This is a genomic window from Marinobacter sp. ELB17, from assembly GCF_000169375.1.
Classification (GTDB): Bacteria; Pseudomonadota; Gammaproteobacteria; order Pseudomonadales; family Oleiphilaceae; genus Marinobacter.
The window spans coordinates 1-55257 of record NZ_AAXY01000001.1 but is presented as its reverse complement, the minus strand read 5'-3'; the positions used below and the strand labels follow the sequence as shown (position 1 = coordinate 55257).

Annotated in this window: 62 protein-coding genes and 1 riboswitch; of the genes, 25 read left to right on the top strand and 37 right to left on the bottom strand. The window is 51.9% G+C overall.

The window, feature by feature from the left end; translation table 11 throughout:
• Window positions 1-34 precede the first annotated feature (34 nt).
• From MELB17_RS00310 to MELB17_RS00225, 20 genes are all read right to left on the bottom strand, one after another.
• Entirely contained in the window at window positions 35-331 is a 297-nt protein-coding gene (locus MELB17_RS00310; protein WP_007348101.1) for a type II toxin-antitoxin system RelE/ParE family toxin, read from the bottom strand.
• On the bottom strand, window positions 331-585 hold the full coding sequence (locus tag MELB17_RS00305; RefSeq protein WP_007348100.1) for a type II toxin-antitoxin system ParD family antitoxin: 255 nt from the start codon (window positions 583-585) through the stop codon (window positions 331-333). Before MELB17_RS00305 ends, MELB17_RS00310 begins: the two co-directional genes overlap by 1 nt.
• Before the next feature lie 590 nt (window positions 586-1175).
• Window positions 1176-1418, bottom strand: a complete 243-nt coding sequence (locus MELB17_RS00300) for a BrnA antitoxin family protein (protein WP_007348099.1) — start codon at window positions 1416-1418, stop codon at window positions 1176-1178.
• Window positions 1393-1686, bottom strand: coding sequence for a BrnT family toxin (locus tag MELB17_RS23490; protein WP_007348098.1), 294 nt, complete (start codon window positions 1684-1686; stop codon window positions 1393-1395). The genes MELB17_RS00300 and MELB17_RS23490 overlap by 26 nt, the downstream gene beginning before the upstream one ends.
• A gap of 125 nt (window positions 1687-1811) precedes the next feature.
• Window positions 1812-2438, bottom strand: coding sequence for a LysE family translocator (locus MELB17_RS00295; protein WP_007348097.1), 627 nt, complete (start codon window positions 2436-2438; stop codon window positions 1812-1814).
• Between the two features lie 535 nt (window positions 2439-2973).
• The gene (locus MELB17_RS00290) at window positions 2974-3315 is read right to left on the bottom strand and encodes a hypothetical protein (protein WP_007348096.1); all 342 of its coding nucleotides are present in this window, start codon (window positions 3313-3315) and stop codon (window positions 2974-2976) included.
• Between the two features lie 104 nt (window positions 3316-3419).
• Window positions 3420-3917 (bottom strand): hypothetical protein, encoded by a 498-nt coding sequence (locus MELB17_RS00285; RefSeq protein ID WP_007348095.1) that lies wholly within the window; start codon window positions 3915-3917, stop codon window positions 3420-3422.
• Window position 3918: 1 nt separating this feature from the next.
• Entirely contained in the window at window positions 3919-4239 is a 321-nt protein-coding gene (locus MELB17_RS00280) for a hypothetical protein (protein ID WP_007348094.1), read from the bottom strand.
• Window positions 4240-4534: 295 nt separating this feature from the next.
• Complete coding sequence (locus MELB17_RS00275) at window positions 4535-4789, bottom strand: hypothetical protein (RefSeq protein WP_007348093.1); 255 nt, start codon at window positions 4787-4789, stop codon at window positions 4535-4537.
• A gap of 17 nt (window positions 4790-4806) precedes the next feature.
• The gene (locus MELB17_RS00270; protein WP_036183046.1) at window positions 4807-5127 is read right to left on the bottom strand and encodes a hypothetical protein; all 321 of its coding nucleotides are present in this window, start codon (window positions 5125-5127) and stop codon (window positions 4807-4809) included.
• Window positions 5128-5237: 110 nt separating this feature from the next.
• Window positions 5238-5876, bottom strand: a complete 639-nt coding sequence (locus MELB17_RS00265) for a LysE family translocator (RefSeq protein ID WP_007348091.1) — start codon at window positions 5874-5876, stop codon at window positions 5238-5240.
• Window positions 5877-6174: 298 nt separating this feature from the next.
• A complete protein-coding gene (locus MELB17_RS23485; protein ID WP_157133222.1) occupies window positions 6175-6678 on the bottom strand; it encodes a hypothetical protein in 504 nt (167 codons plus the stop codon).
• A 128-nt stretch (window positions 6679-6806) separates the two neighbouring features.
• Entirely contained in the window at window positions 6807-7160 is a 354-nt protein-coding gene (locus tag MELB17_RS00260; RefSeq protein WP_007348089.1) for a hypothetical protein, read from the bottom strand.
• A 59-nt stretch (window positions 7161-7219) separates the two neighbouring features.
• The gene (locus MELB17_RS00255) at window positions 7220-7618 is read right to left on the bottom strand and encodes a GFA family protein (RefSeq protein ID WP_007348088.1); all 399 of its coding nucleotides are present in this window, start codon (window positions 7616-7618) and stop codon (window positions 7220-7222) included.
• Between the two features lie 98 nt (window positions 7619-7716).
• Complete coding sequence (locus MELB17_RS00250) at window positions 7717-8205, bottom strand: Sbal_3080 family lipoprotein (protein WP_007348087.1); 489 nt, start codon at window positions 8203-8205, stop codon at window positions 7717-7719.
• Between the two features lie 106 nt (window positions 8206-8311).
• Window positions 8312-8578 carry a DUF2442 domain-containing protein gene (locus MELB17_RS00245; RefSeq protein ID WP_036183041.1) on the bottom strand — a complete coding sequence of 89 codons (267 nt, stop codon included), beginning with the start codon at window positions 8576-8578 and terminating at the stop codon, window positions 8312-8314.
• Window positions 8538-8777 (bottom strand): DUF4160 domain-containing protein, encoded by a 240-nt coding sequence (locus tag MELB17_RS23480; RefSeq protein ID WP_081622871.1) that lies wholly within the window; start codon window positions 8775-8777, stop codon window positions 8538-8540. Before MELB17_RS23480 ends, MELB17_RS00245 begins: the two co-directional genes overlap by 41 nt.
• Window positions 8778-9411: 634 nt before the next feature.
• Window positions 9412-9627 carry a hypothetical protein gene (locus MELB17_RS25265; protein ID WP_007348084.1) on the bottom strand — a complete coding sequence of 72 codons (216 nt, stop codon included), beginning with the start codon at window positions 9625-9627 and terminating at the stop codon, window positions 9412-9414.
• A gap of 1396 nt (window positions 9628-11023) precedes the next feature.
• Window positions 11024-12943 carry an ATP-binding protein gene (locus MELB17_RS00230; RefSeq protein WP_007348082.1) on the bottom strand — a complete coding sequence of 640 codons (1920 nt, stop codon included), beginning with the start codon at window positions 12941-12943 and terminating at the stop codon, window positions 11024-11026.
• Window positions 12940-14127 carry an SIR2 family protein gene (locus MELB17_RS00225; protein WP_007348081.1) on the bottom strand — a complete coding sequence of 396 codons (1188 nt, stop codon included), beginning with the start codon at window positions 14125-14127 and terminating at the stop codon, window positions 12940-12942. The genes MELB17_RS00230 and MELB17_RS00225 overlap by 4 nt, the downstream gene beginning before the upstream one ends.
• Before the next feature lie 218 nt (window positions 14128-14345).
• Here MELB17_RS00225 and MELB17_RS00220 point away from each other — a divergent pair, with 218 nt between their 5' ends.
• The 4 genes from MELB17_RS00220 to MELB17_RS00205 all read left to right on the top strand — a co-directional run bounded on the left by MELB17_RS00220 (window position 14346) and on the right by MELB17_RS00205 (window position 15546).
• A complete protein-coding gene (locus MELB17_RS00220; RefSeq protein ID WP_007348080.1) occupies window positions 14346-14618 on the top strand; it encodes a type II toxin-antitoxin system Phd/YefM family antitoxin in 273 nt (90 codons plus the stop codon).
• Window positions 14599-14871 (top strand): Txe/YoeB family addiction module toxin, encoded by a 273-nt coding sequence (locus tag MELB17_RS00215; RefSeq protein ID WP_007348079.1) that lies wholly within the window; start codon window positions 14599-14601, stop codon window positions 14869-14871. The genes MELB17_RS00220 and MELB17_RS00215 overlap by 20 nt, the downstream gene beginning before the upstream one ends.
• A gap of 116 nt (window positions 14872-14987) precedes the next feature.
• Window positions 14988-15299 (top strand): BrnT family toxin, encoded by a 312-nt coding sequence (locus MELB17_RS00210; protein ID WP_007348078.1) that lies wholly within the window; start codon window positions 14988-14990, stop codon window positions 15297-15299.
• On the top strand, window positions 15274-15546 hold the full coding sequence (locus MELB17_RS00205) for a BrnA antitoxin family protein (protein WP_007348077.1): 273 nt from the start codon (window positions 15274-15276) through the stop codon (window positions 15544-15546). Before MELB17_RS00210 ends, MELB17_RS00205 begins: the two co-directional genes overlap by 26 nt.
• A gap of 110 nt (window positions 15547-15656) precedes the next feature.
• On the opposite strand, the gene MELB17_RS00200 is transcribed toward MELB17_RS00205, so the two are convergent.
• The 4 genes from MELB17_RS00200 to MELB17_RS25260 form a co-directional block, all read right to left on the bottom strand.
• Entirely contained in the window at window positions 15657-16004 is a 348-nt protein-coding gene (locus tag MELB17_RS00200) for a hypothetical protein (RefSeq protein ID WP_007348076.1), read from the bottom strand.
• Between the two features lie 66 nt (window positions 16005-16070).
• Window positions 16071-16532 (bottom strand): RDD family protein, encoded by a 462-nt coding sequence (locus MELB17_RS00195; protein ID WP_007348075.1) that lies wholly within the window; start codon window positions 16530-16532, stop codon window positions 16071-16073.
• A gap of 398 nt (window positions 16533-16930) precedes the next feature.
• The gene (locus MELB17_RS00190; protein WP_007348074.1) at window positions 16931-17158 is read right to left on the bottom strand and encodes an addiction module protein; all 228 of its coding nucleotides are present in this window, start codon (window positions 17156-17158) and stop codon (window positions 16931-16933) included.
• Window positions 17159-17317: 159 nt separating this feature from the next.
• Window positions 17318-17872 carry a hypothetical protein gene (locus tag MELB17_RS25260; protein WP_227498747.1) on the bottom strand — a complete coding sequence of 185 codons (555 nt, stop codon included), beginning with the start codon at window positions 17870-17872 and terminating at the stop codon, window positions 17318-17320.
• A 1065-nt stretch (window positions 17873-18937) separates the two neighbouring features.
• Here MELB17_RS25260 and MELB17_RS00175 point away from each other — a divergent pair.
• Window positions 18938-19897: an integron integrase gene (locus MELB17_RS00175; RefSeq protein ID WP_007348070.1), complete on the top strand. Its 960-nt coding sequence runs from the start codon at window positions 18938-18940 to the stop codon at window positions 19895-19897.
• 117 nt (window positions 19898-20014) lie between these two features.
• On the opposite strand, the gene MELB17_RS00170 is transcribed toward MELB17_RS00175, so the two are convergent.
• Both MELB17_RS00170 and MELB17_RS00165 read right to left on the bottom strand, forming a co-directional pair.
• A complete protein-coding gene (locus MELB17_RS00170) occupies window positions 20015-21073 on the bottom strand; it encodes a ribonucleotide-diphosphate reductase subunit beta (RefSeq protein ID WP_007348069.1) in 1059 nt (352 codons plus the stop codon).
• A 101-nt stretch (window positions 21074-21174) separates the two neighbouring features.
• The gene (locus MELB17_RS00165) at window positions 21175-23964 is read right to left on the bottom strand and encodes a ribonucleoside-diphosphate reductase subunit alpha (RefSeq protein ID WP_007348068.1); all 2790 of its coding nucleotides are present in this window, start codon (window positions 23962-23964) and stop codon (window positions 21175-21177) included.
• Between the two features lie 160 nt (window positions 23965-24124).
• Window positions 24125-24333: riboswitch (cobalamin riboswitch) on the bottom strand.
• Between the two features lie 176 nt (window positions 24334-24509).
• On the opposite strand from MELB17_RS00165, the gene MELB17_RS00160 reads away from it, so the two are divergent.
• Window positions 24510-25202, top strand: coding sequence for a DUF3047 domain-containing protein (locus tag MELB17_RS00160; RefSeq protein WP_007348066.1), 693 nt, complete (start codon window positions 24510-24512; stop codon window positions 25200-25202).
• 3 nt (window positions 25203-25205) lie between these two features.
• Here MELB17_RS00160 and MELB17_RS00155 read toward each other — a convergent pair whose 3' ends face one another.
• From MELB17_RS00155 to lldD, 3 genes are all read right to left on the bottom strand, one after another.
• Window positions 25206-26042: a substrate-binding periplasmic protein gene (locus tag MELB17_RS00155; RefSeq protein ID WP_007348065.1), complete on the bottom strand. Its 837-nt coding sequence runs from the start codon at window positions 26040-26042 to the stop codon at window positions 25206-25208.
• A gap of 79 nt (window positions 26043-26121) precedes the next feature.
• Window positions 26122-28938 carry an FAD-binding and (Fe-S)-binding domain-containing protein gene (locus tag MELB17_RS00150; protein ID WP_007348064.1) on the bottom strand — a complete coding sequence of 939 codons (2817 nt, stop codon included), beginning with the start codon at window positions 28936-28938 and terminating at the stop codon, window positions 26122-26124.
• Window positions 28939-28965: 27 nt separating this feature from the next.
• Entirely contained in the window at window positions 28966-30120 is a 1155-nt protein-coding gene (gene lldD, locus MELB17_RS00145; protein WP_007348063.1) for an FMN-dependent L-lactate dehydrogenase LldD, read from the bottom strand.
• A 525-nt stretch (window positions 30121-30645) separates the two neighbouring features.
• On the opposite strand from lldD, the gene MELB17_RS00140 reads away from it, so the two are divergent.
• The 13 genes from MELB17_RS00140 to MELB17_RS00080 all read left to right on the top strand — a co-directional run bounded on the left by MELB17_RS00140 (window position 30646) and on the right by MELB17_RS00080 (window position 42496).
• Window positions 30646-31437, top strand: a complete 792-nt coding sequence (locus tag MELB17_RS00140) for a GntR family transcriptional regulator (protein ID WP_007348062.1) — start codon at window positions 30646-30648, stop codon at window positions 31435-31437.
• Between the two features lie 166 nt (window positions 31438-31603).
• A complete protein-coding gene (locus MELB17_RS00135) occupies window positions 31604-32404 on the top strand; it encodes an SDR family NAD(P)-dependent oxidoreductase (protein WP_007348061.1) in 801 nt (266 codons plus the stop codon).
• Between the two features lie 13 nt (window positions 32405-32417).
• Window positions 32418-33617 (top strand): acyl-CoA dehydrogenase family protein, encoded by a 1200-nt coding sequence (locus tag MELB17_RS00130; RefSeq protein WP_007348060.1) that lies wholly within the window; start codon window positions 32418-32420, stop codon window positions 33615-33617.
• Between the two features lie 4 nt (window positions 33618-33621).
• A complete protein-coding gene (locus tag MELB17_RS00125; RefSeq protein WP_007348059.1) occupies window positions 33622-34647 on the top strand; it encodes a phosphotransferase family protein in 1026 nt (341 codons plus the stop codon).
• Window positions 34644-35009, top strand: a complete 366-nt coding sequence (locus MELB17_RS00120) for a DUF6285 domain-containing protein (RefSeq protein ID WP_007348058.1) — start codon at window positions 34644-34646, stop codon at window positions 35007-35009. The genes MELB17_RS00125 and MELB17_RS00120 overlap by 4 nt, the downstream gene beginning before the upstream one ends.
• A 3-nt stretch (window positions 35010-35012) precedes the next feature.
• Complete coding sequence (locus MELB17_RS00115) at window positions 35013-36626, top strand: AMP-binding protein (protein WP_007348057.1); 1614 nt, start codon at window positions 35013-35015, stop codon at window positions 36624-36626.
• Window positions 36627-36754: 128 nt separating this feature from the next.
• The gene (locus MELB17_RS00110; RefSeq protein WP_007348056.1) at window positions 36755-37978 is read left to right on the top strand and encodes an ABC transporter substrate-binding protein; all 1224 of its coding nucleotides are present in this window, start codon (window positions 36755-36757) and stop codon (window positions 37976-37978) included.
• Window positions 37979-38056: 78 nt separating this feature from the next.
• The gene (locus MELB17_RS00105; RefSeq protein ID WP_007348055.1) at window positions 38057-38926 is read left to right on the top strand and encodes a branched-chain amino acid ABC transporter permease; all 870 of its coding nucleotides are present in this window, start codon (window positions 38057-38059) and stop codon (window positions 38924-38926) included.
• Complete coding sequence (locus tag MELB17_RS00100; protein ID WP_007348054.1) at window positions 38923-39870, top strand: branched-chain amino acid ABC transporter permease; 948 nt, start codon at window positions 38923-38925, stop codon at window positions 39868-39870. Before MELB17_RS00105 ends, MELB17_RS00100 begins: the two co-directional genes overlap by 4 nt.
• A complete protein-coding gene (locus tag MELB17_RS00095) occupies window positions 39867-40649 on the top strand; it encodes an ABC transporter ATP-binding protein (RefSeq protein ID WP_007348053.1) in 783 nt (260 codons plus the stop codon). Before MELB17_RS00100 ends, MELB17_RS00095 begins: the two co-directional genes overlap by 4 nt.
• A complete protein-coding gene (locus MELB17_RS00090; protein WP_007348052.1) occupies window positions 40646-41350 on the top strand; it encodes an ABC transporter ATP-binding protein in 705 nt (234 codons plus the stop codon). Before MELB17_RS00095 ends, MELB17_RS00090 begins: the two co-directional genes overlap by 4 nt.
• 32 nt (window positions 41351-41382) lie before the next feature.
• Window positions 41383-42075, top strand: coding sequence for a TetR/AcrR family transcriptional regulator (locus MELB17_RS00085; RefSeq protein WP_007348051.1), 693 nt, complete (start codon window positions 41383-41385; stop codon window positions 42073-42075).
• Between the two features lie 178 nt (window positions 42076-42253).
• The gene (locus MELB17_RS00080) at window positions 42254-42496 is read left to right on the top strand and encodes an RNA recognition motif domain-containing protein (RefSeq protein WP_036183026.1); all 243 of its coding nucleotides are present in this window, start codon (window positions 42254-42256) and stop codon (window positions 42494-42496) included.
• A 23-nt stretch (window positions 42497-42519) separates the two neighbouring features.
• Here MELB17_RS00080 and MELB17_RS00075 read toward each other — a convergent pair whose 3' ends face one another.
• The 3 genes from MELB17_RS00075 to MELB17_RS00065 form a co-directional block, all read right to left on the bottom strand.
• Complete coding sequence (locus tag MELB17_RS00075; RefSeq protein WP_007348049.1) at window positions 42520-43518, bottom strand: LLM class flavin-dependent oxidoreductase; 999 nt, start codon at window positions 43516-43518, stop codon at window positions 42520-42522.
• A gap of 110 nt (window positions 43519-43628) precedes the next feature.
• Window positions 43629-43916 carry a YkgJ family cysteine cluster protein gene (locus tag MELB17_RS00070; protein WP_007348048.1) on the bottom strand — a complete coding sequence of 96 codons (288 nt, stop codon included), beginning with the start codon at window positions 43914-43916 and terminating at the stop codon, window positions 43629-43631.
• Between the two features lie 36 nt (window positions 43917-43952).
• Complete coding sequence (locus MELB17_RS00065; RefSeq protein ID WP_036183022.1) at window positions 43953-44600, bottom strand: diaminopimelate dehydrogenase; 648 nt, start codon at window positions 44598-44600, stop codon at window positions 43953-43955.
• Window positions 44601-44870: 270 nt separating this feature from the next.
• On the opposite strand from MELB17_RS00065, the gene MELB17_RS00060 reads away from it, so the two are divergent.
• The gene (locus MELB17_RS00060) at window positions 44871-45221 is read left to right on the top strand and encodes a RidA family protein (RefSeq protein ID WP_007348045.1); all 351 of its coding nucleotides are present in this window, start codon (window positions 44871-44873) and stop codon (window positions 45219-45221) included.
• 182 nt (window positions 45222-45403) lie between these two features.
• Here the strand turns inward: MELB17_RS00060 and MELB17_RS00055 are convergent, their stop codons facing one another.
• Both MELB17_RS00055 and MELB17_RS00045 read right to left on the bottom strand, forming a co-directional pair.
• Window positions 45404-47290: a methyl-accepting chemotaxis protein gene (locus tag MELB17_RS00055; protein WP_036183020.1), complete on the bottom strand. Its 1887-nt coding sequence runs from the start codon at window positions 47288-47290 to the stop codon at window positions 45404-45406.
• A gap of 400 nt (window positions 47291-47690) precedes the next feature.
• Window positions 47691-48644: a DMT family transporter gene (locus tag MELB17_RS00045; RefSeq protein ID WP_007348042.1), complete on the bottom strand. Its 954-nt coding sequence runs from the start codon at window positions 48642-48644 to the stop codon at window positions 47691-47693.
• 125 nt (window positions 48645-48769) lie between these two features.
• Here MELB17_RS00045 and MELB17_RS00040 point away from each other — a divergent pair, with 125 nt between their 5' ends.
• Together MELB17_RS00040 and MELB17_RS26390 are read left to right on the top strand one after the other, a co-directional pair.
• Window positions 48770-49609: a helix-turn-helix transcriptional regulator gene (locus MELB17_RS00040; RefSeq protein ID WP_007348041.1), complete on the top strand. Its 840-nt coding sequence runs from the start codon at window positions 48770-48772 to the stop codon at window positions 49607-49609.
• Between the two features lie 54 nt (window positions 49610-49663).
• Window positions 49664-49936 carry a PhzF family phenazine biosynthesis protein gene (locus tag MELB17_RS26390; protein ID WP_413540273.1) on the top strand — a complete coding sequence of 91 codons (273 nt, stop codon included), beginning with the start codon at window positions 49664-49666 and terminating at the stop codon, window positions 49934-49936.
• Between the two features lie 158 nt (window positions 49937-50094).
• Here the strand turns inward: MELB17_RS26390 and MELB17_RS00030 are convergent, their stop codons facing one another.
• Complete coding sequence (locus tag MELB17_RS00030) at window positions 50095-51564, bottom strand: PLP-dependent aminotransferase family protein (protein WP_007348039.1); 1470 nt, start codon at window positions 51562-51564, stop codon at window positions 50095-50097.
• Between the two features lie 203 nt (window positions 51565-51767).
• Between MELB17_RS00030 and MELB17_RS00025 the strand changes: the two genes are divergently transcribed.
• From MELB17_RS00025 to MELB17_RS00015, 3 genes are read left to right on the top strand one after another with little or no spacing between them, the layout of a single operon-like run.
• On the top strand, window positions 51768-52391 hold the full coding sequence (locus MELB17_RS00025) for a LysE family translocator (RefSeq protein WP_007348038.1): 624 nt from the start codon (window positions 51768-51770) through the stop codon (window positions 52389-52391).
• A complete protein-coding gene (locus tag MELB17_RS00020) occupies window positions 52388-52657 on the top strand; it encodes a formyltransferase family protein (RefSeq protein WP_007348037.1) in 270 nt (89 codons plus the stop codon). Before MELB17_RS00025 ends, MELB17_RS00020 begins: the two co-directional genes overlap by 4 nt.
• Window positions 52650-53279: a LysE family translocator gene (locus MELB17_RS00015; protein ID WP_007348036.1), complete on the top strand. Its 630-nt coding sequence runs from the start codon at window positions 52650-52652 to the stop codon at window positions 53277-53279. The genes MELB17_RS00020 and MELB17_RS00015 overlap by 8 nt, the downstream gene beginning before the upstream one ends.
• 90 nt (window positions 53280-53369) lie before the next feature.
• On the opposite strand, the gene MELB17_RS00010 is transcribed toward MELB17_RS00015, so the two are convergent.
• Entirely contained in the window at window positions 53370-54395 is a 1026-nt protein-coding gene (locus MELB17_RS00010) for a HipA domain-containing protein (RefSeq protein WP_264673206.1), read from the bottom strand.
• A 238-nt stretch (window positions 54396-54633) separates the two neighbouring features.
• The gene (locus MELB17_RS00005; protein ID WP_007348033.1) at window positions 54634-55071 is read right to left on the bottom strand and encodes a hypothetical protein; all 438 of its coding nucleotides are present in this window, start codon (window positions 55069-55071) and stop codon (window positions 54634-54636) included.
• Window positions 55072-55257: the final 186 nt, after the last annotated feature.

Sequence of the window (55257 nt, the reverse complement as noted above, 5' to 3'; positions counted from 1 at the left end):
AAGTTTTGCAGCTGCGCCGGAAACATAGTCGCCACTAATCCAGAAGCCTCTCAGGTGCATCCATGTCCTCGTGCAACACACGAACAATAAGCACCTCCGATTCAAGCACTTGATAAAAAACAGCGTGATGCTCGACCTGCAACCTGCGATACCCATGAAGAACATGGGCGTAGTTCGCGCCTAGTGACGGATGATTAATCAGCTGCTGCATTCCTGTTTCCAGTTGATCTAGGTATTTATCCGCCTGATCAACACCCCATTCTTCGCAGGTGTACACCCAAATTCCGATAAGGTCTGATTCCGCCTTCGGCGTGATGCTCAGATTGAACACTAATCAGCCGCCTTCATGCGCTTACGGCCACCAGCCTTGATAGCCGATATGTCAAGCGGCTTAGGCGTTCCGCTTGATTCACCCTCAAACAGAGCCTGCCGCAGCGTGGCAAGACGTATCTGGGCTTGCTGGTCTCGCCGGATGAGATAGCGTATATACTCACTATCATTGCCGAAGTGACCGCTTTCAATCTGGCCTTTCACCCAACCGTCTTGTTGCTCAGTCAGCGTAATAGTTTTCCGGTGCATGCTCATAGCTGGTACTCCAAATACAGGTAAGGTATGACAATATCATACCTCCCGCTTGCACCCAATCAATGCGCCACTTCTTGGCGCCCAACGCGAAGCTAAGCGGTGCCCTGACAAGGGCATCCGGTGGACGGCCGTCAGGCCGGGAACGAACTTAAGCGACTGGTTAGCTGGGTGTAACGGTGAAGCCACTCCCTGGCAACCAATACGATGGCCTGCGCCACTGCTGCTTTGCACCAAAATTTGCCGGTGCACCGCGTTTAAAAACACCGCACTCCATACGGTGAATGAATCTGAACATCAGACTAGCAGATCAAAACCAAGCGCGCGCCGGACAGCCCCACAAACGGAACGCTCAACTTTCTTTCACCACTGCTGAATCACTGAGCTACCAACTGACCACCGATTTAGACGGCCTTGGCAAACACCAAAACTCGCCGGTTTGCGACCAAATCTGAACCAAGGCCACTGGTGCCGAACGACCCAAAAGGCACCACATAAATCCAGCTAACGCCTAGCACAACGGCGTAGTAATGTTGGCGACTTTGCTGCGTGTTTTTGCGGCAAAGGTGCCAATATTACGGAGTCCGTTGGTGCTACTTGTTAGCATTTTTTTGATGTGCCACATACTCATCCAGTAACTCACGAATCATTTTTTGATACTGCATGTGGTTAGTTTTGGCGGCCTGTTTAAAATATGCAACACTCTCGGAACTTAATGAAATAGTTACTTTAGTATTTTCACTTTTTAATTTCAGCTCTTCAGGTGAAGGTAAGAAGTCAGCAACAAGTCTTACTTCACCAATTGGCTCATCAGTGTATTGAATTTGCTTGTTCATATAATTTTCTCCCTTTTCTCCAGTAACCAGCACCAATAATTCTGATCTGGTTATTTCGATAAGTAAAACGAACAGTTAAGATGCCTGAATTTTCTTGATTTAAACCAAAACAAAAATAACGTTTTTCATCTTGGCTATGTACAACATCTTCGGCAATAACACGTCGATCATCTTTGAATGCATGTTGAGCATCGTAAAACGATACGCCATGCTTTTCTTGATTTTCGAGGTTTTTCGCCTCATCCCACTCAAAGTTTGATTTATTCATAGGGAAATTATAACGGTAGTATGGGCATATAGCCATACTCGGTTTGTATTTTTATGCTAACGTAGAAGTAACCGGACCTGCGCGGCTTTTCGCGCAGGTCCGGTTGACTGCCGGGTTAGCCGCCTTCATGCCGGACGCTTGGCTAGGAGTGCCCACACGCCCGCCGCCGACAGTAGCGAACCGCCTGCCAGATTGAAGCGCCGCTGCGCGCGTGACGAGGCGAGAAGCTTGCGCGCTGAGCCGGCGAACACTGCGTATAGCGTTGCGTTGAGCGTGGCCATGACTACGAACGTGACCGCCAGAACCCAAAGCTGCTGAGTGACAGCTCCCCTGGGGCTGATGAACTGTGGCAGGAAGGCCACGAAGAACACGATGCCCTTCGGATTGAGCGCGGTGACCAGATAGGTGTTTGCGAACAACCGCCAGCGGGACCCCGGCGCAACTGGCGCCGCCAACTCGGTGGACGAGATGCCTGCGCGCAGGAGTTTGATGCCGAGGTACAGCAGATACAAACCACCCACCAACTTGACCACCGTGAACCAGAAGGCCGACGTTGCCAGGAGTGCGCCCAAGCCGAGGAGTGATACCACCAGTGCCGTTGAATCACCCAGCGCGACTGCGGCGACGAGCGACACGTTCGCGCGCCGTCCATGCGCCATGGAGTAGCTGATGACCGTGAGAATGGTCGGGCCTGGGATGATGAGAAGCACAGCAGATGCGGCGACGAAGGCAAGCCAGAGCTCGATGGACATGGGTGGTACTCCTTTAGGCGGCTAACGCGAAGCTAAGCGGTGCCCTGACAAGGGCATCCGGTGGACGGCCGTCAGGCCGGGAACGAACTTAAGCGACTGGTTAGCTGGGTGTAACGGTGAAGCCACTCCCTGGCAACCAATACGATGGCCTGCGCCACTGCTGCTTTGCACCAAAATTTGCCGGTGCACCGCGTTTAAAAACACCGCACTCCATACGGTGAATGAATCTGAACATCAGACTAGCAGATCAAAACCAAGCGCGCGCCGGACAGCCCCACAAACGGAACGCTCAACTTTCTTTCACCACTGCTGAATCACTGAGCTACCAACTGACCACCGATTTAGACGGCCTTGGCAAACACCAAAACTCGCCGGTTTGCGACCAAATCTGAACCAAGGCCACTGGTGCCGAACGACCCAAAAGGCACCACATAAATCCAGCTAACGCCCAGCTCAACTGCGTAGCAAGCTGGCGGGCTTTTTGGAACAAAAAGCGTGACAGTTTGCGGAGTCAGATTGAAGCTGCTTGTTAGCACTACAGTGTTTGTAAGAAAGCTATTAGTGCGGATCCGATTGATGCTATTGATGCGCCATGACCAAGCCATTTAAATAATTTACTATCTGAAATAGATTGTAGTTGTTTTTCTTTTGGTTGCTCTTTCCCATCACTCAAAATTTGTAGTACTTCTTTTATATATTCCTGTGGAGTATCTCCAGGAAGACCGAGAGACTTTAAATCCGCAGCGGATACAAAAATATCCATTGCTTTACCATTATCTTTAAAAGTAGTACCTGACATTTCTATCTCAGCGGATGTCGGTGCTTTTATACCAATGCCATTTCCTTCAAAGTGGCAATCTGTCATTTTTATAGCCATGCTCGATTCCTTTTAAGGTGCTAACGCCAGCCAGCATGCGCGGCTGCGGAATGGAGGCGAAGCCGCAATGCAGTAGACGTCGCCGTGACTGGCCTTGTTACAAATTAACTATCCCCGGACTCAAAAATTGAGTGCAACTCTTCTGGGCTCAAGAAGTCACTATCAACTTTTATGATTTCGTCACTGGAAAGCACTCTGAATACAAAAGTTCCGGTACGCTCGGTAATGAAATAGTAATGATCTAGGCCATTGATTCTCCAATGTCCTGTACCTAAGCCAGAAGTGAATGCATCCCTGAAAGCTTCCAGCTTATCCTTATCACAAGAGTTACGGGTGTCGTCCTTTTGTATTACAGAACTAAAAAATTCTGAATAATTACAATCACCCTTCTCGATAGATTCAGAGTTGGAAAAAGCTAAATACTTTTTTCCTTTTTCCCGACTATATTTAAAAACCAGAAAATTTTCCCTGTCACCTGTAGCTCCAATCTCTTCAACTCCACTGGGAAGATAATATGATTCCCCCTCATATCTAAAGTGGATGGACTGGCTGCTGGCGCATCCTGAAATCAAAAATACCAATAAAATGAAATAAACCTTCATTTCATATCCCTATTAATGCAAGTTTTACTTTTGACTTATACAAGGATGCGACTCTTGCACGACAGGACTCATACACAGATGTATCACCGACAGCTATATTTTTTCCGATTTTAGCCAATTGCTTAGCAATATATTTTAGGCCGGGCTTGCCAGTTGCGGGCGAAGGCACCATGTCCATTGAAGCTGAGCAGGACTGTGCTTCTTGAAGCGCGAAGTAAACTACCTTGGCAGCCTCATCATTTACAGAGTGCGAGGCCGCTAGCCCATCACCCCAGAAATAATTAATAACTACCGCAATGTATTCTCTTTCTTCTGAGTTCATCTGAACCTCCTTTTTCAATATGGCGAGTCATCCAGACTCGATTTTGCCGATAAGATACTACTTTTTCTCCGGCTTCATGGCAATTTGTAACGCTGAGCACAGCGGCGGCACGTCGGTGACGTCCGGCGGCCGTAAGCCGCGTACTGCTGCGATTTGTTAGCTGGGTGTAACTGACAGCCCAGATCCTGGCACTCAAAATGATAGCCTATTCCGCTGTTGCCCTTATGCCAAGATCCCCAGATGCGCAGTGTCAAAAACACTGCAACCGATGCGGCGAATGAACCAGAACGCCAGATTAGCAGACCAACAACTTGCTTACGCCGGACAGCCCCACAAACAGAACGCCCAATTTTCTGTCGCCACTTTTTAACCGCTGTGCTGCCAACTGACCACCGATTTCGACGGCCTTGGCAAACACCGAAACTCGCCGGTTTGCTGCCAAACCTGAACCAAGGCCACTGATACCGAGCCACCAAAAAGGAACCACATCAATCCAGCTAACGCGAAGCGCACCGGTGGCTTTGACGCAGCGAAGCGGAGACAAAGGCATCCGAGTGCCGCGTCTGGTTATGTTTGATGTTCGATTTCCACAGCCGACTCGTCTCCACAATGAATGAAGAATTCTCCTTTCGCTGAGCGTGAAGATAGAAACTGAAACCAACCACGGCCGGATTTCTCGCGACTATCATCATTTCCAGACCAAGAAAACTCGACTCGTCCTCCATCATCAGGAATGCGGTAGTCAATTTGGCCCTCGACTGCTCCGAATACAAAAAAGCCAAGGCCATCTTCATCGAACTGGAAGTATCCGGGCTCGACAAGATCAACAAAGTCCTGATCCCACATTTCCATCCACTTAATGCGCCAGCGTCCAACGACTTTACTCAAACTGCCTCCTTAAAACATAACGCCGCAATTTGCTGAAGGCAACTGATTGGCGGGTTTTGGTCAAGCAGTTGACTTTCAGTAACATTGCTTTGTTATGCGAAACATTTGCCTCACGTTCGGTCACTCAAGGCTAATCGGGTTCCAAGACCTACAAACAACGTGCCTAAGCCTCGATCCATCCAAGACGCTACCTTGGGATTTTCGCTGAGGTATCTTGTTAATTTTGACCCAAGAATAACCAATGGGGGCTCGATAAATGCCGCGACCACTATGATAAGTGTGCCATGTAAAAACAACTGAGCACTTGTAGGACCCGCACCAACGACGATAAATTGTGGTAAAAAGGCCAAAAAGAAAATGGCAACTTTCGGATTCAGTGCAGACACAAGAACGCCCTGCCGAAAGATTTTTAGATTCGATGATTGTGTTGTTTCTCTGTCGGAGGAATAAGATGCTCCATTGGAACGAAATGCTTGAATCCCTAACCAAATAAGATATATCGCGCCTACCCATTTGACGAATGTAAAAGCGGTAGCCGAAGTAGCTAAGATTGCCGATAACCCGACCGCTGCTAGCAAAACATGCAAAAACGCGCCGCTCCAAATTCCGAACATTGCGGCAAACCCTGAGCGTTGACCATTTCTTGCCGTTTGCGCAAGGATGTAAGCAATATCCGGCCCCGGCGAAAGATTTAAAAGAATCGCAGCTATAAAAAATGTGCTCCAATGAGCTAGGGTGTAATCGAACATTTATTTTTCATCTCCGTTGTATGTGTTTCTCATAACGAGGCTGTAGGAAAACCCCCGAGCCCTTTTGTGATAACGTTCCTACGTAAAATCTAGGTCTGCTTTCAACGATAAGTGCTCCAGATTTTAAGAATAGGCGCTATTTTTAGCTTAATTATTGATCGATTCAAGGCCGAAAAAAGCCTTTGACCTTTTTCTACAGCCTCAACGCCTGGATTTGCGGCTTGGGTGAACTGGCGACTTTTTTGCTGCGCAGCGCGAAAAAGGTGACAGTTTACCCAAGTCCGGCAAGATGCACTTGTTATGCAATCGGATCGCCATTTATATCAGTAATTGTTAAAAATGTATCGAACTCGCCATTGGAGAATGAGTTATCTGCGAGCCACTGATTAACCGAAGTGCATACATCTCTGCAAAACACATCTACTTGTAGTTGAAGAGCATTGCCATGTTGATTATTGTGCACAGTCGATCCTTCGGGAGGAACAACAAAATTGAAATTTTCTATAACCTGTTGAGCACGTTGCTTTGATATGTCATGTGAACCCTCATGCAATAGTGCACAACGCAAGGCATAGCAATCTTCGCCTCGAAGGAATATATGTTCTTCTCGATCTGGCCCAACGTGGCTGGTGTACTTGGTCAACATATATTGGTTATACCATTTTACGTATCTGCGTTGACTGCCATCATTAGGAGAACACACATTTGCACAGATATCTGGCAGAGCTAGTGCTAGCGCTAAAGCTGAATACCAGTTCTTTTCATTTAAAGATCTTTCAATTGCCTGAGTAAATCTGATCATTTAACTTCCCTGCATAACGCCAAGCTAAGCGGTGCCCGACTAGGGCATCCGGTGGACGGCCTTCAGGCCGGGAACGAACTTGAGCGATTGGTTAGCTGGGTATAACTGACAGGCCCAGCTCTTGGCACTCAAAATGATAGCCTACTCCGCTGCTGCTCTTGCACCAAAATCCGCCGATGCACAGTGTCAAAAAGCACCGCAGCCGATGCGGCGAATGAACCTGAACGCCAGATTACCAGGCGCAGGCCCAAGTTTGCGCGGATGGCCCCGCACGGCGAGCACCAACCTTTATGCCAACACTGCTGGCCGATTGAACCGCCAAACTGACCACGGATTCCGACGGCCTTGGCGTAACTGAAAATTACCGGTTTTGCTACCAACTCTGGGCCAAGGCCACTGGCACCGAACCACCAAAAAGGAACCACATCAATCCAGCTAACGCTGAGTTCAGCGGCAGCCTTGGCGTAGCGAAGCGGAGTCAAGGCTGTCCGGTGGAGGCCCGCAGGGCCGGAACGAACTGAAACGACTGGTTATCACTGTTTCAGGGATTCTCAGCATATTGCGGCAAATCGTCAGTGATCGTGAACCAAGGCGCTTTGTTTTTCACGAAAACATGACGTTCTGCACGGACTCCCGGATCAGTATCGAGAGTGCCGAATGGAAAAGCATAAATCTCAGGATTAGCGTCGAACTTTGTGTAGATACTTGAACCGCATGTTGAGCAGAACGCTTTGTGTTCACCCGGCGAAGACTCATAGAATTTGATCAGATCCTGACCTTTGACGGTTTGCCAATCCGAAACCCGCACCTTAGCTCGAGTTCTGAAAGCCGAAGCATGAAGCTTGCGGCACATCGAGCAATGACAGTTGAGAACGTCGGTGATACCACCATTGATTTCGTATTGGATGCCCCCGCAGAGACAGCTTCCCGACTGCTTCATTGATTTTTCTCCTTGAGTGATAACGCTAAACGAAGCGGCGCGTTTACGCGTCCGCCTTGCGTGACTTGTTAGCATAAACGGAACTCTCGCATTCGTTGCTAGACATTACCCAGCACCTTATTTGCTTCTTCTTTCGTGATCTTCCCAAATAATGCATCCAGCAAAATTCTCAACCGTTGCTCTCCATTTCCAAATTTTCCGAATGCACCATATTTTAGAGCGTCAAACTGTAAAGAGCCTAAAGTTTTCCCGTCTGATACAAGACTCATTTCCGCTTCTCTCATATATAGAGCCATATCCCAGCTCCACCAAGCGCGATATTTAAATACATTATCCTCGGTCTCGGAATCACTCATTGCTTCAATGATAGATACCTTGTAGTTGTTTTCATTAAACCAAGAAATTAATACGGGAAGAACGGTTTCCCTAGTTGGCCCGTCCCTGAGAATTGCAATCTCTACTGGATCTTTGTCAACCTGGTGCAACCTAAGGTCATTTTCGTCGACTTTATCAAACGACACTAGGCCTTTATTTGTTGCGCATCCAGTCATAAACAATGCAATTATAAGCGTAAAAATAATTTTCATTTTTCCTCCTGATTGATTTAAATATTCATGCTAACGCTTGCAGCATGCGCGCCCTTGGAATGGAGCCGAAGGCGCAATGTAAAGGGCGTCGCCGTGCCTGCACTGGTTATGTGCTGTGAGCGACGTTTGGAAACCTCTCAGGATGCTCAATAATTTCCGCCGTCAGGTCTACATCAAGCTCAGGCCAATAGAAGTGCCCAGGAGACTGCTCCTCGACATTCACAATTGCACTGACTCGCTGTTCCTTGAACCAAGGAAAATTTTTGTACGACATGAAAAACTCACGGTCGTGCGCAAGAAGCCACACACCATGTGCAGAGATATTTGTCACCTCAACTGCTGAAGTGCTGTTTCCAAGCGCTGACAAGCTCATCGCGGTGATCCTCCACCAATGATTCGATTTCTTTTAATTGCTGCCGGTTGTACCCGTAATTTTTGGCAAGCTCAAGATCTGGTTCAAGCCAGAATTTAGCCTCGCCATCACCTGAGACTACATGAACATGCATGCGAGATTCTTCTCGCGAAAAGAAAAAGAAGCGATATCCCTTCTCTCTGAATACTGTAGGACTCATCCATACTCCTCACATAACGCTGAGCACAGCGGCGGCACGTCAGTGACGTCCGGCGGCCGTAGGCCGCGTACTGCTGCGATTTGTTAGCTGGGTGTAACTGACAGCCCAGCCCCTGGCACTCAAAGTGATAGCCTACTCCGCCGCTGCCCTTCCACCAAAATCCGCCGATGCACAGTGTCCTAAAACACCGCAGCCGATGCGGCGAACGAACCTGAACGCCAGATTACCAGGCGCAGACCTAAGTTTGCGTGGACGGCCCCACACGGCGAGCACCAAATTTTATGGCAATGCCGGTGAACGATTGAGCTGCCAAACTGATCACCGACTTAGACGGCCTTGGCGTAGCTGAAAGTTACCGGTTTTGCTACGAACCTGAGCCAAGGCCACTGGCACCAAGCCACCAAAAAGGCACCACATCAATCCAGCTAACGCTGAGCACAGCGGCGGCACGTCGGTGACGTCCGGCGGCCGTAAGCCGCGTACTGCTGCGATTTGTTAGCTGGGTGTAACTGACAGCCCAGATCCTGGCACTCAAAATGATAGCCTATTCCGCTGTTGCCCTTATGCCAAGATCCCCAGATGCGCAGTGTCAAAAACACTGCAACCGATGCGGCGAATGAACCAGAACGCCAGATTAGCAGACCAACAACTTGCTTACGCCGGACAGCCCCACAAACAGAACGCCCAATTTTCTGTCGCCACTTTTTAACCGCTGTGCTGCCAACTGACCACCGATTTCGACGGCCTTGGCAAACACCGAAACTCGCCGGTTTGCTGCCAAACCTGAACCAAGGCCACTGATACCGAGCCACCAAAAAGGAACCACATCAATCCAGCTAACGCTGAGCACAGCGGCGGCACGTCAGTGACGTCCGGCGGCCGTAGGCCGCGTACTGCTGCGATTTGTTAGCTGGGTATAACTGACAGGCCCAGCTCTTGGCACTCAAAATAATAGCCTACTCCGCCGCTGCCCTTTCACCAAAATCTGCCGAGGCACGATGCTTAAAAACTCCGCAACCGATGCGGTGAACGAACCAGAACGCCAGATTAGCAGATCAAAACCGTGATCACGACGGACGGCCCTACAAACGGAACGCCCAACTTCCCGTCACCACCTTTGAACCGCTGAGCTACCAACTGGCCACCGATTTCGACGGCCTTGGCAATCACCGAAACTCGCCGGTTTTGCCACCAACTTTGGGCCAAGGCCACTGGCACCGAGCCACCCAAAAGGAACCACTTCAATCCAGCTAACGCTTAGGTTAAGGGGCTGGCTTTAGCCAGTCCCAGTGAGCGCAGCGAACGACTTGAACCCTTGGTTAGGCAGGGCTTAAAGCTGACGCTGAAAGTGACTACAACGGCTGTGACTTGGGCTTGGCTCGACCAAACTTGCGTTGGTACATGGAGTTGAGCCGAGCGCCACAAACCAACAAACCCAAACGGATATTCAGAGATGACACTTTTGCACAATGCCCGAGCGCCAGCCTGGGCGGCGTTTGGGCGATAGCCTACACGCGCGTTAAGGCGCGCTTTCAGGCAACGAGCAGCAGCGCAATGAATGATGAGAATCCAGAAACGAGCCCAACCGCCATACCCATAAAAGCGGCGAATTCATTACCGCTTAACGTTATGCAGCCATCAGAAAATACTGCTCAATATTGTGATATGAAACGTTCCTGACACTGTTCATGAATTCTGTACGGATTTTCTTTTAAGCCGCCTAACGCGAAGCTAAGCGGTGCCCTGACAAGGGCATCCGGTGGACGGCCGTCAGGCCGGGAACGAACTTAAGCGACTGGTTAGCTGGGTGTAACGGTGAAGCCACTCCCTGGCAACCAATACGATGGCCTGCGCCACTGCTGCTTTGCACCAAAATTTGCCGGTGCACCGCGTTTAAAAACACCGCACTCCATACGGTGAATGAATCTGAACATCAGACTAGCAGATCAAAACCAAGCGCGCGCCGGACAGCCCCACAAACGGAACGCTCAACTTTCTTTCACCACTGCTGAATCACTGAGCTACCAACTGACCACCGATTTAGACGGCCTTGGCAAACACCAAAACTCGCCGGTTTGCGACCAAATCTGAACCAAGGCCACTGGTGCCGAACGACCCAAAAGGCACCACATAAATCCAGCTAACGCCTCACATCACCGGCAGTAAAAAGCAGTGCGAGGGACGAGCGGCACTTTTTACTGTCCGAGTGCATGTGATTGTTATATTTGCATTTCTCGGTCACTGAGCTATTTCTCCTGAAACCATTCTTCTGGGATTTTACAATTGTCACTATTTGGGCTTGGACTTGATTCATGAATTTTTAAATGGAGTGGCATCGAAACGCAATTACCGAAGACTAGAGCTTCTCCAGGAATTGACTGTTTTATTTTATTAGTAAAATCATCAGAAAAATAAGGCAGTATAGCTTTAATATACTGCATATCCTTCTCGTTTTGAATTCTGTGAATGACAAAGTTAGCACATTGAGAAAGTACTGTTTCAGATAGCTCAGAAGGTCTTTGAGAAGAAACAAACAAATAGAATGAATACTTTCTCCCTTCACGAGCTATTTTTTCAAAGATGTTTTCCTTTAGCAGATAGTCATAGTGCTTTTTAATATAACGATGTGCCTCATCTAAAATCAAATGAATGGGGTTTTTCCTTCTAGCATTACCAATTAGTTTTTTTCGTTCATCAAAAAGTAATCGAGAAGTAACGCTAGTCAATGTTTCAAGGATATCAGGACTTAATTCACTAGTATCAATAATGACCAGCTGAGATTTGTTTTCATTATTACCCCAAAGTTCTGCAATATATTTTTTAACAGAATCTATACCATTGGCTTCTCGCATGAACTCACAATCAGGATTATCCAAAAAATATTCCAGCCTTGTGAGCATTGTTGCGGTGTAACCTCTAATTTGCCTATTACCACGCGCGTCTTCTTCCAAAAGGATTAACTCGGCTGCAATCTTCAAAAATTTATGGTCAAAAAATTCACCATTTTTTATTTTTGAATTTATCACCTCTTGAGCTTGCGCATGATCTACTTTACTAAATGCAGTATTAGTTGCTGTCTCCAGTTTATCTTTGTTTTCACCATAGGCAATAGTACATGCTGATTGCAGTGCTCCAATATCAGCCAAAAGTTCAATAGAGGCAGCCTTAATATCAGCATTGCTATTAATAATACTGGTTATACTTCCAAGTATGCTAGCCGCAGTTGTAATTCTTGCGGTATCACTATCAGCCTGTCGTAATGTGCTAAATATTAGATTACAGATTCTGTATCTGAGATAATTAACGAATTTGGTCTGTTCTTCTGTACTTGAATTTCCAATTTTGTAAAACCGATAACTTTCCTGTAATACTTTATCCCAAAATGGACGTTGCGTAGCATCTGTTGCTAAGAGAAATGCACTCCATTCATCTAGGGATAATAAGAAATGCGGTAGATAAAACGGGCTGTAACCGTCAATTATTGTATCTATGTTAGGTTTGTAATACTTAATTAAAATTTTCTGATTATTATAATTTGTGAACGCTTGCTTATATTCGCCATTAACATCAAAAATGAGTACTCTTGAGCCTGTAGCCGAGTGGTTTTCTTTTTTATGGATCTCTTGAATAATATGAGCAATGGTATTGGATTTACCACTCCCAGAATTTCCTAATACTGCTGAGTGCATGTTAAAAAAGCTATCTATACTCACATCAATTGGGTAGTTAATTAGGTTTTTACTAACACCTAAAGAAAATGATTGATGAACTTTGTTCTCATTTGCTTGCTCTGGGGAATTGGTTCTTAAGATAAGCTTCATATCCTGAAAAGTCACGATGCTAACATCGCTATACAGGCTAGGGAATACACCAACGCCAAGCGCAAATTCATCGTCTTTATTGATTGTACCAATTGGTTTAAGCAAAAGTTCGCGATTACTTTCTATATCAAACGACAGTTTTTCTTGGTGAATATCAGAGTCAAAAATTGATATAACTTCACAAATAATAATTTCTTCGATTGCATTACTGACTTTAAGGTAACTTCCAATGTTACCAAAATAATAAACATTGCCGTGTAAGTTTGCTGAACTGCCTCTAATTTCTGAGGATATTTTAACTTTTAGTTGACTGTAATTGATGCTAGTTATCTTGCCAATTTTCATAAAACACTGCCACCCTTCAATGCATTAATTGAAGACACAAAGGAATCTAGTAAAGTGGTATCTATATTTTCATCCACGTTTGGCAGCAATTCTTCGACAATATATTCAAAGTAGTGGATTTTCTTGTCTTCTTTATCTGTACCATATATACGATAAATTCGACTGTCCTTAACTTTAGCCAATGGACAATCACTATATTCGCCAAAAATCACAACAGATATTGATGAGTTTGATGCCAAAGATTGATAGATAATATTATTAAGGTGTTCATCACTGAAGCTGTAACCAATAATAAATATTACTGAGTTAGATTGTGATAATTTTGTTTGAAATTCTCTGATTAAATCAGCGTAGGGCGTCCCAAGACTCTGAGCTTGTTTCAAAGGTGTTGGATAAATCATCACATGACTTCCAGCACCTTTATCTTTGCCTCCTGTAACTGGAACTTCATGAATATTGAATAATGAGTTACCTTCTTTTTCGACCCAGCTAATAGAGCCATGCAATTTATATAAATAGACCATATTTTCTAATGGTTCAAATTTTTCTAAATTTGCATCTATCTTTTTTGAGAATGTGAAATTAAACCTTGCAGGATTAAAAACACGTTCAAGACCTCCACCAAACCCATTGTTGTAATTAATATTAAGTGTATCCAGCGCCTTTTCGTTAAAAAGGTCATTGTTTGTTGTAAAGACATTGATCCGAGACAGATCTTTATTCCTTAGTGCTGTTTTTTGATAGAGCTGTTTATACAATCCCAAACTTTTTTCAGCATCAACGCTTGAAAGGCTAATATTGATTTTTGAATACATTGAGTCTTCGATAGACTTAATTAATTTTTCAGTATTTGATGTTTCTGTTGTATCCGCGTTGGTGATTCCTTGTAGGTAATTTTTCCTAGCATGGAGTATGGTTAGCTTCTTCTCCAAGTTATCACTATCTATATTTTGATAGAGCTTTTTTATTTCATCATCAGCACCTTCATTAATACTTTTCGCTATTTCTTCCTGCATGGCTTTCATGCTTGGAATGGCATCAGAACTTGCGCCAGCACCAAGCAAAAAACTAACATTTTTAATATTAGATAATTCAGAAATTTTTTGTTTGATGCTTTTTAAGCCATCTTTACCACCAATAGCATCTCCGCCTTGATAGAAAAATATTTTTTCTTCATCACTCACTAAACTATCTCCCTATGAATTTATTGCTCTAGTAGCAACTATGATTCTAATAATTTACACCCAAATGCAGCGGTGGCTAATTTGCAAATATAACGCTGCCAGCATGCGCGGCTGCGGAATGGAGGCGAAGCCGCAATGCAGCAGACGTCGCCGTGACTGGCCTTGTTAGGGCTATTGCGATATAATTGTACGGAGTTACCGTACGTAATGGTGGAATTATGAATATCATCAGTGTAAATAAATTCAGAGAAAACCTGAAAAGCCTTGTAGAACAGGTTATTAGCAGGCACGAACCCCTCAAGGTGACACGCCGCGCCGGAGAGGCTTTCGTGATTATGAGTGCCGAAGACTGGGAAAGAGAACAAGAAACCCTGCATGTTCTTCAGAACCAAGACCTGATGCAGCAGATTGCGGCCTCCTTCGATACTCACAGCCGTGGCCAAGGATATACACCTAATGATGAGCAGATGAATGAGATCACTGGTATTTGAGGGCAGCACCTGGGAAGCCTATGAAAAGATGCGAGAGAAAGACAAGAAGCTGCACAAAGCTCTCTGCAAATTGCTGAAAGAAATGCTCCGCTCTGACGACCCATCAACTGGCATCGGCAAACCTGAACCGCTTAAACACAACTTATCAGGCTTGTGGTCACGGCGCATCTCACAGAAAGACAGGCTCATATACCGATTCGACGACAAATCCATTTATGTTTTCGCCATTGGAGGGCACTACGACCAGCCCTAACGCTAGCAGCATGCGCGCCCTAGGAATGGAGCCGAAGGCGCAATGAAAAGGGCGTCGCCGTGCCTGCATTGGTTAGCACTTGTTGACGTCTGCGTATATGTTGATAATATACATTCATGATGAATTGGGCACAAATTGCTGGCTTTGACTGGAACGAAGGCAACTCCCGAAAAAATTCGGAGAAGCACAGCGTCGGCCAGTCTGAGGCGGAAGCCATTTTCTTTAATGAGCCACTCCTGGTGCTGGAAGACTCCAAGCATAGCCAGACCGAAGCCCGTTTACATGCCCTTGGTGAAACAGATGATGCGAGACTGCTGCACATTACCTTCACGCTAAGGCATAACGATACCCTGATTCGAGTAATTTCCGCTCGCGACATGCACCGCAAAGAGAGGGCTGTTTATGAGCAAGTTAAAAAAGACTCCTGAGTTCAAAACAGAAGCAAAAGAGCGAGAGTTCTGGGAGACTCACGACTCCTCGGACTACGTGGATTGGAGTCAGGCAAAACCGGCTTCTTTCCCAAAGTTGAAGCTCTCAACCAAGACTATCTCACTCCGCTTGCCCGAAACTCTGCTTGATCGGATTAAAATCGAGGCTAACAAGCGTGACATGCCCTATCAATCGTTGATCAAGGCTTGGCTTGCGGACGATGTGAACGACAACCGTCGGGCCTGAGATGCTAACGCGAAGCTTAGCGGCGACCTTGCAATGGAGGCGAAGCCGCAATGAAAAGGGCGTCCGGCGGCCATCGGCCGCGTACTACAGCGACTGGTTAGAAGGCATGATTAACCACCTACCAAGTAATATAAAATGAGACCACCAATCACGGCGCCCACAATACCAAAAACCCAAGCGAGAACAGGCTTTGCGAATCTCCCAAAAGAGGTGATTTTATCCACGCCGGAATCATTCTTGACTTTGAATGACTCCAAATATTCGCGACCGGGCAGAGTAATACGAGGCTCAAGGTAAGCATCGCCATCATCCGAGCAAACATCTGACGCATCTAAAAATCCGGATTCGACCAACTCCTTCACAACTGATACCGAATAATCGCTAGATTCGTCGATTTCATCTGGCAGCGTCTGGTTAGCGGCTGCCTCAAGGATTCGTTGATGTTCGGTGGTTGGCATGATGCTTTCTGCCCTTCTAACGCGAAGCTCAGTGGCGTGCTTCAGCACGTCCGCTGAAGCGATTTGTTAGCCTTTAAATGTAACTGGTTTAGGCTCACGGTTCCTTTTCCGCACAACAACTGTGCCCGAAAGCTTATCGTGCCAGCCTTGCTTGCGATCATCGAATGCAACCCAAATGAATCCGAGACAAGCCGGTATCAACGACAAATAGTACGCCAGGTAGCGCCCGATCAGCTGGCCAGAGCTTGCAGCATTGCCAGTTTTTGCATCAACAATCTTTGCCGAGATGGCCATCTTCCCCGGGGTGGCTTTTTTTACTACCCAAAATAGAATCACGGCAACAGCCGGAAATATCCAAGACAGCAAGAAATCCATGGGACCTTGAACAAAACTGCCACTGAGCCAATACGACTCGCCGTAGAAAACGGTCAAGATCGGCCATATTATGATCCCCAGCAAAACCGTATCGATCAAAGAAGCTCCGACACGCGGCCAAAAGCCTACATATTCCAATTCCTGTGACGTCACTTCGATCTCCTAAATTTTTGTGGCTAACGCTCGCAGCATGCGCGCCCTTGGAATGGAGCCGAAGGCGCAATGTAAAGGGCGTCGCCGTGCCTGCGCTGGTTAGCGCTCTTGCAGACGCGTCCGCCAATAACCTGGCCGAAGCGAATGGTGCGCGAGAGCGAACACAATGATGCCACCGGCGGTTGGCTGATAAACGACCGAGAATGGGAAGTCCTTGAGAAAAACCCGCCGAGTATTCTTGGGCGCGGGCGAACCAGCGAGCGGAAACGCAAGAGCTCTACTTGTTGCCTCTTCAACTGCTGTCGTAAAACGTGCGCCAAGACCTGGCTCTTCCTCATTGTAATAAACGACTTCAGCCAAGAATTCACGTCGTGCTGCAGCAACGAACCTGACGCGTCTCACCGCGACAAGTAGTACGCTTCTGCAAAAACGTCCTCTGCTGCGTAGGTCGGCATATCGCCACGATCGAATGCGGCTACGCGATCTTCGATCTCTTGGGCCCAAGCCAATTCTATATCGGAACGTGACAACTGAAGTGACTCGAGCAACGACTCTGCAAGCCTAGCACGTTCTTCAACCGTCAAATTCCGGGCCTGCCGCTCAATTTCTGTGAATGAAGCCACCATACTTTACCTCCGTATTCCCATCTTCATTGTACCGCCGGTTCCGTCCGGTGTCTTGGAGCGCTAACGCTTTTGTTCAGCGGCAGCCTTGGCAGAGCGAAGCGGCGACAAGGCTGTCCGGCGGAGGGCCCTTCAGGGCCCGGAGCGAACTGGAACTATTGGTTAGATTGAAACAAGCTCCCCAGACAGGGCCTCTATCTCAATACCATTGGCTTCAAACCGAACTTGGCTTGGCTCACCAGCCCAATTACTTATCCGCCCGACATTGAGAACATTTAATCCCGCATTTTCAACGTGACGGACGACACCCGCTTCGTAACGGCACCTGAGCACTTTGTCTGCCTTTTTATCGTCAGTTTTCGGGATCTCAGCAAAAAAGAGGCACATGTTGTCGACAAATTCTTTGTTAAATTCTTCGCGATCAATGTGGGCAAAACGAGGGATCATTCCATCCCCAGGCCGGTGCATCAGAATACTTTGATTATGACGAAGCCCATCCAGGCAATGAGCTTGATAGTTACCCCTCAAACAATCCCGCAGGTGGGTTTTGTGCCGTGATGCCACATTCGAGGCCTCGCCCACATAGTACGCCCGATAGAACGAGGGGCGGACGCATACACACCAAATATAGAAACCATTCACCCAAGCTTCAGGGCAATTGAAAATTGCATCGTCTCCCCAAAAAGTAAAGGGGCCGCGAACTTCCACTGTCTCCATTCGATCCTCCAAATCTAACGCGAAGCTAAGCGGTGCCCTGACAAGGGCATCCGGTGGACGGCCGTCAGGCCGGGAACGAACTTAAGCGACTGGTTAGCTGGGTGTAACGGTGAAGCCACTCCCTGGCAACCAATACGATGGCCTGCGCCACTGCTGCTTTGCACCAAAATTTGCCGGTGCACCGCGTTTAAAAACACCGCACTCCATACGGTGAATGAATCTGAACATCAGACTAGCAGATCAAAACCAAGCGCGCGCCGGACAGCCCCACAAACGGAACGCTCAACTTTCTTTCACCACTGCTGAATCACTGAGCTACCAACTGACCACCGATTTAGACGGCCTTGGCAAACACCAAAACTCGCCGGTTTGCGACCAAATCTGAACCAAGGCCACTGGTGCCGAACGACCCAAAAGGCACCACATAAATCCAGCTAACGCCAAGCTAAGCGGTGCCCGACTAGGGCATCCGGTGGACGGCCTTCAGGCCGGGAACGAACTTGAGCGATTGGTTAGCTGGGTATAACTGACAGGCCCAGCTCTTGGCACTCAAAATGATAGCCTACTCCGCTGCTGCTCTTGCACCAAAATCCGCCGATGCACAGTGTCAAAAAGCACCGCAGCCGATGCGGCGAATGAACCTGAACGCCAGATTACCAGGCGCAGGCCCAAGTTTGCGCGGATGGCCCCGCACGGCGAGCACCAACCTTTATGCCAACACTGCTGGCCGATTGAACCGCCAAACTGACCACGGATTCCGACGGCCTTGGCGTAACTGAAAATTACCGGTTTTGCTACCAACTCTGGGCCAAGGCCACTGGCACCGAACCACCAAAAAGGAACCACATCAATCCAGCTAACAGTAACTTGATAGGCGCCTCCGCGATTGCGGAAATCTGACCGCCTCATGATTACAAGTTTGGGCTTCCACAAGCGTCCGCCCATGGATTTATAAAACAACAGCTTAGTCGAACATTTTCGATTCTTCCACGTAATCATTTGACTTCTATGATCCGCTCTCATAATAATACTGTACAAACATACAGTTACTACAGGAGTCAACCCATGGATGGGAAGCCACTTCGATTGCGCGATCAGGTTCATGCCGTCATTCGTGTGAATCACTACAGCATCCGTACAGAAAAAACCTACTGGTATTGGATTCGCTATTTCATCCGCTTCCACCAGATGAAGCACCCCCGGGATATGGGCCCACGGGACGTTAATGAGTTTCTGACCTGGCTGGCTGTTCATCGGAACGTGGCAGCCGCGACTCAGTCGCAGGCACTGAATGCCCTGGTGTTTTTATACGCCAAAGTGCTTGATAAGCCCCTCGGGGAAATCGGCGAGGTTATCCGCTCAAAGAAACCACGGAAGTTACCGGTAGTACTCACTCATGAGGAGGCAATGTGCATTATCGGAAAGCTACGCCATCCCGACCACATAATCGCTTCGCTGATGTACGGGTCGGGCCTTCGTGTCACCGAAGCCTGCAGGCTTCGTATTAAGGATTTAGATTTTAACCAACAGGTTATAACAGTGCGTGATGGTAAAGGTGCTAAAGACCGTACAACGCTGTTGCCGGGAACACTTATTGCCGAACTGAAAAGTCACGCTGATAACATCTGTAAGGCCTGGAAACAGAAAGACCCCCAGTTTCAACACCCTGTTAGTTTGCCTCATGCACTCTCACGCAAATACTCGAACGCTGGGCACTCGCTGGAATGGCAGTGGCTGTTTTCTTCGCCTTCTCTGAGTTCTGACAATCTGGGTAATGTCGCGCGCCATCACCGCCATATTACGTCTGTGCAAAGATCTGTGCGTAATGCCGTAAAACAAGCTTGTATTGGCAAACCCGCAGGCTGCCACACTTTCAGGCACTCCTTCGCCACCGAGCTTTTAAAGCGCGGTAACGACATTCGCACGGTTCAGGATTTGCTTGGCCATGCTGATTTACGTACCACCCAGATCTACACCCATGTTCTTGGGCAAGGCTTTGCAGGGGTTCGTAGCCCTTTGGGTTGAGTGGTCAGTCGTGCTCTGGGTCTTCGCGGCTTTGGCTATTCGATTGATAGGGGACAGATTTGAAATCTGTCCCCTTGTTCCTTGTTCTATCCCCTTAGTATGTCCTCTCGGCGCGCCTTACCACTCCAACTGGGCACCCGTCTGGTATTCAATCACTCGCGTTTCAAAGAAGTTCTTTTCTTTGCGCATGGTGGCTTGTTCTTCCAACCAGGGTGATACGTTTTTGGCCCCGGGGAAGGGTTCGGGCAGGTTTACGGTGCGGGCACGGCGGTTGGCTACGAAGCGGAACTGTTCGATGTGGTATTCCGCGGAATAGCCCAGTATGGGGTCGCGCAGGATGTAGTTGGCGTAGTCACTTTCGGCGGCTTCGGATTCGTCCCACATGTCGCGCACGGCTTTGGGGTCGAAGCTGATGTTTTCTTCTTCCAGGATCTGGTTAACCACTTTCAGGCCAAAGGAGAAGTGCATGGCTTCGTCGCGCAGGATGTATTGGAACTGTTCGCCGGTGCCGCGCATCAGGCCGCGGCGTTGCAGGGCGAAGATGGGGCTGAAGCCGTTGTAGAACCAGCAGCCTTCAAACACGGCGGCAAAGAACAAATACGACATGATGAATTCTTGCAGGTCGTCTTTGTTGCGCAGATTGATGTCGGAGCGCATGGCGGCGTTCAGGCGGCGGTTGGCCATCTGGATTTTGCCGTTGATTTGCGGCACGACGCGATAGCGGTTGTAGATTTCGCCCTGGTCCAGGTTCAGGGTTTCAATGCAGTGCTGGTAGGTCCAGGTGTGCACGGCTTCTTCGTAAACCTGGCGCGCCTGGTAAATCTGCAGCTCAGGCGCGGTCATTTTTTCCATCACGGCCAGGCCGATGTTGCGCATGGCCAGTATGTCGGAGGTGGTCAGGTAGGCCAGTACGTTTTCGAACACGTGCTTTTCCGCCGGGTTCAAGCGGTGGTGGTAGTCGTGAACGTCTTGCGACATGTTCACGTCTAGCGGCGTCCAGTGGTTTTTGTTGGCGTTCATGAAGTATTCCCAGGCCCAGGGGTACTTGAACGGGGCTAGCTGGTTTACGTCGGTGTTGCCGTTGATCACGCGTTTGTCGTCAACGTTTACCGGGGCCACGCTGCTGTTGAGAGCAATCTTACTTTCGGGTTTTTTGTCTTCGTCCCAGTTCAACATGGTTTTTTTCCTTTGAATACGGGGACAGACTGAAGTCTGTCCCCTGGGAGTTGAGTAAGGGGACAGACTTGAAGTCTGTCCCCGGAGTTCGGGCGCTGGGCTTACTGGCACGCTTCGCAGTCTGGTTCGTCAATGCTGCAAACCTGGGGCTGCGGTGCGGCGACTGTTGCGGCTTGTTCGTTGGCGCCGGTGGCGCCCAAAGATCGCAGGTAATAGGTGGTTTTCAGGCCGCGCTCCCAGGCCAGTTGGTAGAGTTCGTCGAGTTTTTTACCGCTGGGTTGGGCCATGTACAGGTTCAGGCTTTGGCCCTGGTCCAGCCACTTTTGGCGGCGTGATGCGGCTTCTACCAGCCAGCGAGCGTCTATTTCAAACGCGGTGGCGTAGCGGGATTTCAGTTCGGTGGGTATGCGTTCGATTTGCTGCACGCTGCCGTCGTAGTATTTCAGGTCATTCACCATCACGTTGTCCCACAGGCCTTCGGCCTTCAGGTCACGCACAAGCGAGGGGTTCACCACGGTGAATTCGCCCGACAGGTTCGATTTTACGAACAGGTTCTGGTACGCCGGCTCGATGGATTGCGACACGCCCACGATGTTGGAAATGGTGGCGGTAGGCGCAATGGCCATCACGTTGCTGTTGCGCATGCCGTGCTTGGCAATCAGGTCACGCACTGGCGCCCAGTCCAGGCGGCTGTCGGTGTTTACGCTCAGGTCGCCTTCAAGGCGGGCGGCTTTTAGCCGTTCGATGGAATCGATGGGCAGTATTTTTTGGCTCCACAGGGAACCTTCGTAGCTTTCATAAGCGCCACGTTCGGCCGCCAGCCGGGCAGAAGCACGAATGGCGAAGTAGCTCAGCTGCTCCATGGCCACATCGGCAAATTCGACCGCTTGCGGGCTGGTGTATGACAGGCGCAAAGCGTAGAGCGCGTCTTGGAAGCCCATCAAACCCAGGCCCACCGGGCGGTGTTTCAGGTTGGAGTTACGCGCTTGGGGTACGGCGTAAAAGTTGATGTCTATAACGTTATCAAGCATCCGCACGGCGGTGTCTACGGTGCGCTCCAGGCGTTTTACATCCAGCTCGCCGTTATTGATGTGAGCGGCCAGGTTTACCGAACCCAGGTTGCACACGGCGATTTCGTCGGCGCTGGTGTTCAGGGTGATTTCTGTGCACAGGTTAGAGCTGTGTACCACGCCTTTGTGCTGCTGCGGCGAGCGCAGGTTGCAGGGGTCTTTGAAGGTTATCCACGGGTGACCGGTTTCAAACAGCACGGTCAGCATTTTGCGCCACAGCTGCTTGGCGGGGATGGTTTTGAACAGTTCGATTTTGCCTTCTGCCGCCAAGGCTTCGTAGTGCTGGTAGCGCTCGCGAAAGGCGTTGCCGTATAAATCGTGCAAATCGGGCGCGTCGTTGGGGCTGAACAGGGTCCAGTCGCGATCTTGACGCATGCGCTCGATCAGCAAATCTGGCACCCAATTGGCGGTGTTCATGTCGTGGGTGCGGCGGCGTTCGTCACCGGTGTTTTTACGCAGTTCCAGAAACTCTTCGATGTCCAGGTGCCAGCTTTCCAGATAGGCACACACCGCGCCTTTGCGTTTGCCGCCCTGGTTCACGGCAACGGCGGTGTCGTTCACCACTTTCAGGAAAGGCACTACGCCCTGGCTTTGGCCGTTGGTGCCTTTGATGCGTGCACCCATGGCCCGCACCGGTGTCCAGTCGTTACCCAAACCGCCGGCCCATTTTGACAACATGGCGTTATCACGAATCGACCCGTAGATGGCTTCCAGGTCGTCGTCCACGGTGGTTAGGTAGCAGGACGACAGCTGGGAATGGCGGGTGCCGCTGTTGAACAATGTGGGGGTAGACGACATATAGTCGAAGGACGACAGCAAGTCATAAAACTCGATGGCGCGGCTGTTGGGATCGTCTTCACGCAGGGACAGGCCCATGGCGACGCGCATGAAAAAGACCTGCGGCAATTCCAGGCGGTCTTCTTTCCAGTGCAGGAAGTACCGGTCATACAGGGTCTGCAGACCCAGAAAGCCAAACTGAAGGTCACGCTCGGGTTTCAATGCAGCGCCCAGGCGTTCCATGTCGAAAGCGGCCATGGCTTCGTCCAGCAATTCGTAACGAATGCCGGCGTTGATGAAGGTACTCAGGGCTTGCGGGTAGACGTCGGCAAGGCTTAAAGAGGTGTCGAGTTTCAGCGCGGTGACGCTTTCCAGCCGCAGCTGTTCCAGCAGCAGACGGGCGGTTACGGCGCTGTAGTCCGGTTCGCGCTCTATGCGGCCGCGGGCGGTCATAATCAGCGCCGACAGCACCTCGGCTTCGTCGATGCCGTTGTACAGGTTGCGTATGGATTCTTCCACCAGGGATTCGGCGTCAATGCCATCTAGCCCGAAGGCTGCGTTGTCGACCTGCTGTTTCATCAAGCCCAGGTCTAGCGGTACGGTGCGGCCGCCAGCTTGTTTTACCGTCAGGGTTGGGTGAGCTTCTACCGGCTCGTGCAGGGCGCGTTCGCGGGCGTGCTCTTCACGGTAGAGAACGTAGGCCCGCGCCACTTTCTGTTCCTCGGCGCGCATCAGGGCCAGTTCTACCTGGTCTTGAATGTCTTCAATGTGCACTTTACCGCCCGCTTTCAGGCGGCGGCTGATGGCCTGTACCACCTGGTCGGTTACCCTGTGAACGGCGTCATTTATGCGGGCAGAGCCTGCCGCCTGGTCGCCTTCCACCGCCAGAAACGCTTTGGTGACGGCAACGCCGATTTTTGAAGGGGTAAAATTGACCAGGTTGCCGTTGCGCTTAATCACTTGCAGCGATGCCGCGGTGGCCGTGCTCGCCGCGGGGGTTTCGGCCTGTAGTTTGTTCGACAGATCGTTAGAGAGGGCAGACATAGCGGGTTATCCTGAATACGCGTTTATTCGTTGTCTTCGCGTACGCAGGCAGTCACAACCGAGACAACTTTTGAAGATGCCATCGGGCAATAACACGCACCAAGCCATGCAGACCAGAGTGCTGTTACTGAAACTGTTGCTGCTCACCTGTGTCGCGAAGGTGCAGTGATGCGTTCTTGGCAGGTCTTCGGACTTAGGGGCGTGAACGGTGTGTCTGTTCGTTCGGCCTTGTGTGGCGACTTCCCGGCAACTGCCAGTGTCTTTGTGCCACACTTGTTCCCCAATACCGCTGCGCGTCAGTTCCGGAGTCTCACCGGATTCCCGTTACCAGCTATAGTGATGCGAGCCGTCAAAAAATGATCAAAGCTCACTACATCTGGTATTTAACCAAGAACATAAACACTATATACGGGAATAACCCAATGAACAAGATTCTCTCCATACTCTCGGCACTTTCGATATCACTCCCGATATCACTCCCGATATCACTCCCGATATCACGCCCGACATCACTCTCAACAACACTCGCGATACTGGCGCTGTTCATGTTCAGCTCAGTCGCATTTTCTCAATCAGAGAAGACAGCGCCCCACCTGCCCCGTTTCTCTGAGATGACAAGCATCTCCGACGGCTGGGAGCCTCTGGAATTCCCCAACATAGATCAGCATTCCCGCTATCAACTGTTGGTTGAAGACGGTGTTCAGGTGGTCAAAGCCGACACGGCTGGAAGCGCATCCGGGCTGATTGCGCGGGTAAACGTGCAGCCTCAGGATTCGTTGATTCTGCATTGGCGCTGGAAGGTGTCGAATGTGTTTGCCAAGGGCGATGCCCGCAGCAAAAACGGTGATGACTACCCGGCGCGCATTTACGTGGCTTTTGAGTTTCAGCCCGACAACGCCGGTTTTTTTGAGCGCGCAAAGCGCAAAGCGGTGGAGGTGATGTTCGGAGAAACGCTACCGGGTAATGCCATTAACTACATTTGGGCGAACCGGCTGCCTATCGGCGAATGGGTGAATAACCCTTACACCGATAAAACCCGAATGTTAGCGGTGAGCAGCGGCGTGGAAAAAACCGGTGACTGGGTAAGCGTTGAGCGGGATATTACGGCGGACTACCGCAAGGCCTTTGGGGAAGAGCCACCAGCCATTATCGGCATTGCCATCATGTCGGATTCCGACAACACCGGCGAAAAAGCAAGCGCCTGGTATGGCGATATACAACTCATGAAGGCGCCATAACGCTTATAAATTCGGAAAGCCGGTAATTTTATAGCCTGGCCCCAAGCGCCGCAACGGTGGCACCTCGCCTTTTTCAGCGAGGCGGATGTAGGCGTCATCAAATTGTTCGCGCCATATTTCAGCCTGCGGACGACTGAGGGCAAACACCCATACGCCTTCTCGTGATAACAGCTTGGTGGAATGAAGATTTTCGTCGCCAGGCGCCGACAGCAATTCCTGCACAGGCTTATGATAATCCAGCAAATAGTCACCGCGATTGCGCTTAAGCATTTCAATTGCGGCGCGATGGCCTGGCGCTTCGGTCAGGGCTATATCGCTCTGTTTCTCCATCCACGACATCAGCCCGCCGTAGTTATAGCCGCTGATGACAATTACACGTTTGTGCTTGATCTGGTCAAAAGTTTTCAGTGTTTCCGTTGTGTTCAGGTGCCAGGCGTGCAATTCCAGAGTGACCGGGCTTACCCAGCTTTCCAGGGTTTCGTAAACCAACAACGGCGTGCCACTGAGACTCGGCGCCAAGTCTACTGTGCCGTTACGCAGGTGCAGCAGCAGGCGGCTGGGAGGTAGGAAGACAAACTCGGTGGTGTAACCCGCTTCAAGAACAACTTTGCGAGTGATGTCGATGAATTCACCCGCTGCCTGGCCCCGACTGTTTTGATACGTGAACGGCGGAAATTCCATGTAGCCCACCTGCAAAATCTGACGAGTCTGCGTTGGGTCTGCTAACGCCGGTGGCGACGCCAATGCAAAACCGAGCAGGCAGGCCGTACACACAACCATTAACGCCAAACCGCGCTTGCGGTAGCCATTTTTGAACAGTACTGCAGAGGGGCAATCCATGGCGCTCACCTTGATCCATTGAAACGTCTTTTAAGACTATCAAATCGCCAAAAATCTGCACATAAAAGCCCGTTAATTTTCAGGCGGGGGCTTGGGCTGGCCGAGTTACCCGGTCTACCAGATACACCAGGCTGTGATAATCCACGCCACTGTGGCTGCTTAATCCAATTTCACAGGTACGGCTAGTTGATACACCCTCGGTGCAATTCTGTACCACCGGTTGCAAGGTTCGCAAAGCGTGGCCGTTCAGTTCCGGCGTGGTGAAGCCTTTGTCGCCGGCAAAGCCGCAGCAATGAATGTCTTCCGGCACCACAACATGGGTACTGCACTTACGGGCGATATCGATCAGTGCCTGCCCTTCCCCCAGATGCTGGGTGCTGCAGGTAACGTGTACCGCCACGGATTCGCTCTGTGGCATAAACTCAAGCCGATCGAACAGATGGCTGCGAATAAACCGCACCGGATCGTAAATATCCAGACCGTGATCCTGTTGTTGCAGCAACCGCAGGGTGCAGGGACTGGTGTCGCAGTAGATTGGGTCGCGGCCGTCGCGGCTGGCGCGCTTTACCGCTGCCAGCATTTCGCTGCGTTTGCGATCTGCCTGCTGGGGGTAGCCTTTGGACGCAAACGGCTGGCCGCAGCACAGCGAATCCATGGCCTCTGGGAACACAACCTCGTAGCCGGCCTTTTCCAACAGCTGTCGGGTTTTTTCCAGCAGCGGCGCCTGCTCGCTGTCAGAACGCGCCGGGCCCATGACGTGGGACACGCACGCCGGCAAGTACACCACCCGCGGCTTTTCAGTGGCTACCGCTGGTTTCGCATGTTCAACCCAGCGTACCGGTTGCGGCGTGGCTGGGTTCCAGGACGGAACACGACCACCACTGAGTTTTTTACTGGCTTCGGTCCAACGCTGCAGGCGAGGTGCGCCTAACAAACGGTTGGCGGTGTCGGCCGTTGTCAGCATCAGCCGGGTGCCCTTCAGGGCCGTCGCAAAGTGTGCGGCCAGCCAATCAGCACGGCTATTGTGGTGCGCCTTGTCGGCGCGCAGCTCGCGCACCAGGTCCCCGGTGTTGATGCCCACGGGGCAACGCTGGGCGCAAAGACCCGTGGCGGCGCAGGTGTCTATTCCCTGATATTGGTAGGCTTCTTCCAGCTCACGGGTATCTACACCCGCGCGCTTTTTGGCCTGAATGTCACGCCAGATCACAATGCGCTGGCGCGGGCTCAGGCTCAGGCCGTTAGACGGGCACACCGGCTCGCAGAAACCGCATTCAATGCACTTATCGATAATCTCGTTGGCCGCTGGCATGGGCTTGAGATTCTTCAGATGGATGTCGGGGTCTTCAGACAGAACCACGTCTGGATTCAATATTCCCTGTGGGTCCAGCAGGCGCTTTATTTTCCACATTAGCTGGTAGGCATCGGTGCCCCACTCCAGCTCCACAAACGGCGCCATATTTCGGCCTGTGCCGTGTTCGGCTTTCAGCGAACCGCCAAACTCCACGGCCACCAGCTGAGCCACCTCGCCCATAAACGCTGCATAACGCTCTACCTGGGCCGGGTCGTCAAAACTCTGGGTGAACACAAAGTGCAGGTTACCTTCCAAAGCATGACCGAACAGGATGGCTTCGTGGTAACTGTGTTTTTCAAACAGCTTGATCAGTCGGTTGACGCCTTCCGCCAGCTGCGGGATAGGAAAGGTCACGTCTTCAATAATCACCGTGGTACCCGTGGGGCGCACGGCGCCGACAGCCGGGAATGTGCCTTTGCGGATGGCCCACAGCTGGCCAGACAAAGTGGCGTCTTCGGTGAAATCGACCTGTTGTTCCACGTGGAACGGCGCCAGCACCGCGCGAATCAGCTCTATCTGTTCGTGCAGCAGCCACTGGCTGACGGCGCGGGTTTCAATCAGTAAGGCACAGGCACTGTCTGACAGAGCTTTTACCCAGGCTGGCAGGCCGGGTTGGTCTTCCACCGATCGTATACTGCGTCGGTCGAGTAATTCCACCGCATCCACCGGCTGCTGTTTCAACAGCGGCACGGCGCGGCAGCAGTCTTCAACATTGCCGAACACCACCAGAGTGGTGGCTTTGTGTGGATATTCGGGCACGGTGTTGTAAGTGACGGAACTGATGAAGCCCAGGGTGCCTTCAGAACCCACCATCAGGTGAGTCAGAATATCCAGCGGATCGTCAAAATCCACCAGCGCGTTCAGCGACAGACCGGTGGTGTTTTTCATTCGATATTTGTGACGGATTCGCTCCGCCAGCGGGCTGTTAGCGCGGGTGTCCCGGCCTAATTGCGCCAGCTGTTCCAATAGTTCAGCGTGACTGCTACTGAAGGCAGCCACGCTGGCGGGGTCTTCGCTGTCTAACACCTGGCCGTCTGCCAGCACCAGGCGCATGGCGTTCAGGGTTTTATAGCTGTTTTGTGCGGTTCCGCAGCACATGCCGCTGGCGTTGTTGGCAACAATGCCGCCAATTTTGCAGGCGTTAATAGACGCTGGATCTGGCCCGATTTTGCGCCCCAGGGGCGCCAGAGCGGCGTTAGCCTGAGCGCCAATCACACCCGGTTGCAGGCGAATACGGGCACCGTTATCCAGAATATCCCGCTGGTTCCAGCCGTCGCCCAGCACCATCAGCACCGAATCGCTGATGGACTGGCCCGACAAGCTGGTACCGGCAGCCCGAAAGGTAACCGGTACTCGGTGCTTACCCGCCAATTGCAGCAGCGCGACGACCTCGTGTTCGGCGTTCACCCGCACCACCAGCTTGGGAATCAAGCGGTAGAAGCTGGCGTCGGTACCGAAGGCCAGTGTTGACAGCGGATCGTCAAAACGGCGCGGTGCCGGGATCAGCTGGTTTACGGCACTCACAAAATCGGCGGGCAAACTCATAACAACTCTCTTATTACCAATAAGGGCCTACCGGGCCGCCTGTTTCAATTCACGGACCAGCAATTCAGGGCTGATGTCAGCGATGGTTCGCGCACCGGTGAGCACCATCGCTACGCGCATTTCGCTTTCAATCAGTTTCAGCAGGTTAGTAACGCCCGCTTCGCCATCCGCCGCCAGTGCGTAAATGTAGGCGCGCCCGATCATTGTGCAGTCGGCGCCCAGGGCCAACATGCGCAACACATCCAGACCGGTACGAATGCCTGAATCCACCAGAATTTTCATATCGCCTTTCACTGCGTCCGCAATGGCAGGCAATGCGCGGCAAGTAGAAGGCACACCGTCGAGCTGGCGACCACCGTGGTTCGATACAATAATGCCATCGGCGCCAAAGCTGCGGGCATCACGGGCGTCGTCGGGGTCTAATATGCCCTTGATGACCATCGGGCCATCCCAGAATTCGCGAATCCACTCCAGGTCTTTCCAGCAGATGGACGGGTCAAAATTGTCACCCAGCCAGCCAATATAGTCTCCCAAGCCGGTGGCGCTGCCGCGGTAAGCGGAGATGTTGCCCAGGTCATGGGGCTTGCCCAGCAAGCCCACATTCAACGCCCAGTGCGGGTGCGTCATCGCTTGTAATATGCGACGTTGCGCCGCGTAGGGCCCGCTCATACCGGAGTGGGCATCGCGGTAGCGGGCGCCGGGCACTGGCATGTCTACAGTGAACACCAGGGTGGTTACACCGGCGGCTTTGGCCCGCTCCAGCGCGTTGCGCATAAAGCCGCGGTCTTTCAACACATACAGCTGAAACCACATAGGCCGGCTGATGGCGGGGGCCACTTCTTCAATCGGGCACACCGACACGGTCGACATGGTAAACGGCACGCCCAGATTGGCAGCAGCGCGGGCGGCCTGCACTTCACCGCGGCGAGCGAACATGCCGGTCAAACCTACCGGCGACAGAGCTACCGGCATTGACAGGGTTTCGTCAAACAGCTCGGTGGTCAGGTCCAGCTGGGTCATGTCATTCAGTACCCGCTGGCGCAGGGCAATGTCTGACAGGTCTTCAACGTTGCGTTTAAGCGTGTGCTCGTTGTATGAGCCGCCGTCGATGTAATGAAACAGAAAAGGTGGAAGCCGACGTTTGGCCGCAACGCGGTAGTCGGTAGACGCAGAAATGATCATCAGGCATGTCCTGTTCAGGTTGCAGGATGTGCGCCCCGCAAGCACGGGGCGCCTTCAATGCAATGTTCTAGAGCCTTCAGCTGATTAAAGAGCCTTCAGCTAACTAAAGAGCCATTAGCTGGTTAAAGAGCCATTAACGGGTCTGTAAAGTCCAACACATAGGCCGCAATTAAAGCAATTATGCCTGTCATCAGCACGTAATACAGCGTTGGCCATACCGTGCGGCGCAACGTTGCACCCTCGCCGCCATGGCCTGGCGAGCCGGCCGCCGCAGGCCGATCAGCAGAATGGGAACAAAGGCAAATAAACTCGTCGACATCAAAGAGCTCCTGTACTTGTTATTGGCTAAGCCTCTTACAATTGGTAATACCAATTTACAACTTAGTGCCGACAGGTTAAAAAAACATCAGGTGCAGTGTCAAACGAAATTTAATAGACATTAGTATACGTAGTCATACGGGGGTATTGATGGAGACAGCAAAACCTTGTTAGATTTAGGAATTGGTCTTACCAAAGGTGTCAAAGATGGAAATGCCACAGATTCGCCAACGCCGGCTATCTGACACGATTATGGATCGGCTGGAAAGCATGATTCTGGAAGGCGCCCTGAAGCCCGGCGAACGGCTGCCCGCAGAGCGGGCTCTGGCCGAGCAGTTTGGGGTTTCACGGCCGTCACTGCGAGAAGCGGTGCAGAAGCTGGTGACCAAAGGGCTGCTGATCAGCCGTCAAGGCGGTGGAAATTACGTCAGCGACAAGCTGGGGTCTAGTTTTAGCGACCCATTACTGGCGCTGCTGGAAAGCCACCCAGAGGCCCATCAGGATTTGCTGGAGTTCCGCCGCACCCTGGAAGCAGATTGTGCCTACTACGCCGCCTTGCGCGCCACCGAAATAGACCGCCAACACTTGCAGGCAGCCTTTGAAGAACTTCAGGCCTGTTACAGCGATAGCCCCCACACCCAAGAGGCTCGTTCCAAAGAAGGCGTTACCGACGCGCGCTTTCACATGGCTATTGCCGAGGCCAGCCACAACATGGTGTTACTGCACACCATGCGCGGCCTGTTTGACCTACTCAAACGCAACGTGGTGACAAACATTGGCGGCATGTACGAACTGCGCGGCGAAACTCGCGAGCGCCTGGTGACCCAGCACAGCGAGCTGTTTCAGGCCATTATGGAAGCACGGCCAGACGACGCCCGGCGCAGCGCAGGCGAACACATCAGCTACGTGCAGGAAGTGTTGGCAAACAATCGCGAAGTGGAAATGCGCACGGCGCGCGCGGAGCGTTATCGGTTTCTGGAAAACTTCGACAAACACTAGTTGCCACCCGAAACACGGCAGACCCTAAGTTTTTCAACCGTTTCGGGACTTCACGATAGGCAATATCCCAGCGCTCATTGAACCACTCTGGCCCAAAAATTTTTTCGCTTACTTTCTTGAATAAATCGAGCGCTCGGTTTATATTTTTGAGCAGAGGGTTTAAAAAATGAATAATTCTAATAAAAAACATCCTGATAACACCCACTGGCCTTTGCGTACTGATGGCAAGATCGCGCTTATCACGGGCGCTGCAGGCGGGTTGGGACAAAGCTTCACCCGCTGTTTGCTTGATACCGGCGCTACCGTCATCGTTAGCGGTCGGCGCTGTGAAGCTCTTAAACGCCTCAAATCAGAATTTCCCGATCATTCCGATCGAATTCATATTGTTCCAATGGACGTTAGTGATGAACTCAGCGTTACACAGGCCTTCGATGTTATGGCTGCCAGAGTTGGCATTCCTGATGTGGTCGTGGCTAATGCTGGTGTGGCCATCAGCAAAAAAGCTCTGAACTGCACAGGTGATGACTGGGACAGCGTTGTCGACACGAACCTTAAAGGCTGTTGGTTGGTTGCTACCGAGGCGGCCCGCCGCTTGTCCGGCGAGGGCCGGCGCGGAAGCATCATAATGATTTCCTCCATTCTCGGGCATCGTGCGGCGGGTAATGTTGCACCTTATGCTGTCGCTAAAGCAGGGGTTGAGCAGTTGACTCGCGTTCTGGCTCTGGAGTGGGCTCGCTATGGTATTCGGGTCAACGCGTTGGCACCTGGTTATATAGAAACTGACCTGAATAGAGACTTCTTTGCCACCGAACCGGGCCAGAAAATGATTCACCGCATTCCGCAGCGGCGCCTTGGGCAGCCAGGCGATCTGTGTGGCCCATTGTTACTTCTGGCATCGGAACTCTCAAACTACATGACCGGCAGCACCCTCGTGGTGGATGGCGGTCATCTGCAATCTTCACTATAAAGAGGTTCTTCCTGTGGATTTCAATCTCAACGCTAAGAACGAGTCTTATCGAGTGCGGATAAGAGACTTTGTGGAACAGAATCTGTTGCCGCTGGAAAGTAATCCAGACGCCTACGATGAACATGAAAACATTGCGCTTGAGCATCTGGAAATCATGCGCACCAAGGCAAAGCAGGAGGGCCTGTGGTGTTTACAGATTCCTGAGCACCTTGGTGGAAAAGGGCTTGATATCTCGGGCATGGCTGCTTGTTATGAAGAAATGAACCGCTCGATTTTTGGCCCAGTGGTGTTCAATTCTGCGGCACCCGATGATGGCAACATGATGGTATTGGCGAAGGTGGCTACTGAAGCGCAACAGGAGCGTTGGCTAAAGCCCATTGTGGAGGGAACGGTGCGATCGGCATTTGCGATGACGGAGCCACCTCCCGGCTGCGGCTCAGACCCCGGCATGATGCAGACAAGTGCGAAGCGTGTGGGTGAAAAATGGGTTATCCACGGGCATAAACACTATATTACCGGCGCTGCCGCAGCCTCTCATTTCATCCTGATTGCTCGAACCTCAGACGATACCAGAAAGGGTTTAACCGCCTTCATGTTCCATAAGGATGATCCCGGGTGGGAGATTGTTCGGCGCATTCCTATCATGGGACCGGAAGAACATGGTGGGCACTGCGAAATCCGGTTCGATGGCTTGGAAATTCCAGATGAGAACCGCCTGATGGAAGTCGGCGATGGCCTTAAGGTTACCCAAATTCGACTTGGAACTGCGCGGCTTACGCACTGTATGCGTTGGCTTGGTTTGGCTCGGCGTTCCCTCGAAATAGCCACCGAATATGTCAATACGCGTGAATCCTTCGGTCAGACACTGGGTCAGCGCGAGGGTGTGCAATGGCTTTTGGGCGAGGCTGCTATGGATATCCAAGTCGGTCGGCTACTGACCATGCACGCTGCGTGGAAGCTGGACCAAGGTGACTTTGCCAGAAAAGAAGTCTCTATGGCCAAAGTGGCGGTCGCCGATACCCTACACAAGGCTGTCGATACCGCCATTCAATTGTGTGGTGCGAGGGGCTACTCCAAAGACACACCGCTGGAATGGATTTATCGCTATGCGCGCCAGGCGCGTCTGGTTGATGGCGCATCCGAGATTCATAAGATGGTATTCTCAAAAACATTGTTGGCTGAGCGCGCTGATTTCTGGCGCTGGGGAGTGTAAACCTATGTCTGAGCTTGCGGAGGTTTTTAACCAGTTTATTGTTCACCAATCTGGTGCTCGAAGCGCCAAAGTGATTGCGTTTAATAAGCTCTCCGGAGGTGCCATTCAAGACAACTTTGGATTGAGTCTGGACATTGAAGGTGGGGTGCAATCAGGTCTTCAGGAATTTGTGGTGCGACAAGATGCCCCTTCAGGCATTGCGGAAAGCTTGTCCAGACCCGAGGAATTTCGGGTGCTCGAAGCAGCGTTTAAAGCAGGTGTTACGGTCCCGAAACCGCTTTGGCTTTGCGAGGATCTTGATGTCAGCGGGCAGCTTTTTTACGTCATGACCTTGGCGGGTGGGAGCGCATCACCACGCCAATTGGTTAAGTCAGATTTAACGGCTGAGCAACGCTGTATTATTGTGCGTCGGCTAGGTGCAGAGCTTGCCAAATTACATACAGTGCGACCACCCATGCGTTCACTGGATTTTCTGACATTGCCTGATCAAGGCGATGCAGCGCTGAGCCGTGTAGCGACTTACCGGCGACACCTTCAGGAAATTGCGGAACCGCACCCCGTTCTGGAGTGGGCGCTAAACTGGTTGGAAGACAACACGCCCGAACCGGGTCCAACGGTGCTGTGTCACTGCGATTTTCGAACCGGAAACTACATGATGGCGGGTGAAAAGCTGACAGCTATCCTGGATTGGGAGTTCGCCGCCTGGAGTGACCCAGCGGAGGACCTTGGTTGGTTTTTCAGCCGAAGTTGGCGGTTTGGTGCGAATGAGCGGGAAGCCGGTGGAGTCGGTGAGAAGCGGGATTTTCTGGACGGCTACCGCGAAGCTGGTGGCACTGATATTGATTCGGCAGCCGTTAGTTATTGGGAGGTGATGGCGCTTATGCGCTGGGCCATCATCGCGCTTCAACAGGCGCGTCGGCACATCTCCGGCGAACAACGCTCGTTAGAGTTGGCGCTGACGGGTCGAATGGTCGCTAAGATGGAGTTTGATTTGTTGACTCAGATTCAGGAACTGGAGGACAACCAGTGATTAATCGACCGGACAACCATGACCTATTGATGGAAGCTCGCCAAGTGCTGCTCAACTCACTGACACCAGAACTCACCGGCGCGCGAAAATACGAAGCGTTAATGATTGCTAACGTCATGAGTATGGCAATACGCGAGCTTGGGCAAAGCGAGCAGGCCAAGGTGGAGGAGGCAGACCAGGCTGTTAGCACATTTTTAGAGGCTCGATCTCAACCGAATCCTAATGTTGAAGGCGAAACATCTCTCGCCGAGGCGATTCGTAAGCGTCGGCTAGATGGTAGAGAACCGGCCCTGCGTGACGTTCTACGAACTTTAACGGAGGCTCGTTTGGGAATAAACAGCCCGGGCTACCTGAAGCGATGAAACATGAATAAGTACAAAAAGTTCGACAGAACACGCGCCAATTTTTCCGCACTGACACCACTTACGTTGCTACAGCGCTCGGCAACTGTGTATCCGGATAAACAGGCCGTAATCGATGTCGACCTGGTGCTTTCCTATGGTGAGCTATACCGACGCTGCTGCCAGATGAGTGATGCGCTGAGACGCAGAGGTGTTAATCCCGGAGATACGGTCGCCATACTAAGCCCGAATAGCCACGAGATGCTTGAGTCTCACTACTCCGTGCCGATGGCAGGTGCCGTCATTAATACGATTAATATTCGCCTGGATGCCGCAACGCTCTCCTTTATTTTAGGGCATGGCGAGGCGCGTGTGCTGTTCTATGACACAGATTGGGAGGATGTGGTGCGTGCAGCGGTCTCGGAGCTGGAAGCGCCGCCACTTCTGATTTCTATCGAGAGTAAAGCGGGCGTGAGTGATGGACTTGCACAACAGGATTATGAAAACCTTCTGTTAGAGGGGAATGCGGAGGCCAGTTGGCAGCGCCCCAATGACGAGTGGGATGCTATTGCTCTGAACTATACATCGGGTACAACGGGTAATCCGAAAGGCGTGATTTACCACCATCGTGGTGCTTTTCTGGCCGCGATGACCAACTCCATGGTGTTTCAAATGACGCCTGAGACGGTCTACTTGTGGACTCTTCCGATGTTCCATTGCAATGGTTGGGCCTACACTTGGGCGATAACGGCAGTGGGTGGAACCCACGTTTGTCTCCGGGATGTGGACCCGATGAACATTTATCGCCATATCGAGACTTACCGAGTGACTCATATGTGCGGAGCGCCGGTGGTAATGAACATGTTGCTGCAAGAGCTCGGGCGAGAAAAGCTGAAGCTGTCCCGTTCGACCCAGTTCGCTTTGGGTGGTGCAGCACCCCCGAGCAGTGTGATTCGAAAAGCGGAAGAGATCGGTTTTCAGATTACTCACCTCTACGGTTTGACCGAGACGTTTGGTCCATCCGCATTGTGCGTGCCCCAGCCCGAGTGGCAGGCCCTTCCGCTGGAACAAAGAGCATTGAAAATGTCCCGTCAGGGCGTTTCCACCCATGGGCTGGATGAGATTGCTGTTCTCGATGTTGTTAGTGGTGAATCCGTGCCTGCTGATGGCAAAACCATGGGTGAGATCTGTATTCGGGGAAACACCGTGATGAAGGGCTATCTGAAAAATCCGGAAGCGACCGCCAATGCCTTTCGTAACGAATGGTTTCACACGGGCGACCTGGCGGTCATGCACCCTGACCACTACGTCGAGATTCGGGACCGGGCCAAGGATGTAATCATATCCGGCGGAGAGAACATTTCTAGCCTTGAGGTTGAGGAAGTGCTTTACCGCCACCCACAGGTCTCCGAGGCTGCTGTAGTCGCAATGGCCGATGAAAAGTGGGGCGAAGTACCTTGTGCTTTTGTCCATCTGATTGACGATAGTGAAGAGATAACATGCGAGGACATTATAGCTTTTTGTAGGGAGCACATGCCGCATTTCAAGGCGCCCAGGAAGGTGGTGTTTGGTGAGTTGCCGAAAACCGCTACCGGAAAGATACGCAAAAATATTCTTCGGGATTCGCTGTTCCCATAATAAGTCTGGCCGTGGTCAGAAGGAGGTTGCGATAGCATCAAAAACGTTTTCAACAAAGTGATTCGGGCCTAAAACACTGGGTTCGAAAGTTCCGCTGAAAATAAAGACAATAAGGAAGGAACATTACAATGATAAAAACACGTGTAAAAAAAATCCTGGTTGCGATAACCGCAGCCGCTGCGATGGGTGCCGCAAGCACCAGTTACGCGGAGGAGCCAATTCGCATAGGGGGAATCTACATTCTCTCTGGCAGCGCTGCGACCTATGGTGAGTTTGCCCAGAAGGGCATTAACCTCGCGGTCGATGAAATCAACGCCTCTGGCGGAATTCTAGGCCGGCAAGTCGAGATGGTCTACGAAGATAGCCAGGGTAAAGCGTCGGTGGCCATACAAGCAGCCCGCAAATTAGTGTACTCGGAAGGTGTTGACGCCTTGGTAGGGCTGGATAGTTCCGGCGTCGCCCAGGGCATGGTGCCGACAATGCCCGAGCTGCAGAAACCACTCATTATTACCCATGCAGCCACTCCCGATGTTACCGGAAAACTGTGTAATGCGTTCACCTACCGTATAAGTGTAAATGTTGCCCAGAACATGAAGGCCGCTGCTCTAGTGGCTGAAAAACTTGATGCCACTAACTGGACGACTATCGGCCCTGACTATGCTTTCGGTCACCAATCCTGGGAGTTTTTCGGAAACTACCTGAAAGAGCTCAAACCTGACGTCAACCTGATGTCGGAGACCAATTTCCCACGTTTTGGAGCTGAAGATTTTACGCCCTTCATTGATCGGGTGATGGACTCAGATGCCGACGGTGTTCTTATCTCTGTTTGGGGTGGTGATCTGGTTAACTTCATTCGCCAGGCCAACAATCGCGGATTCTTTGAAAAAGACTACGAACTGCTGTTTACCGTCGGTGCGGCGACCGAAGTGTTATCGGCTCTTGGCGACGAGATGCCGGAAGGCGTGCACCTTTCTACCCGGTACTGGTACGACGCTTATGATAACGACGTCAATGCCCACTTTGTTAAGGCGTATGTCGATGCCTACGACGTTCCGCCCAGCTATAACGCTGAAGGTGCCTATGCCGCTATTTATGCCTATAAAAAGGCAATGGAAGCAGCGGGCACTACTGATGCCTCTGCAGTTGCAAAGGCACTTAGTGGGATGAGCATGGAAGCTCCGAACGGCACGATTACGTTCCGCAAAGGCGATAACCAGGCAATGGTCAGTCCGAACTGGGGTATTTCAGGCCCAATGAATTCCAAGTACGGTATCCGCACACTGACTGATCTGCAGATCTTTGACGGCGAAGATGTGGCTCGCTCTATCGAAGAGACCGGTTGCAATCTCTGAATTAGAGATTGCCTGAACGATTGCCGTGGCGCCCATTGGGTGCGTCACGGCACCGGCCCTAACGAAACGAGGTAATCCATGTCTGGCATCGGATCGGCGTTGCTGAATAGTCTTGATATCGGGCTTCTGCTGTTCATTATCGCAGTGGGACTGAATATCGTGTTTGGTGTTTTAAACATCATCAACTTTGCTCACGGAGCGCTCTACATGCTGGGGGCGTACCTGGCATTTACCCTGATCAACATAGTAGGAATGCCGTTTTGGGCAGCGCTGCTATTGGCTCCGCTTGGCGTGGCTATATTGGCGGTTCTCATCGACCGGTTTTTATTACGGTATATTTATTCCAGGGATATAGCAGACAGTTTGTTACTCACTTTCGCACTTTTGTTAATCATTAACGAGAGCGTGCGAATGATCTGGGGCAGTGGAATTCAGGTTGTTCAACCACCTCAGCTGCTGGCCGGGTCGATGGATATTATGGGTAGTTCCATACCGACATACAGCCTGTTTGTGATTGTCATGGGCCTGGCGCTGCTGGCTGGCCTCTGGTTCCTGTTTAACCGGACCCGAATCGGTCGAATCATGCGTGCTGCCGCTCTGGATCGCGATATGGCAGAGGTCTTGTGTATCAATACCCGGCTGGTGGTGACGGGTGTGTTTGCCTTTGGCGCCTGGCTTGCGGCTGTCGGCGGTGTGATTGCAGCTCCGATGCGTGCACTGGATCCTGGCATGGGTGACAAAATTATTATCGAATCCTTCATTGTGGTGGTAATCGGTGGGCTTGGAAGTTTCCCCGGGGCCTTGCTTGGCGCCATTATTCTCGGGCTGATCCATGGCTTTGGTGGTCGTTATTTTCCAGAGGTAAACATGCTTTTGCCATTTTTGGGAATGGCGCTGGTTCTGCTGTTCAAACCTAATGGCATTATGGGCAAAGGGGCAGCGGCATGAAGATCAAGATTTTATGGGCCTTGCTGACTTTGGTGATTGCGGGGCTGATTGCGGTGCCGTGGATTGCCTCTTATTTTTATATTTTCATTTTTACCGAGATTCTTATTCTAGGCTTGTTCGCAGCCAGTTTTAATCTGATTTTTGGCTATACAGGAATGCTGAGTTTCGGGCATGCGGCCTTCTTCGGTATCGGCTCCTACGCCATGGCGCTGGTGCTAATATATCTGGAGTGGCCGTTCGTCGTCGGCCTGCTGGTATCCATGGGTGTCTCCGCGCTATTGGCCTTGATCATTGGTTTCTTCTGCGTTCGGCTGAATGAAGTGTATTTCGCCATGTTGACTCTGGCCTTTGGCATGATGGTTTTTGCTATTGCATACCAGTGGCGCTCAGTCACCAATGGCAGTGACGGACTAGCGGGCTTTTCCCTGGGCTCATTCGGGCTCGGGCTTGATCTGACTCTGGCGAATCCAGCTGTCTACTATCACGTGGTGCTAGCCATTGTTGTTATTGCCTCGGCGGTGCTATATCTGGTTTGTCGTAGTTCATTCGGCATGATTCTGAGAGCTATTCGCCAGAATCCTGAGCGGGTGTCATTTGCCGGCCTGAATGTGCGCACTTATCGGTTGGTGGCCTTCGTGATTGCAGGCTCTTTTGCTGGCTTGGCAGGTGGTCTGATTGCTCCGTTCCTTCGAGTTGCGAGCCCTGAACTGCTGCATTGGTCGATGTCTGCAGAGCCGATACTGATGGCTATTCTGGGTGGCACAGGCTACTTTTTGGGACCGTTCGTTGGCTCGGCGGTGTTTGTACTGCTGGAAACCTGGATAACCAGCTTTACCGAGTCCTGGATGCTTGTTCTCGGTATTATCCTCGCCCTGATGGTTATTTTCTTCCGCAAGGGCTTACTGGGCACCGTCCTTGACTGGTGGATGGAGATAAAGAAATGACTAATCCAATTCTCACAATATCAAACCTCACCAAACGTTTTGGCGGAAACGCTGCGGTTTCGAGCATCAATCTGGACGTCATGCGGAAGGAGACCATGGCTATCATCGGCCCCAACGGCGCTGGCAAAACGACGTTTTACAACATGGTTTCTGGCCGGATGCAGCCCTCTGAGGGCAATATCACGCTTGATGGTAAAAACATTACTGGCCTGCCACCCCATAAAATTAGCAAATTGGGAATTTCACGTTCTTTTCAGATCAACAACATTTTTCCTGAGATGACGGTTCAAGAAAACGTTGAAGTGGTGTTGTCGGCTTACCACGGCCACAGTCGCAAGCTGTTTAATATTGCCTCTCGTAACACCGGCATTCAGCAGGAAGCGGTAGAGCTCCTCAAGCGCCTGGGTGTCGATAGCCTCAAGGATCAACGTGCCGAGGTCATCAGTTATGGCGACAAGCGTCTGTTAGAGATAGCGATGGTTCTGGCGACGCGTCCAAAATTGGTTCTGCTGGACGAGCCAACGGCAGGAATGACGCCGGAGGAAACCCGACGAACCACAAGACTGATCAAAAGTCTGGCAAACAGTGGCGACTATACGTTCCTCATCACCGAGCATGATATGGATGTGGTCTTCGATTTAGCGGATCGCATTCTCGTCATGCACCGTGGTGAAAAGTTGTTTGCAGGCACTCCAGCGGAAGTGAAGAGCCACCCCGAGGTTCGACGTGCCTACTTGGGTGAGGAAGAAGACGAAGTGACCGAGGAGACCGGCGCATGATTCTTGATGTTCGCAATATCCAGACGTTCTATGGCGAAAGCCAAGCGCTTCAAGGCGTTACTCTTCAACTGGAAGAGGGTGAGACTGTTTGTCTACTCGGCCGGAACGGAGCCGGAAAGAGTACAACACTGAAAAGTATTATCGGCTTAACACCTCCTCGATCTGGTGAGGTGATCTTTAACGGCAAGCGAATTCAGGGTTTGCCGCCGCACCGAATTGCCCGTTCAGGCATTGGTTATGTGCCGGAGGATCGCCGGATTTTTCCCAGTCTGAGCGTCCGGGACAACCTCGAAGTGGCCGCTTATCAGCGCAGGGGGAGCGCCGCCCACTGGACAGTGGATAATATCCTCAAGAAATACGAAATGTTGGGAGAGCGAGAAGATCAAGACGGAGCGACTTTGTCTGGTGGACAGCAGCAAATGCTGGCGGTAGCTCGTTCGTTGATGACTCAGCCCAGGCTGTTGTTGCTGGATGAACCCAATGAGGGGCTGGCCCCGGTTATTGTGCAGCAGATCGGGGAGTTAATTGACGATCTTAGTCAGACAACGACCATAATATTCACTGACCAGAATGTTCGATTCGCACTGAAACATGCCCAGAGAGCCTACATTCTGGAAAAAGGGCAGGTTGTCCATCAAGCCACTAGTGACGAACTGCGAGCTGACCAGACCACTCAAGACAGATTCTTGTCGGTCGCGTAATTTGGCTTGGAATAATCGCCGCAGGAGCGGATATGATTGAAAATTATGAAGCGTTTCGCGGCGAATTGAGCCTGTCGAAGGAGGATGTGATCCGTGATGTTTACCGTCAAAACAAAGACCGCATAAGCATTAAAAAGGAGGCAACTGCGGTCAAAAACCTGACACGGATTATTGAGTCAACACTTCGACTGGCCAATTCCAAGGGTTTTCATGCGATGACATTGAGAGATTTGTGCGCCGATTCAGGGATGAGCATGGGCGGGTTATACGCCTACATTAGCAACAAAGCCGACCTGATTCATTTGATTCAAAGCCACGGTTTTATTATCACGCGCCGGACTCTTCTTCATTACACCAGCCAGGTCGAGGATATACGCGATCGATTGTTTGCCGCCATCAAGGCCCATCTATATCTGAGCGAACAAATGCGGGCCTGGTTCTATTTTTCCTACATGGAAGCAAAGAGTCTACCGGCTCCAGAAAAGCGTGACGCTGTTGCGATCGAACTTGAAATCGAAGAGATCTTTCTGGATTTGATTGAAGATGGCATCAAAGCAAAGATATACGAAGCAAAAAACGCACGTTTAGTTTCCCTAATGACAAAAGCCTTGTTGCAGGATTGGTATTTGAAACGCCGAAAATATCGTGATCAAGGCGTTGGCGTCGACGACTACGCTGTATTTGTGAGGGATGTGATTGAAAACTATTTGCTCTGGAAACGCTGAGTCTCCCCTGTGAGGACTATTAGTTTAGCGAACCCGAAATTTTTGTGTGAGCGCGCTTACATCAACGGAAAAAGGCTTCCCAAAAACGCAAAGTTGGCTGTTGCGCTTGTTCTTATCCAGCCATACTGAAACAATCCCGGGCATCACTTTCTATCACCCCCTATCACTATGGCCAACCATGCAACTATTAGTTCGTAATCTCGCCCGCACCACCACCGAACAGGAAATCCGCGAGCTATTTGAGGCACACGGCACCGTGACCGAGTGCACTCTGGTTCTGGATAAAGAAACCGGAAAATCAAAAGGGTTTGGTTTCGTTGAGATGCCCGACGCAAAACAGGCAAAATTAGCCAAGGCAAAGTTGCACGAGACGCGTCTGGGCACCAACAAAATACGGGTAAAAACGGCTCAGGAAAAATAACTAGCCAGAGTTTTAAGGCCCGGCTAATTCTTGAGAGCAGCCAGAATCTCAAACGAACGCAAGCGGTCTTGCTGGTTATAGAGATCGCAGGTGAAAAGAAGCTCGTCCGCCTGGGTGTGCTGCAAAAGCGTTTGCAGCTTTTGTTTGACGGTGTCGCCACTGCCAATCATTGCCAGGCCCAAAAAATCTCGCACGGTTTGCTCTTCCTGGGGATGCCACAGGCCATCCATGCTCGCCACTGGCGGGCGCATCTTCAGGCTCTGGCCACGGATTAACGACAGTATGCGTTGATAGGTGGTGGTGGCCAACAACTCGGCTTGCTCATCGGTGTCGGCCGCAACCAAGGGCACACCCAGCATTACATAGGGCTTGTCCAACAATTTCGACGGCTGAAACTGGCTGCGGTATATGTCTATAGCCTGCATCATCATGCGCGGCGCAAAATGCGACGCAAAGGCGTAAGGCAAACCCTTTTTTGCCGCCAGTTGTGCGCTGAACAAGCTGGAACCCAACAACCAGATCGGCACGTTGCTGTCCACACCCGGCATAGCCACGACCTTTTGGCCGGGTTGGCGCGGCCCCAGAAAGGCCTGCAGCTCTTCCACGTCCGCAGGGAAATCATCCACACTTCCGCTCAGGTGTTTGCGCAAAGCGCGGGATGTGAGTGGGTCAGTGCCTGGCGCACGGCCCAAGCCCAGGTCAATACGGCCCGGGTAGAGCGCCTCCAGAGTGCCGAACTGTTCGGCGATAACGATGGGCGCGTGGTTTGGCAGCATCACGCCCCCTGCCCCCACGCGAATTTTCTGCGTACCCGCCGCCAAATAACCAACCACAACCGCGGTGGCGGAGCTGACAATGGCGTCCATATTGTGGTGTTCGGCCACCCAGTAACGGTTGAAGCCTAACTGTTCTGCATGTTTGGCCAGCGTCAGTGAGCGCTGCAAAGCCGGCGCTGCGCCTTCATCGTTGTCTTTTGTGGAGGCTAAATCCAATACTGAAAACGCCACGTCGTGTATGTTCATTGCCAATCACCCTTTCACTTCATGCTGTTGCGATTTGAATAGCTCGCGTAATAGTAGCTAATTAATACAATAACACACCAACACGGGCAATAAGGCTTACAGACGGGACACTAAGGAACGGCACGCTCGACTATGCACTCGTAACCGCCCATTTCGAATTCACGGCAGATAAACGGGCGCTTCTGATAAATTGAGCAAGACATGGTGTTGCGGTCCAGCGCGGCGCACCAGCCGTCGTCCAGTCGGGCCATGGTGCGGCTGCCCCACTGGTCCGTTGCGATGAAACGCTCAGGCACGCCGGTCTCTGTAATCAGCATGACTTCGAGGCGACAGCAGCAGGCCTCGCAGCTTGAGCAGCTGATGGTGCTGTCTGGCAGGTTCTCGGCTTCAATCCTCATTAGAATGCGCCATTGTATTCTCCGCGGGCGTTGTGATCAGAGCAGCTCTTTACGCAGCTGCGACGGACTTTTGGGTGACAGCAAACCCGGTGCAACGTCAAACACGGTTTTGGCTCCAATCTCACCTGAGCGCGCCAGCCTGTAAACAGCCCGAGAGTAGGCTACCAGAACACTGGCGGTGAACTCGAGGTTACTGCCTAGAGCCAACGAGCACTCGATGGTCTGTTTGCTTTGGGTACCGGTATCGGTTTTACCTTCCGGCAAAATGGTTTCACCAAACAGACGGTTCAGTGACATCAGACCGGGGTCCCAGCCCACAGCCAAAAGCGCAATGTTGCCAGACTTTTGCGCGGCATCATCCTGTGCTGCAAAGTATTCATTCGCTTTTTCATGGGTGTCAAAACTGTCCACCGTGTTAAAAAACTGCGTCAGGTATGGCCCCTGTTCCGGTAGATCGGTTTTAGAGCCGCCACACAGAATCATCACATCCACTTCATCCTGATACTGCTCGACATCCGCCATACCGTATACCGGCACCTTTTGATCTAAAAGTGTCACGCTGGCAGAATCACGGCGGCTAAACACACAAATCAGCTCCATGTCCGAATTTTGTGCCAAAGACGCTTCCACGCCCCGGCCCAAGCTACCATAACCGGCAATGGCTACTCTTATCTGATCTGTCATGGTGATTGAATCCATTTTCTTAAAACGATTTTGTATGCGAGAACGCAGCTTCGAGGGCTTCGCAGACGCCTAGTTCGTAGGTAAGCGCATAAAATAAACCCATAAAATTAACACGATGATACGCGAACTTTCAGTCTGCATCAGAAAGTACCGTTTGGCACTTCCAAAAACGGATGACCGCGCCACCACAAAAGCCTTAAAAGTGCGCTTAAGCGCCATAACAGCATTGCTGTTATCATCTTAATTCAGAGATCTTACCAAGAGGGATTTATGGAAATTCAACGATTTGAAACAGGCACGCGGATGAGCCGCGTTGTTGTTCACAATCAAACCGTGTATCTGGCTGGCCAAGTCGGCAACGCCTCGGATGACGTAGCTGACCAAACCCGTGAAGCACTTGCCCGCGTTGATGCACTATTAAAGAGCGTTGGTTCTAGCCGTGAAGATTTATTGCAGGTGATCATCTGGCTGTCTGATATGGCTGACTTTGAGGCTATGAATTCGGTGTGGGACGCGTGGGTACCGGCTGGCCATGCCCCTGCCCGGGCTTGTGGTGAAGCACGCTTGGCAAGGCCTGAATTAAAGGTTGAATTGATCGTTACGGCCGCAGCAAGAGGCTGATTTGATAGAAGCCGCAGCATCATGCTGCGGCTCTGGAACTTGAACAGAAACAGCCTGAATTTCGACCGAGATAGCCGTTAAGGCCCTGCACCTGATCACTTTTCTGCGTCAGGATACCAGCAGATACACCGCCATCGGCACAGCTCCGATGAAGAGGCTATGGAACGTCTACGGCTTAACTCTTAAACCCTGAAGCGGGAAACGTTCTTGCTTAGGGTTTGGCCGATGGTTTCAATATGACCACTGTACACATCGTTCTCACTTGCGGCAGCGGCAGCTTCTTGGCCCTGGTCTGCGATGCGCGTGATTGAGGCGTTGAGCTCTTCGGTCACTGAGGTTTGCTCTTCAGAAGCCGTCGCAATTTGCATTGTCATCTGGCTAATGGACGTTATTGCATCAGCCACCCGGTTCAATGCATCCATAGCGTCCTGAGCTTTTTCCATGCTGACATTGGAGACAGCCTTGGACGCGTTCATCCCAGCGACGGCATCGTTAGCCCCCTTTTGCAGGCGCTCAATCATGCTGTTTATCTCTTTGGTGCTGGTCTGGGTTCTTTGGGCCAGATTTCGCACCTCGTCCGCTACCACGGCAAATCCGCGGCCGGCGTCGCCTGCACGGGCCGCCTCTATAGCAGCGTTCAGTGCCAGCAAATTGGTTTGTTCTGCAATTCCCTGAATCACTTCAAGCACCGAGGTAATCGAGGTTACATCTTTGCCCAAATTGTTGATGACTTCGGCTGCAGCATTCACTTCTTGCGCCAGTTTTCGCACCGCATCCCTGGATTGGCCGACGGTTTCCAATGAAGCCCGGCTTTCTTTATCGGCCGTATTAGCCGCATCGGCTGTTTGCTGAGCATTCTGGGCGATTTCACCTGCGGCCGCGGACATTTCGTTGATGGCAGCTGCCACCATATCCACTTCGGCTTGCTGGCCTTCAACGCTCAACCGGCTTGCGCTGGCGGTCTTTTTCAATGCGACCACATTCGTTGCGAGGTCATCACTGCCACTTAGAACATCGTGCACGACCACTTGAATATTTTCGATAAAGCTATTGAAGCTGCCCGCGAGTTCTCCGAATTCATCCTTGGCACTGGCATCCAGGCGCTGGGTTAAATCGGCCTCACCAGAGCTGATGTCTGCCATTGCAGAGTTCAAGCGCCGCACTGGGGCCATCAGTATTTTGATACCCGCGTGTAAAATGAACAGCGATACCAACAAACCCACGAGCGCAATGATCATCCCGGTCATGCGGGCGCTCTGCATGGGGGCGTTGATTTTGTCAACGTTCACAAAAGTGCCCAGATACCAGTCGACGCCTCGCGCATTCTTAATCGGGTGAAAAGCGACTCGCCACGCCACATCGCCTGACTCATAGAATTGACTAAGCCCGTCAAACTTGGGCGGCACGCCAATCAAATCTTTAATGTTTTCTCCGATCAACTTGCTGTCGGGATGGAACAGGACAACACCTTCATCATTAATCAGGCCCACGTAGCCAGTGTCTGCAAGCGTTATGGTACCAAGCATTTTTTTGATAGCGCTCAAGCTTATATCCGCACCTGCCACACCACCGTTACTTCCACCGCTAACAGGCGCCAGAGCGGTAATGATCATTTCGCCGCTCGACGCGTCGCGATATGGCTCGGTAAACGAAGCCTTACCTTCCGCCATGCCTTTTTTGTACCACGGGCGACCGCGGGGGTCGAAGCCAGCTGGGAGCGTTGCTTCCGCAGCCGTTGACTCCATCAGCATGCGACCCTCTTTATTACCGAGATACACATTAATAAAGCCACCGCCGGTAGAAACGGTTTGTAAAATATTACGCCTCTGCTCATCACTCTGTGCGTTTCCCAGACTTTCCGCCACAGCCTCTGTCATCACCAACCGGGTATTAAGCCATTCAGCGATACTGGACGTGTTCTTCGCCACAGCGTCTTTGGTCAGTGCGTCGACGTAGGTGCTCGTTGTGCTTTTCAGCCGCATGTCGCCAACAATGGTAATAGCGCCCATGACAAGCACTAATATTATGCCAAATGTGACCAAGAGCTTTTGCCCGAAAGTTAGTTGCACAGTATGTCCTCGTCTTTTTGGAGGCAGGTTATGAAGAGTACTCGTATAGGTATGGCTATCGGCAGGTGCCGCGATGTCTTTAGTGAATTCTACGACTGATTAAAGGCGAACCACAGCAACACAGAATCCCCTTGGTCTGTCAAAGATTGCAGCGGGCCGTTTGGCAAGACGATTGAATGCTCAAGCAGCTGTGGACTCATAATAAAGTTGGTATCTTTGTGACAGCGAAAGCTTACCCAGCAGGGGCAATACCAATTGGTGGTGGCCATGGGAATGTTGTTTTCCTTCATTACCATAGCTTCGTAGGTGGAGATTAACGTCGGATGTCGCCATATAAGAAGTATATTCGAATGACGCCGCATAGAGGAGCAACTAGGCACCGACTAGCGCCTCGTCTGTATTAGCGAATTGCGTCTTCCCGAACCACTGCCTCCGCCTGGGTGGGCGTCGCCGGATGTCCGGGCGTCTCCGCAAGCTCGTTGATGCCGCGCTTGCGGGGACGCCAGAACATGATCACGTTCCCTACAAGGATCAGGGCGACCCCGATCATGGCGAGCGATGTCCAATTGTAGCCCTCGAACACGGTCGAGATTGCAAGTGCGACGATTGGGAATAACACGGTTGCATAGCCCGCCCGTGCCGATCCGATCCGTGCGACAAGCACGAGGTAGGTGGTGAAGCCGACCACTGACCCGATCACCGCAAGATAGACCAGCGCTATCCAGTAAACCGGCTTCGTCGAGAGGATCACTGGCTGCCCGCTCGCTAGGATTAAACCCATCAGTGCGAGTGCACCGATGCCCATGCCCCAGCTGTTGGCGCTGACAGGTGTGATGCCCAGGCCGCTGTTTCGCCGCGATGCCATGTTCCCGAAAGAGAACATCAGCGTTCCAAACACGGCCCAGCCGATTCCCTTAAGCGTAGCGACGTCGAAGCTGGCAACGAGATCGGTCCAGAAGATCAGCACCAATCCGGTCGCGCCCACACTGCCCGCCAGAATAGTCTGTATTGTGATCCGATCGCCAAAGAGCAGCCGTGCGTTGATCGCATTGAAGATTGACGCCAGCGAGAAGACAATCGACACCAGCCCCGACGGGATCAGCGCGGAGGCTTTGTAAAGACCGATGAAATTAAAACAGAATAGGCAAAGGGCCTGAAGAACAACGAAACGCCAGATGGTCGGGCGCTTAAGCCGCCGCATCAGCGCGAGCCCAGCCAGCATGATCAGCCCGGCCAGCGCGGAACGGAAAAAGATGGACACGATGGTCGGTACCTCACCGATCTGTGCCGCGATACCGATCCAGGTAGTCCCCCAAATGAGAACAGTGGTTATAAACAGCGTTATATTGTTCATAGTAGGCCTTCAACTTTCTCTTGATGGCACTACGCTAACCTCTTTTCCTATTCGAGTTTTGCACATTCTTGCGGTATTTTTTTATGAATTAACCCATTGCGATTATGCTTTGGTAAGCTTGAATCATGCTTCGAACAGTTGAACATTTCCTTGGCCGCTCAAACGCCGAAAATCTCGCCACCAAGATGAGCCTGGGCGCGGGGTGCAGTGTCGCAATCTGGGAAAACCAGAACGATCACGTACGATACGAAGCACCGCATAATCATACCCTCAGTCTGTACCTGAAGGGTGGGACAGGAACACGACGGCTCGATGCTGGCAAGGTATCCGGCTGGCCCGGCGCGGTCTGCATCATGCCTGCGGGACAAAGTTCGGAGTGGGAGATCACCAAACGGTTCCGCTTCGTTCATCTCTACCTTTCAGACGAAAGGCTGCGCAGTATGTTCTCGGAAGCTCATGACTGCGACGCCCGCCAGCTTGATCTCACCGAGGCCAACTTCGTCGACAAGCCAAACGTCGCGCAACCGCTTGCCGAACTCGCCCGCGCCGCAATGTCGAACAACATGCTTCACGCGGAAGGCGCACTGACGGATCTGATCGGGGTGCTTCCAGGTCGCAAGGCACGCCTCCTCGGGGGTCTCGCGCCTCATGTATTGCGCCGAGTGGAGGATTATATCGAAGCCTATCTCGCCACGACCATTCATCTTAAGGACCTTGCGCTGCTGGCCAACATGTCCGAGTTTCACTTTCATCGGATGTTCCGTCTCGTGCGTGGTTGTCCACCCCACGCGTGGATTACCAGGCAGCGAGTACGTCGTGCGAAGCAGCTCCTGCGCTCGGACACACCGGTTGCAGAAATTGCCGTTGATTGTGGCTTTTCGAGCCAGAGCCATCTGACCCGAGTTTTCCGTAATCAGACCGGCCGAACGCCAGCACAATTCCGCAAACTCCTTCGCGATACGTGACGTTACTCAGCGATTCGTGCGACATGGTGCGCGTGCGCAACCCTCGCCCTGGGCTTGCTACGCAGTCGCATGTTCTCGACAGAAGGTGGGATTCGTGAAGACCCCGCTACCGGAAGCGCTGCAGCAGCGTTGGCAGGATATCTCGCGGCGGCTATGCCAGGCTCTGGTCTATGGTGCTGGGAAATCCACCAGGGCATAGAGATGGACCGGCCCAGCCAAATCTTCGCCGAGGCAAAACGCAGCCTTAATGCTACGCAGATCCGTATTGCTGGGCAGGCAGTGATCATTGGTAGCGGTAGACTTCATCCAGGATCGGCAAACCCTTAATGACGCCTAAGTCATTGGGTAATCCCCCCCATTTTCAGAGGGGCAAATTTCTAACTCAAAGCATTAGACACGCCCAACACGAAACCTCGATCGCGTGGCTGCAATACTATGCAGTTGAGCGTGCATTTCGTACTTGTGAAAAGGCCGCTTGCTACAGGTCAGGTGTTCGCCGCTACTGTTGTTCCTGCTGTCCCGACGCGGACGTCGCTCGGCTCCTGTTCCATGAGTTGGCCGATGGTCTGACCGACCTTCAGCACCGCCATCTCCACTTTGCGAGTGGGCAGGTTGGCGAAGTTCATCCGAATGCAGTTACGGTATTTTCCCGTCGCCGAGAAAATATTGCCGCTCGCCACTTGTACGTTTTGGGCTTCCAGCAGGCGGTTGAGGGCATAGGTGTCGAACTCTTCCGACAGTTCGATCCACAGCGTAAACCCCCCCTGGGGTTGGCTGACTCGGGTGCCCGCCGGGAAATAGCGGTTGACCCATTCGCTCATCAGGTCGCCGTTGCGCTTGTATTGTTTGCACATACGGCGCAGGTGCTGGAGGTAATTGCCCTTGGCGATGAATTCGGCAATCGCCAACTGGGGTTGTGTCGCCGTGGTGCCCGAGCCAATGTATTTCATGTGCAGCACCTGCGGCAGGTAGCGTCCCGGGGCGATCCAGCCGACTCGAAGGCCGGGTGCCACTGTCTTGGAAAATGAACTGCACAGCAAAACCCGATTGTCCTCATCAAAGGACTTCAGTGAGCGCGGCCGCGGATAGCGATGTGATAGATCACCATAGATATCGTCTTCAATGATCGGCACGTCAAAACGCTGGGCCAGGCGGACAAGCTTGAGCTTGCGATCGTCGGGCATGATGTAGCCCAGGGGGTTGTTACAGTTGGCAGTCAATTGGATAACTTTGATCGGCCATTGCTCCATGGCCATTTCCAAGGATTCCAGGTTGATGCCAGTGACAGGGTCAGTGGGAATCTCCAGTGCCTTGAGGTCGGCGGCCTTGAGGATTTGCGTGATGCCGTGATAGCTCGGCGAGGCAATGGCAACGATGTCGCCGGGCACGCAAACCGCGCGTATGGCGGTAGACAGGGCTTCCTGGCAACCGCTGGTGACGATTATGTCGGCCGGGGTCAGGCTGCAGCCCGAATCAATGGACAGCCGAGCGATTTGTTCACGCAATGCCAATACGCCCTGGATGTGGTTGTACTGCAGGCTTACGCTGTCACTGCGCCGGCTGATACGGGCCATTGTAGTCAGCAGCGGCTTGAGGGTGGGCGCGGTTATATCCGGCATGCCGCAACCCAACTGAACAATACTGGCACTCTGATCGAAGCGCATCAGCTCCCGAACCATGTCCCATTGGGAAATGTTCACCGGCCGCAAGATCGGACGGTCCATTTGCGGTAATGGCGCCACTCGCCTGTCGGCGGGAACGAAGTAACCCGACCTGGCGCGCGGTATCGCCAGCCCGGAACATTCCAATACACGGTAGGCCTGTTGCACGGTTGTCAGGCTGACACCGTGCTCATGGCTGAGGGCACGTACAGAGGGTAGACGCTCGCCAGGCCCGTACAGGCCCTGCTCGATGCGGCTGCTGATGAATTTGGCGAGGTTCAGATAAAGAGTCATAACTCTGACTGTAGCTTTTCGTTTGTTGCTTGAAAAGCGACAGATAGGGGGGTTTTTAAAATTTTTATACGAAAAAAGGCAGTCTGTATTTAAAAAATTCATCACTTCTGTATCTGTAATACACCTCGGTGCCTTGGGATAATATGTCCTATAAAGATCCGCAAGTTCCTGGCGCCGCTGACGCTGATCGATGGAGCGTGACAATGCAGAACCTCGATTACTACTCGATCATTTTGTTCGTGATCGCCACATGCGTCACGCCAGGGCCTAACAACGTGATGTTGATGTCATCGGGGGCGAATTTCGGGATGGGCCGCACGATTCGGCATCTGGCAGGGATCAACATCGGTTTTCCGCTAATGTTGGTGGCAGTCGGGCTGGGCGCTGGGGCAATTTTTCGGCAATACCCGTGGCTGCAGGACGGACTGAAAGTGATAGGCGCGGTGTACCTGCTGTATCTGGCCTACCAGATAGCCAGCGCCCCCGTGGTGGACATGGATGATCAGTCGGGCAAACCCTTGGGATTCGCCGCTGCGGCGTTGTTTCAGTGGGTCAACCCGAAAGCCTGGGTTATGGCCGTGGGCGCGGTACTGGCCTTCACCTCGCCCTTGGGGCCCTTCAGTGTGCAGGTTTTACTAATTGCTCTGCTGTTCTTTTTGTTCGGTTCACCCTGTTCATTGCTTTGGGTATTTTTTGGACAGTATTTGCGACGTTTCCTGACTCGGCCGCAGTGTTTAAAGGCGTTCAATATCACCATGAGCCTGGTGCTGTTGATATCGTTGATTCCGGTTCTAAGAGGCCTGCCATTCCCGCAATGGGGGTCTTGAACCCACAGAAAAGTTGTCAAGACGCAACCGGTGCGATCAATCTACACCCGGCGGCGCCCACGTATCGAGGCCTGGGCAGCCAGCACTACGCGATCTACTACAACGATGAAACCTACGGTCCGACCTGCCATCACCTGGCGCCTTCGGTCGACAGCGGGCAGATTATCGATGTCGCGCGCTTCCACGTAGCGCGGGCCGAGACCGCATCGTCGTTGCGTTTGCACGTGGGCGCTGACGCGATGGGTATGAGAGGGTTTTATGTTTGAGTTTTCGAGTTTCGCTGCCGCACTGGGGGTTTACGTGATCGGCACCGCCAGCCCGGGGCCAGGCAACCTGGCGATTGCCAATACCTCGCTCAATTACGGGCGCACACCGGGCCTGGCATTGGCCGCCGGGGTCATTTCCGGGTCGTTGTGCTGGGGTGCAATGACAGCTGCCGGTGTTTCGGCGCTGTTGCTGTCCAACCTGCAGGTGCTGGTGTGGTTGAAGATATTGGGCGCCTGCTATCTGTTCTTCCTGGCCGGGAAGTCGATCCGCAGTGCGCTGGCGCACAACGCCGTGATCGTCGCGCGTACGCAGGACAAACAGACGCGCAACCTGGGCTTCTATTTGCAAGGGCTGGGCATTCACTTGACCAACCCCAAGGCGACCTTGACCTGGTTCACCGTGACCACTGTCGGGCTGAGTGCCAGCGCGCCGATCTGGGCCAGTTTTATCCTGGTGGCGAGCTGTGCGGTTTTGGGGGGCGTGATTTTCTGCACTTATGCACTGGCCTTCTCCGCGCATTCGGCGGAACGGTTTTTCATCCGTACCCGTAAATCGTTCGGGCTGATTTGCGCTGCCTTTTATTCGATGGTGGCCATCGGTTTTCTCAGCTCGTTGTTCTGAGGCACTGGTAGAAATTTCAGCCATAAAGCGAGAGACTATAATGCACTTCCGGGCACTAACTCGGCAATTGCCTGACTGTAGTGAAAACAGTCAGTGCAGCTCATCCCGGTTATCGGGGGCAGTAGAGCCAAGCGTATCAAACTCACCGTTGCCTTCGGGCTTTATATCTTCTGCATTTCTGGTCACCGTCTTATTAATCGGCATGCTTAACATGAGTTTTGCTGAGCTTTCGACGTCAAAATCAACCAGCTCAATGCGCTCAATGCGCTCAATGCGCTCAATTAGGATGCTTCGAGCGTCGAATTTTTGCTGGGTTATATCCGTAATTGGAAATGAAAAATTCGCGCTTTCTCCTGCACGCATCTCCTTATTCCGCAATGTATCTATTGTTTCTCCGTTTCGCGAATACGCTCTTACGCCGTCTGGGCGAGCCATATTATTTGACACGGTCAGACCATCAATTTTTTCGTTAGTTTTACTGAATACCTCGATGGTGTGACCTTCTATATTGTTCTCTGCGCCATGTGTTGATAGCGACATTTGTATTATCGTAGGCTGCCCAACCTGTATTCGGGTTTCGTAAGCTTTTATCCACGCTGAATACTTCGGTACCAAGCCAATGCTAAGTTGGAGATCAACGTTTTTTTTGCTATTCGTATCGGTCTTTAAAAATTTAATCGTCCACTCGCCAGGCTTTGGATCAACTATTCTTGGAAACCCCCATTGGTTTACACGTGCTTTAGGAGGGGAATTTCTAGAAGGAATAAAATAACCTTTGCCAGAAGAGCTTGACATGGTCATTTTTGCTTTTTGCGGTGCCACGTTGCCCAGGGCTATCAGTGGATACGCGGAAATCACATCATACAGGGGCGTCATGCGGTAGGCAGATCCGGGCTCAATGAACAGGCTGAAGTTTTTGGCGTGGCCGTCAATGGCTGCCAGCAACCAGAACAGAATCTGCGCCTTGAAGAACAGCTCTCGATCTTTTCTGGCTTGCTGGGAGCCAAGTAGAAGTTTCATCCCATCCTTGATGCCCGGGCCGCCGTCACTTTCGTACTTTATCGCTAGCGCTACACCAAGTGTCTGACAAAAATCCTCTTGGGGTAGTCGCATCAACCAGGTGTTGTCCTGCGACCTTAGCCGCGCCAGGGTCGCGGGCAATACGCGGCATCAGTTGTATCTTTTTATAGTAGCGTATCGACCGACAGACAGGCCGGTACGCCGGGCGGCCCAGCACGGCGCAGCCGGGTAGCCAGCCATCAAACGCTTTTGCCTTGGCGTAGCCAAGCCCAACCGGCGATTTCGGCCACCGCCGCGGCCGCACAAGCCGCGGCGGTGGCCAGGTAGGAGCGGGTCATCGAACAGGTTCGGCCGCTCCCACCAAGCGACAGCCACCCCAGATCAACACGGCGAATACCAGATGCGGAATGATCGCCGCGACAATCAGCTTGGGTGTCACCGCCAAACCGAGAAAGCCCCAGTCGGCAATGGGCATGAAGATCACCAGTGCTGAAAGCCAAAGCGCGGCCGCCAGATACAGAGCTGGTATGAAGCGGATCGCGGGTGAGAGCCGCACATAGACCAGAGTCCAGAAGATTACCCAGACGGCATGGAAGACGAAGCCCACAGGTAGAGGGAGGGTGGTGCCGAAGATCGACTCGGCGAACGCCAGACCCAGCGGTTCGGGTAATGGCGAGATGCCGTTTTTGATCGCGACGAGCATGAGCACGGCAGCAATGATGGCCGTGACGAAGCCGACGCCAATAACCTTGAGGTCGCGTTGAATATTCATGTTGTGTCCTTTTCGGTTGTTTTGGATGTCTCGGCGCAGGCGGGACCTGTGGTGGACCCCTGAGTCAAGACATTAATTGACTGGGTTTAAGTTGTGCATTCGACTTCACTTGCAGCTGGCCGGCGCTGCCCCGTGTTTGCCTTTGCTTTGGCTGTTGCCGTTGTGTCTGATCTGGCTTCTGCGGTG

What these genes read in the sequence shown, in the direction of transcription:
- MELB17_RS00305 (WP_007348100.1), bottom strand. Translation starts at nt 585, where the DNA reads ATGAGCATGCACCGGAAAACTATTACGCTGACTGAGCAACAAGACGGT.
- MELB17_RS00300 (WP_007348099.1), bottom strand. Translation starts at nt 1,418, where the DNA reads ATGAACAAGCAAATTCAATACACTGATGAGCCAATTGGTGAAGTAAGA.
- MELB17_RS23490 (WP_007348098.1), bottom strand. Translation starts at nt 1,686, where the DNA reads ATGAATAAATCAAACTTTGAGTGGGATGAGGCGAAAAACCTCGAAAAT.
- MELB17_RS00295 (WP_007348097.1), bottom strand. Translation starts at nt 2,438, where the DNA reads ATGTCCATCGAGCTCTGGCTTGCCTTCGTCGCCGCATCTGCTGTGCTT.
- MELB17_RS00290 (WP_007348096.1), bottom strand. Translation starts at nt 3,315, where the DNA reads ATGGCTATAAAAATGACAGATTGCCACTTTGAAGGAAATGGCATTGGT.
- MELB17_RS00285 (WP_007348095.1), bottom strand. Translation starts at nt 3,917, where the DNA reads ATGAAGGTTTATTTCATTTTATTGGTATTTTTGATTTCAGGATGCGCC.
- MELB17_RS00280 (WP_007348094.1), bottom strand. Translation starts at nt 4,239, where the DNA reads ATGAACTCAGAAGAAAGAGAATACATTGCGGTAGTTATTAATTATTTC.
- MELB17_RS00275 (WP_007348093.1), bottom strand. Translation starts at nt 4,789, where the DNA reads ATGCCTTTGTCTCCGCTTCGCTGCGTCAAAGCCACCGGTGCGCTTCGC.
- MELB17_RS00265 (WP_007348091.1), bottom strand. Translation starts at nt 5,876, where the DNA reads ATGTTCGATTACACCCTAGCTCATTGGAGCACATTTTTTATAGCTGCG.
- MELB17_RS23485 (WP_157133222.1), bottom strand. Translation starts at nt 6,678, where the DNA reads ATGATCAGATTTACTCAGGCAATTGAAAGATCTTTAAATGAAAAGAAC.
- MELB17_RS00255 (WP_007348088.1), bottom strand. Translation starts at nt 7,618, where the DNA reads ATGAAGCAGTCGGGAAGCTGTCTCTGCGGGGGCATCCAATACGAAATC.
- MELB17_RS00250 (WP_007348087.1), bottom strand. Translation starts at nt 8,205, where the DNA reads ATGAAAATTATTTTTACGCTTATAATTGCATTGTTTATGACTGGATGC.
- MELB17_RS00245 (WP_036183041.1), bottom strand. Translation starts at nt 8,578, where the DNA reads ATGAGCTTGTCAGCGCTTGGAAACAGCACTTCAGCAGTTGAGGTGACA.
- MELB17_RS23480 (WP_081622871.1), bottom strand. Translation starts at nt 8,777, where the DNA reads ATGAGTCCTACAGTATTCAGAGAGAAGGGATATCGCTTCTTTTTCTTT.
- MELB17_RS00230 (WP_007348082.1), bottom strand. Translation starts at nt 12,943, where the DNA reads ATGAAAATTGGCAAGATAACTAGCATCAATTACAGTCAACTAAAAGTT.
- MELB17_RS00220 (WP_007348080.1), top strand. Translation starts at nt 14,346, where the DNA reads ATGAATATCATCAGTGTAAATAAATTCAGAGAAAACCTGAAAAGCCTT.
- MELB17_RS00215 (WP_007348079.1), top strand. Translation starts at nt 14,599, where the DNA reads ATGAGATCACTGGTATTTGAGGGCAGCACCTGGGAAGCCTATGAAAAG.
- MELB17_RS00210 (WP_007348078.1), top strand. Translation starts at nt 14,988, where the DNA reads ATGATGAATTGGGCACAAATTGCTGGCTTTGACTGGAACGAAGGCAAC.
- MELB17_RS00205 (WP_007348077.1), top strand. Translation starts at nt 15,274, where the DNA reads ATGAGCAAGTTAAAAAAGACTCCTGAGTTCAAAACAGAAGCAAAAGAG.
- MELB17_RS00200 (WP_007348076.1), bottom strand. Translation starts at nt 16,004, where the DNA reads ATGCCAACCACCGAACATCAACGAATCCTTGAGGCAGCCGCTAACCAG.
- MELB17_RS00190 (WP_007348074.1), bottom strand. Translation starts at nt 17,158, where the DNA reads ATGGTGGCTTCATTCACAGAAATTGAGCGGCAGGCCCGGAATTTGACG.
- MELB17_RS25260 (WP_227498747.1), bottom strand. Translation starts at nt 17,872, where the DNA reads ATGGAGACAGTGGAAGTTCGCGGCCCCTTTACTTTTTGGGGAGACGAT.
- MELB17_RS00175 (WP_007348070.1), top strand. Translation starts at nt 18,938, where the DNA reads ATGGATGGGAAGCCACTTCGATTGCGCGATCAGGTTCATGCCGTCATT.
- MELB17_RS00170 (WP_007348069.1), bottom strand. Translation starts at nt 21,073, where the DNA reads ATGTTGAACTGGGACGAAGACAAAAAACCCGAAAGTAAGATTGCTCTC.
- MELB17_RS00165 (WP_007348068.1), bottom strand. Translation starts at nt 23,964, where the DNA reads ATGTCTGCCCTCTCTAACGATCTGTCGAACAAACTACAGGCCGAAACC.
- MELB17_RS00160 (WP_007348066.1), top strand. Translation starts at nt 24,510, where the DNA reads ATGTTCAGCTCAGTCGCATTTTCTCAATCAGAGAAGACAGCGCCCCAC.
- MELB17_RS00155 (WP_007348065.1), bottom strand. Translation starts at nt 26,042, where the DNA reads ATGGATTGCCCCTCTGCAGTACTGTTCAAAAATGGCTACCGCAAGCGC.
- MELB17_RS00150 (WP_007348064.1), bottom strand. Translation starts at nt 28,938, where the DNA reads ATGAGTTTGCCCGCCGATTTTGTGAGTGCCGTAAACCAGCTGATCCCG.
- lldD (WP_007348063.1), bottom strand. Translation starts at nt 30,120, where the DNA reads ATGATCATTTCTGCGTCTACCGACTACCGCGTTGCGGCCAAACGTCGG.
- MELB17_RS00140 (WP_007348062.1), top strand. Translation starts at nt 30,646, where the DNA reads ATGGAAATGCCACAGATTCGCCAACGCCGGCTATCTGACACGATTATG.
- MELB17_RS00135 (WP_007348061.1), top strand. Translation starts at nt 31,604, where the DNA reads ATGAATAATTCTAATAAAAAACATCCTGATAACACCCACTGGCCTTTG.
- MELB17_RS00125 (WP_007348059.1), top strand. Translation starts at nt 33,622, where the DNA reads ATGTCTGAGCTTGCGGAGGTTTTTAACCAGTTTATTGTTCACCAATCT.
- MELB17_RS00115 (WP_007348057.1), top strand. Translation starts at nt 35,013, where the DNA reads ATGAATAAGTACAAAAAGTTCGACAGAACACGCGCCAATTTTTCCGCA.
- MELB17_RS00110 (WP_007348056.1), top strand. Translation starts at nt 36,755, where the DNA reads ATGATAAAAACACGTGTAAAAAAAATCCTGGTTGCGATAACCGCAGCC.
- MELB17_RS00105 (WP_007348055.1), top strand. Translation starts at nt 38,057, where the DNA reads ATGTCTGGCATCGGATCGGCGTTGCTGAATAGTCTTGATATCGGGCTT.
- MELB17_RS00100 (WP_007348054.1), top strand. Translation starts at nt 38,923, where the DNA reads ATGAAGATCAAGATTTTATGGGCCTTGCTGACTTTGGTGATTGCGGGG.
- MELB17_RS00095 (WP_007348053.1), top strand. Translation starts at nt 39,867, where the DNA reads ATGACTAATCCAATTCTCACAATATCAAACCTCACCAAACGTTTTGGC.
- MELB17_RS00090 (WP_007348052.1), top strand. Translation starts at nt 40,646, where the DNA reads ATGATTCTTGATGTTCGCAATATCCAGACGTTCTATGGCGAAAGCCAA.
- MELB17_RS00085 (WP_007348051.1), top strand. Translation starts at nt 41,383, where the DNA reads ATGATTGAAAATTATGAAGCGTTTCGCGGCGAATTGAGCCTGTCGAAG.
- MELB17_RS00080 (WP_036183026.1), top strand. Translation starts at nt 42,254, where the DNA reads ATGCAACTATTAGTTCGTAATCTCGCCCGCACCACCACCGAACAGGAA.
- MELB17_RS00075 (WP_007348049.1), bottom strand. Translation starts at nt 43,518, where the DNA reads ATGAACATACACGACGTGGCGTTTTCAGTATTGGATTTAGCCTCCACA.
- MELB17_RS00070 (WP_007348048.1), bottom strand. Translation starts at nt 43,916, where the DNA reads ATGAGGATTGAAGCCGAGAACCTGCCAGACAGCACCATCAGCTGCTCA.
- MELB17_RS00065 (WP_036183022.1), bottom strand. Translation starts at nt 44,600, where the DNA reads ATGACAGATCAGATAAGAGTAGCCATTGCCGGTTATGGTAGCTTGGGC.
- MELB17_RS00060 (WP_007348045.1), top strand. Translation starts at nt 44,871, where the DNA reads ATGGAAATTCAACGATTTGAAACAGGCACGCGGATGAGCCGCGTTGTT.
- MELB17_RS00045 (WP_007348042.1), bottom strand. Translation starts at nt 48,644, where the DNA reads ATGAACAATATAACGCTGTTTATAACCACTGTTCTCATTTGGGGGACT.
- MELB17_RS00040 (WP_007348041.1), top strand. Translation starts at nt 48,770, where the DNA reads ATGCTTCGAACAGTTGAACATTTCCTTGGCCGCTCAAACGCCGAAAAT.
- MELB17_RS00030 (WP_007348039.1), bottom strand. Translation starts at nt 51,564, where the DNA reads ATGACTCTTTATCTGAACCTCGCCAAATTCATCAGCAGCCGCATCGAG.
- MELB17_RS00025 (WP_007348038.1), top strand. Translation starts at nt 51,768, where the DNA reads ATGCAGAACCTCGATTACTACTCGATCATTTTGTTCGTGATCGCCACA.
- MELB17_RS00015 (WP_007348036.1), top strand. Translation starts at nt 52,650, where the DNA reads ATGTTTGAGTTTTCGAGTTTCGCTGCCGCACTGGGGGTTTACGTGATC.
- MELB17_RS00005 (WP_007348033.1), bottom strand. Translation starts at nt 55,071, where the DNA reads ATGAATATTCAACGCGACCTCAAGGTTATTGGCGTCGGCTTCGTCACG.